The 57,671-nt window shown below is 65.0% G+C and carries 48 protein-coding genes, 3 tRNA genes and 2 pseudogenes (2 of these 53 running past the window's edge); 27 read left to right on the top strand and 26 right to left on the bottom strand.

Annotated features, from left to right (window positions below):
* The 4 genes from A5636_RS15155 to A5636_RS15140 form a co-directional block, all read right to left on the bottom strand.
* A protein-coding gene (locus A5636_RS15155) for a DNA-directed RNA polymerase subunit beta' (protein WP_065159451.1) crosses the window boundary here: on the bottom strand, positions 1-1,992 show its 5' portion. 1,971 nt of this gene lie to the left of the window's left edge; 1,992 of the gene's 3,963 nt are visible here — the first part of the coding sequence; the start codon lies at positions 1,990-1,992; its stop codon lies beyond the left edge, outside the window.
* A 67-nt stretch (positions 1,993-2,059) separates the two neighbouring features.
* Positions 2,060-5,545 carry a DNA-directed RNA polymerase subunit beta gene (rpoB, locus tag A5636_RS15150; RefSeq protein ID WP_065159450.1) on the bottom strand — a complete coding sequence of 1,162 codons (3,486 nt, stop codon included), beginning with the start codon at positions 5,543-5,545 and terminating at the stop codon, positions 2,060-2,062.
* Positions 5,546-6,092: 547 nt separating this feature from the next.
* Positions 6,093-7,097 (bottom strand): ABC transporter ATP-binding protein, encoded by a 1,005-nt coding sequence (locus A5636_RS15145; RefSeq protein WP_065159449.1) that lies wholly within the window; start codon positions 7,095-7,097, stop codon positions 6,093-6,095.
* Between the two features lie 120 nt (positions 7,098-7,217).
* Positions 7,218-8,747 (bottom strand): carotenoid oxygenase family protein, encoded by a 1,530-nt coding sequence (locus tag A5636_RS15140; protein ID WP_065159448.1) that lies wholly within the window; start codon positions 8,745-8,747, stop codon positions 7,218-7,220.
* A 61-nt stretch (positions 8,748-8,808) separates the two neighbouring features.
* Here A5636_RS15140 and A5636_RS15135 point away from each other — a divergent pair, with 61 nt between their 5' ends.
* Positions 8,809-9,492, top strand: coding sequence for a TetR/AcrR family transcriptional regulator (locus tag A5636_RS15135; protein ID WP_216638840.1), 684 nt, complete (start codon positions 8,809-8,811; stop codon positions 9,490-9,492).
* 61 nt (positions 9,493-9,553) lie between these two features.
* Here A5636_RS15135 and rplL read toward each other — a convergent pair whose 3' ends face one another.
* The 3 genes from rplL to A5636_RS15120 all read right to left on the bottom strand — a co-directional run bounded on the left by rplL (position 9,554) and on the right by A5636_RS15120 (position 11,904).
* A complete protein-coding gene (gene rplL / locus A5636_RS15130; protein ID WP_065159446.1) occupies positions 9,554-9,946 on the bottom strand; it encodes a 50S ribosomal protein L7/L12 in 393 nt (130 codons plus the stop codon).
* A gap of 50 nt (positions 9,947-9,996) precedes the next feature.
* Positions 9,997-10,611: a 50S ribosomal protein L10 gene (gene rplJ, locus A5636_RS15125; protein WP_065159445.1), complete on the bottom strand. Its 615-nt coding sequence runs from the start codon at positions 10,609-10,611 to the stop codon at positions 9,997-9,999.
* Between the two features lie 369 nt (positions 10,612-10,980).
* Complete coding sequence (locus A5636_RS15120; RefSeq protein ID WP_065159444.1) at positions 10,981-11,904, bottom strand: ROK family protein; 924 nt, start codon at positions 11,902-11,904, stop codon at positions 10,981-10,983.
* 196 nt (positions 11,905-12,100) lie between these two features.
* Between A5636_RS15120 and A5636_RS15115 the strand changes: the two genes are divergently transcribed.
* The 9 genes from A5636_RS15115 to A5636_RS15075 all read left to right on the top strand — a co-directional run bounded on the left by A5636_RS15115 (position 12,101) and on the right by A5636_RS15075 (position 21,131).
* Positions 12,101-12,646, top strand: a complete 546-nt coding sequence (locus A5636_RS15115; protein WP_065159443.1) for a DinB family protein — start codon at positions 12,101-12,103, stop codon at positions 12,644-12,646.
* Positions 12,647-12,865: 219 nt separating this feature from the next.
* Positions 12,866-14,221, top strand: a complete 1,356-nt coding sequence (locus A5636_RS15110) for an ABC1 kinase family protein (protein ID WP_065159442.1) — start codon at positions 12,866-12,868, stop codon at positions 14,219-14,221.
* Between the two features lie 7 nt (positions 14,222-14,228).
* The gene (locus A5636_RS15105) at positions 14,229-15,152 is read left to right on the top strand and encodes an alpha/beta fold hydrolase (protein ID WP_065159441.1); all 924 of its coding nucleotides are present in this window, start codon (positions 14,229-14,231) and stop codon (positions 15,150-15,152) included.
* An 89-nt stretch (positions 15,153-15,241) separates the two neighbouring features.
* Complete coding sequence (locus A5636_RS15100; protein WP_065159440.1) at positions 15,242-16,102, top strand: cyclopropane mycolic acid synthase family methyltransferase; 861 nt, start codon at positions 15,242-15,244, stop codon at positions 16,100-16,102.
* A 141-nt stretch (positions 16,103-16,243) separates the two neighbouring features.
* Positions 16,244-17,119, top strand: coding sequence for a cyclopropane mycolic acid synthase family methyltransferase (locus A5636_RS15095; RefSeq protein ID WP_065159439.1), 876 nt, complete (start codon positions 16,244-16,246; stop codon positions 17,117-17,119).
* Positions 17,120-17,229: 110 nt separating this feature from the next.
* The gene (locus A5636_RS15090) at positions 17,230-18,111 is read left to right on the top strand and encodes a cyclopropane mycolic acid synthase family methyltransferase (RefSeq protein WP_065159438.1); all 882 of its coding nucleotides are present in this window, start codon (positions 17,230-17,232) and stop codon (positions 18,109-18,111) included.
* A 108-nt stretch (positions 18,112-18,219) separates the two neighbouring features.
* A complete protein-coding gene (gene mmaA4, locus A5636_RS15085) occupies positions 18,220-19,119 on the top strand; it encodes a hydroxymycolate synthase MmaA4 (protein WP_065159476.1) in 900 nt (299 codons plus the stop codon).
* Between the two features lie 85 nt (positions 19,120-19,204).
* A complete protein-coding gene (locus A5636_RS15080; RefSeq protein ID WP_065159437.1) occupies positions 19,205-19,900 on the top strand; it encodes a YciI family protein in 696 nt (231 codons plus the stop codon).
* A 7-nt stretch (positions 19,901-19,907) separates the two neighbouring features.
* On the top strand, positions 19,908-21,131 hold the full coding sequence (locus A5636_RS15075; protein ID WP_065159436.1) for an RNA polymerase sigma factor: 1,224 nt from the start codon (positions 19,908-19,910) through the stop codon (positions 21,129-21,131).
* A gap of 261 nt (positions 21,132-21,392) precedes the next feature.
* Here the strand turns inward: A5636_RS15075 and rplA are convergent, their stop codons facing one another.
* From rplA to A5636_RS15015, 12 genes are all read right to left on the bottom strand, one after another.
* Entirely contained in the window at positions 21,393-22,103 is a 711-nt protein-coding gene (rplA, locus tag A5636_RS15070) for a 50S ribosomal protein L1 (protein WP_065159435.1), read from the bottom strand.
* A gap of 75 nt (positions 22,104-22,178) precedes the next feature.
* A complete protein-coding gene (rplK, locus tag A5636_RS15065) occupies positions 22,179-22,610 on the bottom strand; it encodes a 50S ribosomal protein L11 (protein ID WP_065035454.1) in 432 nt (143 codons plus the stop codon).
* Positions 22,611-22,661: 51 nt separating this feature from the next.
* The gene (gene nusG, locus A5636_RS15060) at positions 22,662-23,381 is read right to left on the bottom strand and encodes a transcription termination/antitermination protein NusG (RefSeq protein ID WP_065159434.1); all 720 of its coding nucleotides are present in this window, start codon (positions 23,379-23,381) and stop codon (positions 22,662-22,664) included.
* Between the two features lie 31 nt (positions 23,382-23,412).
* Positions 23,413-23,916 carry a preprotein translocase subunit SecE gene (secE, locus tag A5636_RS15055; protein WP_065159433.1) on the bottom strand — a complete coding sequence of 168 codons (504 nt, stop codon included), beginning with the start codon at positions 23,914-23,916 and terminating at the stop codon, positions 23,413-23,415.
* 144 nt (positions 23,917-24,060) lie between these two features.
* Positions 24,061-24,133: transfer RNA gene (locus tag A5636_RS15050), tRNA-Trp, on the bottom strand.
* A 123-nt stretch (positions 24,134-24,256) separates the two neighbouring features.
* On the bottom strand, positions 24,257-24,757 hold the full coding sequence (gene hadC, locus A5636_RS15045) for a (3R)-hydroxyacyl-ACP dehydratase subunit HadC (protein ID WP_065159432.1): 501 nt from the start codon (positions 24,755-24,757) through the stop codon (positions 24,257-24,259).
* 3 nt (positions 24,758-24,760) lie between these two features.
* Positions 24,761-25,189: a (3R)-hydroxyacyl-ACP dehydratase subunit HadB gene (gene hadB, locus A5636_RS15040; protein WP_065159431.1), complete on the bottom strand. Its 429-nt coding sequence runs from the start codon at positions 25,187-25,189 to the stop codon at positions 24,761-24,763.
* Positions 25,176-25,655 (bottom strand): (3R)-hydroxyacyl-ACP dehydratase subunit HadA, encoded by a 480-nt coding sequence (gene hadA, locus A5636_RS15035; protein ID WP_065159430.1) that lies wholly within the window; start codon positions 25,653-25,655, stop codon positions 25,176-25,178. Before hadA ends, hadB begins: the two co-directional genes overlap by 14 nt.
* Positions 25,656-25,713: 58 nt before the next feature.
* Positions 25,714-25,881, bottom strand: a complete 168-nt coding sequence (rpmG, locus tag A5636_RS15030) for a 50S ribosomal protein L33 (protein WP_036352522.1) — start codon at positions 25,879-25,881, stop codon at positions 25,714-25,716.
* Between the two features lie 52 nt (positions 25,882-25,933).
* Positions 25,934-26,010, bottom strand: a tRNA-Met gene (locus A5636_RS15025).
* Between the two features lie 34 nt (positions 26,011-26,044).
* A tRNA-Thr gene (locus A5636_RS15020) sits at positions 26,045-26,117 on the bottom strand.
* A gap of 104 nt (positions 26,118-26,221) precedes the next feature.
* The gene (locus A5636_RS15015) at positions 26,222-26,437 is read right to left on the bottom strand and encodes a type II toxin-antitoxin system VapB family antitoxin (protein ID WP_065159429.1); all 216 of its coding nucleotides are present in this window, start codon (positions 26,435-26,437) and stop codon (positions 26,222-26,224) included.
* A gap of 85 nt (positions 26,438-26,522) precedes the next feature.
* On the opposite strand from A5636_RS15015, the gene A5636_RS15010 reads away from it, so the two are divergent.
* From A5636_RS15010 to A5636_RS14990, 5 genes are all read left to right on the top strand, one after another.
* Positions 26,523-27,239, top strand: coding sequence for an MBL fold metallo-hydrolase (locus A5636_RS15010; RefSeq protein ID WP_065159428.1), 717 nt, complete (start codon positions 26,523-26,525; stop codon positions 27,237-27,239).
* 137 nt (positions 27,240-27,376) lie between these two features.
* Entirely contained in the window at positions 27,377-28,210 is an 834-nt protein-coding gene (locus A5636_RS15005) for a hypothetical protein (RefSeq protein WP_065159427.1), read from the top strand.
* A 49-nt stretch (positions 28,211-28,259) separates the two neighbouring features.
* Positions 28,260-28,955 (top strand): crotonase/enoyl-CoA hydratase family protein, encoded by a 696-nt coding sequence (locus A5636_RS15000; RefSeq protein ID WP_065159426.1) that lies wholly within the window; start codon positions 28,260-28,262, stop codon positions 28,953-28,955.
* A gap of 49 nt (positions 28,956-29,004) precedes the next feature.
* Positions 29,005-31,335, top strand: a complete 2,331-nt coding sequence (locus tag A5636_RS14995) for a molybdopterin oxidoreductase family protein (protein WP_065159475.1) — start codon at positions 29,005-29,007, stop codon at positions 31,333-31,335.
* Positions 31,332-31,811, top strand: coding sequence for a hypothetical protein (locus A5636_RS14990; protein ID WP_065159425.1), 480 nt, complete (start codon positions 31,332-31,334; stop codon positions 31,809-31,811). The genes A5636_RS14995 and A5636_RS14990 overlap by 4 nt, the downstream gene beginning before the upstream one ends.
* Positions 31,812-31,908: 97 nt before the next feature.
* On the opposite strand, the gene A5636_RS14985 is transcribed toward A5636_RS14990, so the two are convergent.
* Genes A5636_RS14985 through A5636_RS14975 form a run of 3 tightly spaced genes read right to left on the bottom strand, consistent with a single transcriptional unit; the run spans position 31,909 to position 33,944 of the window.
* Complete coding sequence (locus A5636_RS14985) at positions 31,909-32,952, bottom strand: patatin-like phospholipase family protein (RefSeq protein ID WP_065159424.1); 1,044 nt, start codon at positions 32,950-32,952, stop codon at positions 31,909-31,911.
* A 1-nt stretch (position 32,953) separates the two neighbouring features.
* Complete coding sequence (gene cynS / locus A5636_RS14980) at positions 32,954-33,409, bottom strand: cyanase (RefSeq protein ID WP_065159423.1); 456 nt, start codon at positions 33,407-33,409, stop codon at positions 32,954-32,956.
* Positions 33,410-33,428: 19 nt separating this feature from the next.
* A complete protein-coding gene (locus tag A5636_RS14975; protein WP_065159422.1) occupies positions 33,429-33,944 on the bottom strand; it encodes a nitroreductase family protein in 516 nt (171 codons plus the stop codon).
* 70 nt (positions 33,945-34,014) lie between these two features.
* Here A5636_RS14975 and recC point away from each other — a divergent pair, with 70 nt between their 5' ends.
* The 6 genes and pseudogenes from recC to A5636_RS14950 all read left to right on the top strand — a co-directional run bounded on the left by recC (position 34,015) and on the right by A5636_RS14950 (position 45,204).
* Positions 34,015-37,299, top strand: coding sequence for an exodeoxyribonuclease V subunit gamma (gene recC / locus A5636_RS14970; protein WP_065159421.1), 3,285 nt, complete (start codon positions 34,015-34,017; stop codon positions 37,297-37,299).
* A complete protein-coding gene (gene recB / locus A5636_RS14965; RefSeq protein WP_065159474.1) occupies positions 37,299-40,598 on the top strand; it encodes an exodeoxyribonuclease V subunit beta in 3,300 nt (1,099 codons plus the stop codon). Before recC ends, recB begins: the two co-directional genes overlap by 1 nt.
* A complete protein-coding gene (recD, locus tag A5636_RS14960; protein WP_081287806.1) occupies positions 40,595-42,400 on the top strand; it encodes an exodeoxyribonuclease V subunit alpha in 1,806 nt (601 codons plus the stop codon). The genes recB and recD overlap by 4 nt, the downstream gene beginning before the upstream one ends.
* A 122-nt stretch (positions 42,401-42,522) precedes the next feature.
* A pseudogene (locus A5636_RS27890) lies at positions 42,523-43,318 on the top strand (hypothetical protein); the annotation flags it as partial.
* Positions 43,319-43,404: 86 nt separating this feature from the next.
* A pseudogene (locus A5636_RS27885) lies at positions 43,405-44,436 on the top strand (SEC-C metal-binding domain-containing protein); the annotation flags it as partial.
* Positions 44,437-44,517: 81 nt separating this feature from the next.
* The gene (locus A5636_RS14950) at positions 44,518-45,204 is read left to right on the top strand and encodes a TVP38/TMEM64 family protein (protein WP_065159419.1); all 687 of its coding nucleotides are present in this window, start codon (positions 44,518-44,520) and stop codon (positions 45,202-45,204) included.
* 133 nt (positions 45,205-45,337) lie between these two features.
* On the opposite strand, the gene A5636_RS14945 is transcribed toward A5636_RS14950, so the two are convergent.
* Positions 45,338-46,279, bottom strand: a complete 942-nt coding sequence (locus tag A5636_RS14945) for a class I SAM-dependent methyltransferase (RefSeq protein ID WP_065159418.1) — start codon at positions 46,277-46,279, stop codon at positions 45,338-45,340.
* A gap of 160 nt (positions 46,280-46,439) precedes the next feature.
* Here A5636_RS14945 and A5636_RS14940 point away from each other — a divergent pair, with 160 nt between their 5' ends.
* The 6 genes from A5636_RS14940 to A5636_RS14915 all read left to right on the top strand — a co-directional run bounded on the left by A5636_RS14940 (position 46,440) and on the right by A5636_RS14915 (position 55,276).
* Positions 46,440-48,815, top strand: coding sequence for a lysylphosphatidylglycerol synthase transmembrane domain-containing protein (locus A5636_RS14940; RefSeq protein ID WP_065159417.1), 2,376 nt, complete (start codon positions 46,440-46,442; stop codon positions 48,813-48,815).
* A gap of 107 nt (positions 48,816-48,922) precedes the next feature.
* Positions 48,923-49,621, top strand: coding sequence for an LpqN/LpqT family lipoprotein (locus tag A5636_RS14935; RefSeq protein ID WP_065159416.1), 699 nt, complete (start codon positions 48,923-48,925; stop codon positions 49,619-49,621).
* A 97-nt stretch (positions 49,622-49,718) separates the two neighbouring features.
* On the top strand, positions 49,719-50,204 hold the full coding sequence (locus tag A5636_RS14930) for a hypothetical protein (RefSeq protein ID WP_065159415.1): 486 nt from the start codon (positions 49,719-49,721) through the stop codon (positions 50,202-50,204).
* Between the two features lie 13 nt (positions 50,205-50,217).
* Entirely contained in the window at positions 50,218-51,780 is a 1,563-nt protein-coding gene (locus A5636_RS14925; protein ID WP_253900599.1) for an alpha/beta fold hydrolase, read from the top strand.
* The gene (locus A5636_RS14920) at positions 51,777-53,960 is read left to right on the top strand and encodes an FUSC family protein (RefSeq protein WP_065159413.1); all 2,184 of its coding nucleotides are present in this window, start codon (positions 51,777-51,779) and stop codon (positions 53,958-53,960) included. Before A5636_RS14925 ends, A5636_RS14920 begins: the two co-directional genes overlap by 4 nt.
* 65 nt (positions 53,961-54,025) lie before the next feature.
* The gene (locus tag A5636_RS14915; RefSeq protein ID WP_065159412.1) at positions 54,026-55,276 is read left to right on the top strand and encodes a cytochrome P450; all 1,251 of its coding nucleotides are present in this window, start codon (positions 54,026-54,028) and stop codon (positions 55,274-55,276) included.
* A gap of 90 nt (positions 55,277-55,366) precedes the next feature.
* Here the strand turns inward: A5636_RS14915 and fadD1 are convergent, their stop codons facing one another.
* The 3 genes in view from fadD1 to A5636_RS14900 are tightly spaced (at most 13 nt apart) and all read right to left on the bottom strand, a layout consistent with a single transcriptional unit that may run on beyond the window.
* Positions 55,367-56,944, bottom strand: a complete 1,578-nt coding sequence (fadD1, locus tag A5636_RS14910) for a fatty-acid--CoA ligase FadD1 (protein ID WP_065159411.1) — start codon at positions 56,942-56,944, stop codon at positions 55,367-55,369.
* On the bottom strand, positions 56,937-57,350 hold the full coding sequence (locus tag A5636_RS14905; protein ID WP_065159410.1) for a Zn-ribbon domain-containing OB-fold protein: 414 nt from the start codon (positions 57,348-57,350) through the stop codon (positions 56,937-56,939). Before A5636_RS14905 ends, fadD1 begins: the two co-directional genes overlap by 8 nt.
* A 13-nt stretch (positions 57,351-57,363) precedes the next feature.
* Positions 57,364-57,671, bottom strand: the 3' end of a protein-coding gene (locus tag A5636_RS14900; protein WP_065159409.1) for a thiolase family protein. 895 nt of this gene lie beyond the right edge of the window; 308 of the gene's 1,203 nt are visible here — the last part of the coding sequence; its start codon lies off the right edge, out of view; the stop codon is at positions 57,364-57,366.

Here is a 57,671-nt window from a genome sequence, read left to right as displayed (position 1 = left end):
GGCCACCCAGGGATCGCCCGGCTGCCAGCCGTTGGCGCCGAACCGCTCGGCTTCGATCTCGGCCGGCGGACGCAGCTGCGTCAACCGCACCTTGATCTTGGCGCGCACCGAAAGCACCCCACGGTCGGCGGCCATGATGGCCTCCGCCGGCGAGGAGTACACGCCAACCTCCGGCTGGTCCGACGCGGCCGGCTGGTACTCGCCCTTGTCGCCCGCGACCTCGGTGGTCAGGAAGTACAACCCGGTCACCATGTCCAGTCGCGGCATGGCCAGCGGACGGCCCGAGGCCGGCGACAGGATGTTGTTGGACGACAGCATCAGGATGCGAGCCTCGGCCTGCGCCTCCGCGCTCAGCGGCAGGTGCACGGCCATCTGGTCGCCGTCGAAGTCGGCGTTGAACGCCTCACACACCAACGGGTGCAGCTGAATGGCCTTGCCCTCCACCAGCATCGGCTCGAAAGCCTGGATGCCCAGTCGGTGCAGCGTGGGAGCGCGGTTGAGCAGCACCGGGTGCTCGGAGATGACCTCTTCGAGGACGTCCCACACCTGCGGACGCTGCCGTTCCACCATTCGCTTGGCGCTCTTGATGTTCTGCGCGTGGTTCAAGTCGACCAGTCGCTTCATCACGAACGGCTTGAACAGCTCGAGCGCCATCAGCTTGGGCAGACCACACTGGTGCAGCTTGAGCTGCGGCCCGACCACGATGACCGAACGGCCCGAGTAGTCGACGCGTTTGCCGAGCAGGTTCTGCCGGAACCGGCCCTGCTTACCCTTGAGCAGATCGCTCAACGACTTCAGCGGGCGGTTACCCGGCCCGGTGACCGGACGTCCGCGACGGCCGTTGTCGAACAGGGCGTCCACCGACTCCTGCAACATCCGCTTCTCGTTGTTGACGATGATCTCGGGCGCGCCGAGGTCGATCAGCCTCTTGAGTCGGTTGTTGCGGTTGATCACGCGGCGGTACAGGTCGTTGAGGTCCGACGTGGCGAACCGGCCACCGTCGAGCTGAACCATCGGACGCAGCTCCGGCGGGATCACCGGCACCGCGTCGAGCACCATGCCCATCGGGGAGTTGCCGGACTGCTGGAATGCAGCCACCACCTTCAGGCGCTTCAAGGCACGAAGCTTCTTCTGCCCCTTGCCACTTCGGATGACCTCGCGCAGCGAGTCGGCTTCGGCGTCGATGTCGAAGTTCTCGATCAGCTTCTGGATCGACTCGGCGCCCATGGCACCGGTGAAGTACTCGCCGTAGCGGTCCTGCAGCTCGCGGTAGAGGTTCTCGTCCACGATCAGCTGCTTGGGGGCGAGCTTGGTGAAGGTGCTCCAGATGTCCTCGAGCCGGTCCAGCTCGCGCTGGGCACGGTCGCGCAGCTGACGCATCTCGCGCTCGCCGCCGTCGCGCACCTTGCGCTTGGCGTCGGCCTTGGCACCCTCGGCCTCCAGCTCGGCCAGGTCGGCCTCCAGCTTCTGGGCGCGCGCTTCCAGGTCGGCATCGCGCTGGTCCTCGACGGCCTTGCGCTCCACCACCATCTCGGCTTCGAGCGTGGACAGCTCGTTGTGCCGCATCTCGTCGTCGACCGCGGTGATCACGTAGGCCGCGAAGTAGATGATCTTTTCCAGATCCTTCGGCGCCAGGTCCAACAGGTAGCCCAAGCGCGACGGAACGCCCTTGAAGTACCAGATGTGCGTGACCGGGGCGGCCAGCTCGATGTGGCCCATCCGCTCACGGCGCACCTTGGCGCGGGTCACCTCGACGCCGCAGCGCTCACAGATGATGCCCTTGAAGCGCACGCGCTTGTACTTGCCGCAGTAGCACTCCCAGTCGCGAGTCGGTCCGAAGATCTTCTCGCAGAACAGGCCGTCCTTCTCCGGCTTGAGCGTGCGGTAGTTGATGGTCTCCGGCTTCTTGACCTCACCGTAGGACCACTGACGGATGTCCTCCGCGGTAGCCAGGCCGATGCGGAGTTCATCGAAGAAGTTGACGTCTAGCACGTAACTCCCTTTCCCCTTGCGGGTTTAGTAACTACTTAAAACTGGTTTCGCTAGCGGACCGAAGGGATCAAGCAAGATCCTCTACAGACGCAGATTCGTTGCGCGACAAGTTGATTCCCAGGTTGGCCGCAGCCCGCTCCAGGTCTTCGTCCTCGCCCTCGCGGAGCTCGATCGCAGCACCGTCACTCGAGAGCACCTCGACATTGAGGCACAACGACTGCAGCTCCTTGAGCAGCACCTTGAACGATTCGGGAATGCCCGGCTCGGGGATGTTCTCGCCTTTGACGATCGCCTCGTAGACCTTGACCCGACCGACGGTGTCGTCGGACTTGATGGTCAAGAGCTCCTGCAGCGTGTACGCCGCGCCATAGGCCTGCATGGCCCAGCACTCCATCTCGCCGAACCGCTGACCACCGAACTGCGCCTTACCGCCCAGCGGCTGCTGGGTGATCATCGAGTACGGACCGGTGGAGCGGGCGTGAATCTTGTCGTCCACCAGGTGGTGCAGCTTCATGATGTACATGTAGCCAACGGTCACCGGGTACGGGAACGGCTCACCGCTGCGCCCGTCGAACAACTGAGACTTGCCCTCGGCGTTGACCATTACCTCACCGTCGCGGTTGGGCAACGTCGAACCCAGCAGGCCCTCCAGCTCGCCCTCCCGCGCACCGTCGAACACCGGGGTGGCGACGAGGCTGTCCGGTTCGGCCGACCGCATGCTGTCCGGCAAAGTGGCGGCCCACTCGGGTGATCCCTCGATGTTCCAGCCGGCCTTGGCCACCCAACCGAGGTGGGTCTCCAGGATCTGGCCGATGTTCATCCGTCGCGGCACACCGTGGGTGTTCAGGATGATGTCCACCGGGGTGCCGTCCGGCAGGAACGGCATGTCCTCCGCCGGCAGGATCTTGCCGATGACGCCCTTGTTGCCGTGCCGGCCGGCGAGCTTGTCACCGTCGGAGATCTTGCGCTTCTGGGCCACGTACACGCGAACCAGCTCGTTGACGCCGGCAGGCAGCTCGTCGTCGTCCTCGCGGGAGAACACCCGAATGCCGATCACCTTGCCGGATTCACCGTGCGGCACCTTCAGGGAGGTGTCGCGGACCTCGCGGGCCTTCTCACCGAAGATGGCGCGCAGCAACCGCTCCTCCGGAGTCAGCTCGGTTTCCCCCTTGGGGGTGACCTTGCCGACCAGGATGTCGCCGTCACGGACCTCGGCACCGATACGCACGATGCCGCGTTCGTCCAGGTCCGCCAGCACCTCGTCGGAGACGTTCGGGATGTCCCGGGTGATCTCCTCGGCGCCCAGCTTGGTGTCGCGTGCGTCGATTTCGTGCTCCTCGATGTGGATCGAGGTCAGCACGTCCTCTTCGACGAGACGGTTGGACAGGATGATGGCGTCCTCGTAGTTGTGACCCTCCCACGGCATAACCGCCACCAGCAGGTTCTTGCCGAGGGCCATCTCACCGTTCTCGGTGCACGGACCGTCGGCAATCACCTGACCGGCCTCCACCCGGTCCCCCGCATCCACGATCGGGGACTGGTTGGCGCAGGTGCCGTGATTGGAGCGGGCGAACTTGCGCATCCGGTAGGTGCGCCGCGTCCCCGCATCGTGCATGACGGTGATGTAGTCGGCCGACACCTCTTCAATGACACCGGCCTCCTCGGCGACGACGACATCGCCGGCGTCGATGGCCGCACGCAGCTCCATGCCGGTGCCCACCAACGGCGCCTCGCTGCGCACCAGCGGAACCGCCTGACGCTGCATGTTGGCACCCATCAGGGCACGGTTGGCGTCGTCGTGTTCGAGGAACGGGATCATCGCGGTGGCCACCGACACCATCTGGCGCGGGGACACGTCCATGTAGTCGACCTCGGCCGATGACACGTACTCGACCTCGCCGCCCTTACGGCGGACCAGCACGCGGTCCTCGGCGAAGCGGCCGTCGTCCTCGAGCGGCGAGTTGGCCTGCGCCACCACGTGGCGGTCCTCCTCGTCTGCCGTCAGGTAGACGATCTCGTCGGAGACCACGCCGTCGTTGACCTTGCGGTACGGCGTCTCGATGAACCCGAACGGGTTGACCCGCGCATAGGTCGCCAGCGACCCGATCAGACCGATGTTGGGGCCTTCCGGGGTCTCGATCGGACACATGCGGCCGTAGTGAGACGGGTGCACGTCACGAACTTCCAGGCCGGCCCGCTCACGAGACAGACCGCCCGGCCCCAGCGCCGACAGCCGGCGCTTGTGGGTCAGACCCGACAGCGGGTTGTTCTGGTCCATGAACTGCGACAGCTGGCTGGTGCCGAAGAACTCCTTGATCGCGGCGACGACCGGCCGGATGTTGATCAGGGTCTGCGGCGTGATCGCCTCGACGTCCTGAGTGGTCATCCGCTCGCGCACGACGCGCTCCATCCGGGACATACCGACCCGGATCTGGTTCTGGATCAGCTCGCCCACCGTGCGCAACCGACGGTTACCGAAGTGGTCGATGTCGTCGGTTTCCACCGGCACCTCGGAGCCACCGGGCACCGTCATCGTGCTCTGGCCTTCGTGCAGGCGCACCAGGTACTCGATCGTGGCGACCACATCTTCCTCGGTCAGCGTCGACGAGGTGATCGGCTGCCCGGTGTTGAGACCGAGCTTCTTGTTGACCTTGTAGCGGCCGACACGGGCCAGGTCGTAGCGCTTCTCCTTGAAGAACAGGTTCTCCAGCAAGGTCTGGGCCGACTCCCTGGTGGGCGGTTCGCCCGGACGTAGCTTGCGGTAGATGTCCAGCAACGCCTCGTCAGTGCCGGCGGTGTTGTCCTTCTCCAGCGTCCCCATCATGATCTCGGAGAACCCGAACCGCTCGTGGATCTGCTCGTTGGTCCAGCCGAGAGCCTTGAGCAGCACGGTGACGGGCTGACGCCGCTTGCGGTCGATGCGCACGCCCACGGTGTCGCGCTTGTCGACGTCGAACTCCAGCCACGCACCGCGGCTGGGGATCACCTTGACGCTGTGCAGCATCTTCTCGGTGGACTTGTCGATGGTCTCGTCGAAGTACACACCGGGAGACCGCACCAGCTGGCTGACCACGACACGCTCGGTGCCGTTGATGATGAAGGTGCCCTTCTCCGTCATCATCGGGAAGTCACCCATGAACACCGTCTGGCTCTTGATCTCGCCGGTGTTGTTGTTGATGAACTCAGCGGTGACGAACAACGGCGCCGCGTATGTCATGTCCTTGTCTTTGCACTCGTCGACCGGCGCCTTGACTTCGTCGAAGCGGGGGTCGGAGAAAGACAGCGACATCGAGCCGGAAAAGTCCTCGATGGGCGACAGCTCGTCGAGTACCTCTTCCAGGCCGCCCTTCGGGCTGACCTCACCACGCTCCAGTGCGCGGTTACGCCAGTCCTGCGCGCCGATCAGCCATTCGAAAGAATCGGTCTGAACGTCGAGCAGCCCCGGAACCTCGAGGGGTTCGCGAAGCTTGGCGAAGGACACCCGGTTCGGGGCCCCAGGTACGGAGTTATTTGAGCTCTGGCGGAAATCGGCCAAGATGCGTCCTTCCAGCACCTCGTGCGACTATGAGAGCCCTGAGGAGGCCTTAACGAAGGGGCCTGGCCCGGCGGGGTCTGTTCGCCGCAGATAAATGTGTCGGTTCGGCTGGCGGACGAACTGTCCGGATCTCACGAACGCAACCGAATAGCTGAGCCGCAAAATGGACTCAGGCTAAGACCACGGTGTCAGTGGCGGGTGAGGTGGGCAGGAAGTAGCCAGCGCAACGTCCAACAATAGCGCAGGACGGCGCATTCCTCAAATACCCACAACAATCAGCAGTGCACGGGTAACGGCGCTGGCTGGCACCTCGAGATCCCCACACACACATGCTGCCCAACACATTGACCCGTTTAGGCCCCGTCGTCAAGAGGGACGTGCGGCAAGTTGTGGGAAACTTCTCGCTAATTCCCGCGGCTGCGCAGGGTAAACGTGCAGGAAAGAGCGGTTGGCGGCGTGCAGCAGCGCTTTGGAACCGGCTTTGAACCCTGTCTGGTGGAACGGAGTGTGGCGGGCGTGACCCGCCCCGGGATCATCCGGGGATCATCCGGGGATCATCCGGGGATCAGTAGTCGTGCGACGAATACTTGTGCGTGCCCTCGAGGTCGTCGAGGATCGCGGCCTGCGCGTTCTTTGGCAGTGTGTGCAACATCGCACGGACGCGGGCCTGACGGCGGGCCACCGCCTTGCGCTCGGGCATACCCGGTGTCGCCTGGATCTGCGGCGGCACACCCTCGATGTCCTCCACACCGCCGGCATGCTGACCGGCGTCGACCATGGCCTGCTCTTCTGCCATGGTGGCCTCGTCCTTCTCCTCGGACATACCGATGGGTCCGATGCGGCGACCGTTGAGGAACTGGCGCACCACCGGCTCGTCGCTGGTCAGCAGCACTTCGCGCGGACCGAACATGACCAGGTGCTTACGGAAGAGCATGCCCATGTTGTCGGGCACCGTGCGGGCGATGTTGATGTTGTGCGTAACGATCAGGATGGTCGCGTCGATCTGCGCGTTGATATCCATGATCAGCTGGCTCAGGTAGGCCGTACGGACCGGGTCCAGACCGGAGTCCGGCTCGTCGCAGAGGATGATCTGCGGGTCCAGCACCAGAGCACGGGCCAGGCCGGCACGCTTGCGCATACCACCAGAGATCTCACCCGGGAACTTCTTTTCGTCGCCGCCCAGACCAACCATCTCCAGCTTCTCCATGACGATGTCACGGATTTCGCTTTCCTTCTTCTTGGTGTGCTCGCGCAGCGGGAAGGCGGTGTTGTCGAACAGGTTCATCGAGCCGAACAGCGCACCATCCTGGAACAGCACGCCGAACAGGGTGCGGATCTCGTAGAGCTCCTTGGCCGAGCACTCGATGATGTCGGTGCCGTCGATGATGATCGAGCCCCGTTCCGGCCGCAGCAGACCGATCAGGGACTTCAGGAACACGGACTTACCGGTACCGGAAGGGCCCAGCAACACGCTGACCTCTCCCGAAGGGACTTCGAGCGTGACGTCTTCCCAGATCCTCGAGGATCCGAAGGACTTGGTCAGTTCGTTGACCTCGATGCTGACGCCCATGGGAAATCCTTCCGTCGACGCGCGAACTCGCCACCAGGCCGTCTGTGGCTTGAGTCACTGTAGCGCACGCCTGGGGCACGCATCAGGGTTGGGAAGATAACAATCCCGGGGCCGCGGCAGCTACCCCGTCGGTGCCCAGTTGCCGTGAAAACCCATCGGTACCCGTTGCGGAAGATGGACGGTCGCGACGGATTCCAGCGTCTGGGCGTCCAACAGCACCAACTGGCCCTCGTCCCGCCCGCGATGAGTACCCAGGCCCATCAGGATGCCGTCGTCCTCGGCTTGCGTGGCGGGGTCAGAGGTCGGGTTGGGCACAGCCGGATTGGGCACAAAGGACATCTCGCCGATCAAAAGGTCTGGATCGAGGTTCGCGACGGCACGCGAGCCGGTCAGATAGTCGTGCTTGTACACGGTGGTGGACATCTCGTACTCCCCGGCCGACAGGTAACCACCGTCGAAGCCGAGGGTGTAGCCGTAACGGTGCCGAGCCCCGGTCAACGTCTCGTTGATCCGGGGGAACTCCTGCGAGCGGTCGTCGCGGCATTCGGTCTTCACCGCACCCGTGGTCAGATTTATCGTCCAGCGATCGAGGGTTGGTCGGCTCTCGCCAGGACCCCGCAGGTCGCGCTCGAACATGCGTGAGTACCGCATCACATCGAGAATCAGCAGCTCCACGCCGTCCCGCAGCTCGGTATAGGCATTGAGTGGGTGAAACACGTAGCAGGGTTCGATGTCGAACCAGCGCACGTCGTCAGCGTCCCCCTCGCGGGGCAGCACTCCGATGCGCGCCGGATAGCCGGGATCCCATTTGTAGGGCATCCGATGCACCGGCTGCCGGTTGCGATTGAGCATCGCCGTGATCGGGCCGGGAATGCGGACGCGGCCCAACACCGACTGCATTACCAGCCGGGCAGCCGCGGTCAACGGGCGTGGCATTGCCGCCGGCATGATCTGCATGGCGTCGAACGTCACCGGCAGGTCGTAGATCACCACATATTTCTCAGTGAGCGAGAAGTCGTGCATCATCGGGGACCCGCTCACCTTGATGTCTACGGTCCGCCGCGCGCGCCCGTGGGCGTCGATCACCGAGTACTGCACTGTGCTTCCGCGCGTGAAGGCGTAGGAAACGGCGTGCAACTCTCCGGTCACCGGATCGCGGTGCGGGTGGGCGGTGTATCCGCCGAACAGGGTGCCGTCGAAGTCGCAGGGTCCGACCGTCCCTAGGTCTTCGTTGAGCTCGTAGTTGGCGCCACCGCCCTCGACGAGCGCCAAGGTTCGCCCGGCGTGGGTCAACGCATTGGTGTTGGGACCGACCGAGAGCATTCCCACGCGGGGGTCCAGGCCCGCGGGCGCCGACTCACCGAGTGCGGCACACACCGAAGGGGTGCGGACCCAACGGTTGCGGTACCAGGTCGCCTGTCCGCGTTCGAGCGCCACGCCGTGCACCATCGCGTCGCCGCTGAACCAGTGGTAGATAGCGGGATCCACCTCGGCGACCGGATTCGGCCCGTTGCGTAGATACCGTCCATTGAGGTGCTCGGGGATGTGCCCGGTGACCTTCAGGTCGGTCGCGGTCACTTCGGCGCTCACCGGCGCCAGGAAGCCGTCCAAATAAGGATTCTTGACTTCAACGGGTTGGATGGTGGTCATCCCGAGCTCCTATAACATTGTTATTTCAGCGTTATTGAGACGCTACGCCGCCAGTGAGAAGATGGCAAGGATGACGGCTTCCCAGACTCGACGCAGCGTGCGAGACGAGCTGCTGCATGCTGCGGTGGGACTGCTCAACGAGCACGGTCCGGACGCCCTTCAAACCCGCAAGGTTGCAAGCGCGGCGGGGACGTCGACGATGGCCGTCTACACCCACTTCGGCGGGATGCGCGAACTGATCGCCTCGGTCGCGCAGGAGGGTTTGCGGCAGTTCGACGCCGCACTGACGGTGCCCCCGACCGACGACCCGGTGGCCGATCTGATGGCCGTCGGCACCGCCTATCGGCGGTTCGCCATTGAGCGGCCGCATATGTACCGATTGATGTTCGGCAGCACCAGCGCGCACGGCATCAATGCGCCGGCCGGCAATGTTCTTACGTTGACACTCGACGAGATCGAACAGCACGAGCCGAGCTTCGCGCATGTGGTACGTGCGGTGCACCGATCGATGCACGCGGGTCGCATCACGGTGTGCCCAACGGACGACGATTCCGCCGTCGTCGCCACCGCGGCGCAATTCTGGGCGTTGATCCACGGCTTCGTGATGCTCGAGCTGGCCGGGTTCTACGGCAACGACGAATCGGCGGTACTGCGCGTGCTGGGCTCGATGACGACGAATCTTCTTGTCGCTCTAGGCGATTCGCCCGAACTCAGCAGGGCGTCGCAACTTGCCGCGTTACGCTGAGCAGACGTAAAGGCCCCCGAACACGGCAGTGTCGGGGGCCTTTACGTCTGCTTGGCAGAGACTACTTGACGGTGACGCTGGCGCCGGCAGCCTCGAGCTTTGCCTTGGCCTCGTCAGCGGCCTCCTTGGCGACCTTCTCGAGCAGCGGCTTGGGCGCGCTGTCGACCAGGTCCTTGGCCTCCTTGAGGCCCAGGCCGGAGACGATCTCGCGGACGACCTTGATGACGCCGATCTTCTTCTCACCGGCGGCCTCGAGGATGACGTCGAACTCGGACTGCTCCTCGGCAGCCTCGGCGGGCGCGCCACCGCCGGCAGGACCGGCCGCGGCTACGGCGACCGGAGCGGCCGCGGTGACCTCGAAGGTCTCCTCGAACTTCTTCACGAAGTCCGAGAGCTCCAGCAGGGTCATTTCCTTGAATGCGTCGAGCAGCTCGTCGCTGGACATCTTTGCCATGGGGTGGGTCCTCTCTTATTACTTGGGTCTTGTTACTTGGGTTTTCTGAGTTATTCAGCCGGTGCCGGTTCTGCATCCGCGGCGACCGGAGCTTCCGGAGTCTCGGGAGCTTCGGGAGCTACGGGAGCTACGGGAGCGTCCGTGGGGGCTTCGGAGCCCTTCTTCTCCTGCAGGGCAGCCAACAGGCGGGCCACCTGCGACGCGGGTGCATTGAACAGCCCGGCCGCCTTCGCGAGGTTGCCCTTCATGGCCCCGGCCAACTTGGCCAGCAGCACCTCGCGAGATTCCAGGTCGGCGATGCGCTCGACCTCGGCAACGGTCAGCGCGTGACCGTCCATGTAGCCGCCCTTGATGACCAGCGCCTTGTGCTCCTTGGCGAAGGTCTTGAGGGCCTTGGCGGCGTCCACCGGTTCACCGTTGACGAACGCGATCGCCGTCGGGCCGGCGAACAACTCGTCGAGCCCCTCGATGCCGGCTTCGGAAGCCGCTCGCTTGATGAGGGTGTTCTTGGCGACCGAGTAGGTGGTCGACTCCCCCAGCGAACGGCGCAGTTCGGCGAGGTTGGCCACCGACAGACCGCGGTACTCGGTGATGACCGTCGCCGTCGATGCCTTGAACTGCTCCGCGATATCCGCAACGGCGGTGGCTTTGTCAGCCCTGGCCATGCCTACCTCCTGATGTATGGACTTGGCGTCTCTACCACCGAAGGGGTCGAGAACGACGAACGCCCCGGCGCAGAATGGCCGGGGCGTACAGATACCGGCGCGTGCGCCGGCGGCGATGCCTCGTCCTCCTGCGTGGGCCGCCGGGAGTGCTCCCGGACCTTCAACCGATTGCTCGGTGACCGACGGTCTTCGGTGGATCGGCCACCACAATAGCCTGGGGTCACTCGATCAGCCAAAACGGCGCCGGCGGCGCGAAATGCCCGGCCGAGTGTGAACTGAACGACGTCCTTGCGGCGTGTCGCGTCGTACGGTGCACACTCGACGCGTGTTCACCACAGAAGCGCCCCCGCAACCCCTCAGCAACTCGAGCTAAAGACCCGCAAGCCGCGCCGCGCCGATCAGACCGGCCTCACCGCCTAGTTCGGCCGGCACCACACGCAGTCCGGCCAGGAAATCCAGCCGGGCGTAATCGGCGAGCGTCGCGCGAAGCGGGTCGAAGAGCAGTCCGCCGGCCCTCGCCACCCCGCCGCCGATCACCACCAGATCCAGGTCGCACACCGCAGCCACCGAAGCGATCATCGCCGCCAGCGCTCGAGCGCCACGCCCGAATGCCTGCAACGCCAGCGCATCTCCACTCGCCGCCGCCGCGGCGAGTTCCTTCGCTCCGGCGCCGGGCGGCGCGGTCCAGCCGTTGGCAAGCGCCCAACGGGTCATCGAGGGACCGGACGCGATGGTCTCGACGCAGCCGCGCCCGCCACAGGCGCAGCGCGAACCATCCGGGTCGATGACGACGTGACCGACGTGACCCGCATTGCCGGTGCGGCCGTCGTACGGAGCGCCGTCGAGCACCAGGCCTCCCCCGACGCCGGTCGAAACCACCATGCCCAGCAGAAAACCCGCGCCCCGGCCCGCACCGATCCAATGCTCTCCGACCGCCATGCACACACCGTCGCCGGCCAGCCGTACCGGCACGCCGGGCACCGCCTCGGCGATCCGGTCGCGCAATGGGAACCGGCGCCAAGCCGGGATGTTGACCGGACTGACGGTGCCGCTGGCCAGGTCGACGGGTCCGGCGCAGGCGATCCCCACCGCGGTGACCCGGCCGCCCGCGGCGCGAAGTGCATCGGCGACCATCGCGGACACCACGTCCCAGACCTGTTCGGCCGCAACGCCGGACGGCGTCGCAACGGTGACGTCATAGACCAGAGTGCGGGCGGGGTCGGCGAGGGCGGCGGGATCGGCGAGACCCACCGCGATCTTGGTGCCGCCGATGTCGAGACAGAGAGTAAGCATCAGTGTTGGGGGGTGTTATCGGGCTGGACCGGGCCGTCGGGGCACCGACCTCTCCGCATCGTCAGCACCGGCGGTGACCACGCAAAGCCCCGTCGGGCTCGACGCGGCAGGCCCCGGCTCGTTGTCGCGGACACGGGAACAGTGTGCCGCAGATCCAGGCCCGAAACTGTCCGCCATTGCTGGCAGGGTGGCCGTCATGAGCGATCTGACGACCCAGTTGACTGACCAACTCGACGTGCACTGGCGCGGCCAGCTGCGACCGCGCCTGGACGGGCTGACCGACGACGAATACTTCTGGCAGCCGGTGCCCAACTGTTGGACAGTGCATCCGGACGGTTCCGTGGACTTCAGTTACCCGCCGCCCGAGCCGGTGCCCTTCACGACGATCGCCTGGCGTCTGGCGCACGTCATCGTCGGCGTGTTCGCCATGCGCAACCACAGCCACTTCGGCGCGCCGCCCGCCGACTACCAGAGTTGGCCCTATGCCACTGACGCCGCTACCGCGTTGCGACAACTCGACAACGTCTACGAGACCTGGATCGGCGGGGTGCGATCCTTGGCGGCCGCCGACCTGAGCCGTCCGTGCGGTCCGGCCGAAGGCCCCTACGCCGACTATGCCCTCAGTGAACTGGTGCTGCACATCAATCGGGAGGCGATCCACCACGGCGCCGAAATCGCGTGCCTGCGTGACCTCTACCTGCATAACCACCTGCATAACCACCTGCACACCAGCAAGGACTGAAACACACCGGCCATCACTCCGCCCGTATCCGAAAAAGCGCCCGGCCCTAATCCGAAAAAGCGCCCGGCCCCACGGCCGCGTACGAATAGATCGCAGCCCTCAAACTGGGAATCCCCGCCGTGGTTGACGTCGTGGCGGCCCGATTTCCGCACGTGAGGGAGGTCACGTCAATCGCGCTCAGATTGGGAATCGCCTCCCCGAATTTGGCACACTGCACGAATGAGTTCCACCAAACACCGCGATGTGGCCAAGCTCGACCGGGTGCCGCTGCCGGTCGAGGCGGCCCGGGTAGCTGTCACCGGTTGGCAGGTCACCCGCACTGCCGCCCGGGTGGTGACGAAGCTGCCGGGCAAAGGCTTCGCCTCTTCTTGGCAGCAGAAGATCATCAGGGAGATCCCCCAGACGTTCGCCGACCTGGGACCGACGTATGTGAAGTTCGGCCAGATCATCGCGAGCAGCCCCGGCGCGTTCGGTGAATCGCTGTCGCGCGAATTCCGGGGTCTGCTGGACCGCGTCCCGCCTGCCGACACCGACGAAGTGCACAAGTTGCTGGTCGAGGAACTCGGCGATGAGCCGGCGAACCTGTTCGCCAGCTTCGACGAGAAGCCGTTCGCTTCGGCGTCCATCGCCCAGGTGCACTACGCGACCCTGAAAACCGGCGAGGAGGTCGTGGTCAAGATCCAGCGCCCGGGAATCCGGCGCCGGGTCGCTGCCGACCTGCAGATCCTGCAGCGCTTCGCGCAAGCCGTCGAGCTGGCCAAGCTCGGCCGCCGGCTGTCGGCGCAGGACGTAGTCGCCGATTTCTCCGACAACCTGGCCGAGGAGCTGGACTTTCGTCTCGAGGCGCAGTCGATGGACGCCTGGGTCGCCCACCTGCACACGTCACCGCTGGGCAAGAACATCCGGGTGCCGCAGGTGCACTGGAACTTCACCAGCGAGCGGGTGCTGACGATGGAACGGGTGCACGGCATCCGCATCGACGATGTAGTGGCCATCCGCAAGGCCGGCTTCGACGGCACCGAATTGGTCAAGGCGTTGTTGTTCAGCGTGTTCGAGGGCGGGCTGCGGCACGGGTTGTTCCACGGCGATCTGCACGCCGGCAATCTCTACGTGGACGCCGAAGGGCGCATCGTGTTCTTCGACTTCGGCATCATGGGCCGCATCGATCCGCGGACCCGCTGGCTGCTGCGCGAGCTCGTCTACGCGCTGCTGGTGAAGAAGGATCACGCCGCGGCGGGCAAGATCGTCGTGTTGATGGGCGCGGTCGGCACCATGAAGCCCGAGGCGCAGGCCGCCAAGGATCTGGAGAAGTTCGCCACCCCGCTGACCATGCAGTCGCTGGGCGACATGTCCTATGCCGACATCGGCCGGCAGCTGTCGGCGCTGGCTGATGCCTACGACGTGAAGCTGCCGCGCGAGCTGGTGTTGATCGGCAAACAGTTTCTCTACGTCGAGCGGTACATGAAGCTGCTGGCGCCGAAGTGGCAGATGATGTCGGACCCGCAGCTCACCGGGTACTTCGCCAACTTCATGGTGGAGGTCAGCCGGGAGCATCAATCGGATGTGGAGGTCTGAGACTCGCGTGGAAGTTCGTAGTGGCTATGCGCAATCAGCGTCCGGTGACGTGCAGCTGTACTTCGAGGACATGGGCGACCTGAACCATCCGCCGGTGTTGCTCATCATGGGCCTGGGCGCTCAGATGCTGCTGTGGCGGACCGAGTTCTGCGAGCGGCTCGTCAGTCAGGGCCTGCGCGTCATTCGCTACGACAACCGCGACGTGGGCCTGTCGACCAAGACCGAGCGCTATCGGTCCCCGCAGCCGTTGGTGATGCGCCTGGCCCGATCCTGGCTCGGCCTACCCAGCCCCGCGGCGTACACGCTGGAGGATCTCGCCGATGATGCGGCCGCGATCCTGGACCACCTCGACATCGAGGAGGCGCACATCGTCGGCGCCTCGATGGGCGGGATGATCGCGCAGGTTTTCGCAGCGCGATTCGCCGAGCGGACGAAGTCGCTGGCGGTGATCTTCTCCAGCAACAATCACAGGTTCCTGCCGCCGCCGGCCCCGCGGGCATTGCTGTCGCTGATCAAGGGCCCGCCGCCGAATTCGCCGCGCGAAGTCATCATCGACAACTCGGTTCGGGTCAGCAAGATCATCGGAAGCCCGGGTTATCCGACGCCGGAGGAGCAGATGCGCGCCGAAGCTGCCGAGGCTTACGATCGAAACTTCCATCCGTGGGGCATTTCTCAGCAGTTCAGCGCAATATTGGGAAGTGGCAGCCTGCTGCAATACGATCGGCGCATCGTTGCACCGACGGTAGTGATCCACGGACGCGCCGATAAGCTGATGCGCCCCTTCGGCGGGCGCGCAGTTGCCCGGGCGATCGACGGAGCGCGACTGGTGTTGGTCGACGGTATGGGACATGACCTGCCGAAACAGTTGTGGGATAAGGTAATCAGCGAACTCAGGAGCAACTTCGCCGCGGCTAGTAGCGCTCAACATTAGGTACGACGATGTCTCCCTTATCATTGGGCCGCCACCGACACGCGCAATCAGGGAAATTGCTACCGTTTGACACTGGAGGTTTTTCTGACATGGCCGAGCTAAAGCCGTATTACGAAGAGTCGCAGGCGACCTACGACATTTCCGACGACTTCTTCGGCCTGTTCCTTGACCCCAACATGGTCTACACATGCGCCTACTTCGAGCGCGACGACATGACACTCGAAGAGGCACAATTGGCGAAGCTCGATCTGGCGCTGGGCAAGTTGAACCTCGAACCCGGAATGACGCTGCTTGACGTCGGCTGCGGGTGGGGCGGTGCGGTGGTTCGCGCGGTAGAGAAGTACGACGTCAATGTCATCGGAATCACCCTCAGCCGCAACCATTACGAGCGCAGTAAGACCAGGCTGGCTCAGATTCCGACCACCCGTCGCGCCGAGGCCCGGTTGCAGGGCTGGGAAGAGTTCGACGAGAAGGTCGACCGGATTGTCAGTTTCGAGGCCTTCGACGCATTCAAGAAGGAACGCTGGCCGCTGTTCTTCGACCGTTCCTACGACATGCTTCCCGACGGCGGCCGGATGCTGTTGCACAGCATCTTCACCCACGAACAGACCTACTGGCGCGACCACGGCATCACGGTGACGATGAGCGACCTGCGCTTCTTCCGTTTCCTCGCTACCGAGATCTTCCCGGGCGGCGGCATGTGCGGCGAAGTCGACATCATCGACAACGCAAAGAACAGCGGGTTTTCGGTCGATGAAATTCAATACCTGCGGCCGCATTACGCGCGGACGCTGGACATGTGGGCGGCCAATCTGGAGGCCAACCGGGAAAAGGCGATCGAAATCCAGTCCCAAGAGGTCTACGACCGCTTCATGCGCTATCTGACTGGCTGCGCGAACCTGTTCCGCAAAGGCATTTCCAATGTCGCCCAATACACCCTGACGAAATAGTTCTCACCAGCCCATACGCCGTCGCAGTTTAGTGATGCAACGCTGCATCAGATAGTCTGCCTGCAGGCATGCACGGGGGACATTTGACGCGTTTGGGCATGCAACCGTGGGGCTTTGTGGTCCGGAAAGGCAACACCAGGCATGGCTGACAAGCTGAAGCCGCACTTCGACGATGTGCAGGCGCACTACGACTTATCCGACGAGTTCTTCCGACTGTTCCTCGATCCCACCCAGACATACAGCTGCGCTTACTTCGAGCGTGACGACATGACGCTGGAAGAGGCGCAGATCGCCAAGATCGACCTGGCGCTGGGCAAGCTGGGCCTGCAGCCCGGAATGACGCTGCTCGACGTAGGTTGCGGCTGGGGCGCCACGATGCGCCGCGCCGTCGAGAAGTACGACGTGAACGTCGTGGGCCTGACCCTGTCCAAGAACCAAGCCGACCACGTGCAGAGAACCTTCGACGAGATGGAAACCCAGCGCAGCCGTCGGGTCCTGTTGGAGGGCTGGGAGCGGTTCGACGAGCCCGTTGACCGCATTGTGTCGATCGGTGCGTTCGAGCACTTCGGTTTCGACCGCTATGACGATTTCTTCGCGCTGGCGCACCGGGTGCTGCCGGCCGACGGCGTCATGCTGCTGCATACCATCACCGCGTTGATCCCGGACCAGATGATCGAACGGGGCATGCCCCTGACATTCGAGATGGCCCGGTTCATCAAGTTCATCGTCACCGAGATCTTTCCCGGCGGCCGGCTGCCGTCCATCGAGAAGGTCGACGAGCACGCGACCAAAGCGGGTTTCCACCTGACCCGTCGCCAGTCGCTGCAACCGCACTACGCCCGGACGCTGGACCTGTGGGCAGAAGCCCTGGAGGCGCGCCGCGACGAGGCCATCGAGATCCAGTCCGAAGAGGTTTACCAGCGTTACATGAAGTACCTCACCGGCTGCGCTGACGCGTTTCGGGTGGGCTACATCGACGTCAACCAGTTCACCCTGGAAAAGCAACCGCGCAGCTAAAGAAAAGCCCCGCATCAGCGGCTTCAAATGCGAAGGATGCACCCCAGGACGTGTAGGGTGCCGGGGGTAGTCACCTCGCGGGGGGGTGAGCTGTCCTATTGGGAGGACGCATGTCTGACAACCTGACTCGCGCCCGGAGCAGGCGGGAAAACTACCAGGATGTCCAGGCACACTACGACATCTCCGACGAGTTCTATGCCCTCTTCGTCGACCCCACCCGGACTTATAGCTGCGCCTACTTCGAACGCGACGACATGACGCTGGAGGAAGCTCAGCTCGCCAAACTGGACCTGGCGCTGGGCAAGCTCGGGCTCGAGCCCGGGATGACCCTGCTCGACGTGGGCTGCGGTTGGGGCTCGACCATGAAGCGCGCCCTCGAAAAATACGATGTCAACGTCATCGGGGTGACGCTGTCGAAGAACCAGCACGCGTACTGCCAGCAGCTGCTCGACCAGGTCGACACCAATCGCTCCCACCGGGTGCTGCTGAGCGACTGGGCGGAGTTCGACGAGCCGGTCGACCGCGTCATCACCATCGAGGCGTTGGAGCACTTCGGTTTTCAGCGCTACGACGACTTCTTCAAGTTCGTCTACAACGCTCTACCGGAGGACGGCGTCTGGCTGCTGCACTCGATCACGGGCCTGACCGGCGGGCAGATCGTGGAGCGCGGTATGCCGGTGACCTTCGAGATGGCGCGGTTCATCAAGTTCATCGTTACCGAGATCTTTCCCGGCGGCCGGCTGCCGTCGGTGGAGAAGGTCGAGGAGCACGCAACCAAGGCGGGCTTCTCGGTAAGCCACCTCGAGTCGCTACAACTGCATTTCGCCCGAACCCTGGACCTGTGGGCTGACGCCCTCGTCGCGCACCGGGACGAGGCCATAGCGATTCAGTCCGAAGAGATCTACGACCGGTACATGAAGTACCTGACCGGTTCGGCGGAGTCGTTCCGGATCGGCTACATCGACTGCCACCATTTCACGCTCACCAAGTAGACTTTGCTGCCGTTGCGACATCGCGAGACTTCGTAGGGCTGAGCAGGCAGGCCGACGGTTCGTGCGTGCGTATGAGCTGTGAACACCATTCAGGAGAACAAGAAGACAATGGCTGAGAAAACGCCTAGCCCGACGAGGACTCGTCCCAAGAGTTTCGAGTACATCCAAGCGCACTACGACGTCTCGGACGATTTCTTCGCCCTGTTCCAGGACCCGACGCGGACCTACAGCTGCGCGTACTTCGAGCCGCCGGAGCTGAGCCTAGAGGAAGCCCAGATCGCCAAGGTCGACCTGAATCTGGACAAGCTGGACCTCAAGCCCGGCATGACCCTGCTGGACATCGGCTGCGGCTGGGGCACCACGATGAAGCGGGCCGTCGAGAAGTATGACGTCAACGTCATCGGCTTGACCCTGTCCAAGAATCAGCACGCCCGTTCGCAGCAGGTGCTGGAGGCCATCGACACCGATCGCTCGCGCCGGGTACTGCTGCACGGGTGGGAAGACTTCAACGAACCGGTGGACCGGATTGTGTCCATCGAGGCTTTCGAGCACTTCGGCCATGAGAACTACGACGACTTCTTCAAGAGGTGTTTCGACATCATGCCGGAGGACGGCCGGATGACGATTCAGAGCAGCGTCAGCTATCACCCCTACGACATGGCGGCCCGCGGCAAGCGGATCACCTTCGACACCGTCCGGTTCATCAAATTCATCGTCACTGAGATCTTCCCGGGCGGCAGGCTGCCGACCACCGAGATGATGGTCGAGCACGGTGAAAAGGCCGGTTTTGTTGTCCCCGAGCCGCTTTCGTTGCGTCCGCACTACATCAAGACTCTGCACATCTGGGGCGACACGTTGGAGTCCAACCGCGACAAGGCCATCGAGGTGACCTCGGTCGAGGTCTATGACCGGTACATGAAGTATTTGCGGGGCTGCGAACACTACTTCACCGACGAGATGCTCGACGTCAGCCTGGTGACCTATCTGAAGTCGGGTGCCGCCGCCTAGGTGCTGTCGGCTCGGCGCTGCGCCGTTCGTCGGATAAGTAGAGAGTGAAGCAAACGGCTTCGCTCGCTACCGGAGGTGACGAAACATGCAGTATTTCGCCTTATTGATCAGCGCGGAGAGCGATCGCACGCCCGAGGAGGGCCAGGCTGCGATGGAGGCGTTTCAGCGCTTCCAGTCGGCAGCGGGCTCCGCGCTCCGAGCGGGTGACGCCTTGGGGCCCGCCACGACGGCAGCGCTCATCACCGGCGCCCCCGACGCACCCGTCGTCACCGACGGCCCTTTCGCTGAATCCGCCGAAGTTGCCTGTGGCTTCTATGTCCTGGAAGCCGAAAACCTGGACGAGGCGCTGACGTTGGCGCGCGACATCCCGGTAGCCGCTTTCGGGGCTGTCGAGGTGTGGCCGATGTTCGGATCTTTCGAACCGACGCGACGCCAAGGCACCCATTGGCTGGCGCTGCTGCTCGAGCCGCCATCGAACACGGAACCACCCGGCAGCCCGGAATGGAACGCGCTCGCGGCGCGCCACGGGGAGTTCGCCACCGCGGCCGGCGACCGCATCGTCGGCGGAGCGGCCCTGCACGAACCGTCCACCGCAACCACCGTCCGGGTGCGCGACGGAGAGGTTCTGATCACCGACGGGCCGTACGCCGAGGGTGCTGAAGTGGCCAACGGCTTCTACGTGCTCGACGCCCGCGACCGCGATGAGGCGGTCAAGTATGCGTCGATGATTCCGGCTTCCACTGTCGAGGTGCGACAGCTGGCGGGCGTCTCGGGACTCTAATCTGCCGATGTCGGACCTGGAAGGCGTCTTCCGGCGTGAATGGGGATCCACCGTCGCCGCGCTCGCGCGGTGGTCGGGCGACCTCACCGTTGCCGAGGACGCCGTCCAGGAGGCCTGCGCCGAGGCGCTTCGCCATTGGCCTCGCGACGGCGTACCGATGAATCCCGGCGCATGGCTGCTGACCGTCGCGCGCAATCGTGCCAGGGACCGGCTGCGCCGGGAAACCATTCGTCCCGGAAAGGAATTGGCGGCCATGAACGGCTACGTCGACCAAATTCGGGCCCGCACAGATGCCAGCGAACCGCATCCCGTTCGCGATGACGAGCTTCGGATGATGTTCACCTGTGCACACCCGGCGCTAGACCGTCAGTCCCAGTTAGCGTTGACGCTGCGGCTGGTTTCCGGGTTGACGGTCGCCGAGATCGCTCGCGCGTTGCTGCACTCAGAGGCTGCGGTCGGGCAGCGGATCACTCGGGCCAAGAACAAGATTCGCCATGCCAACATCCCGCTGCGGGTTCCTCCCGCCGAGTTGCTGGCCGAGCGCACGCCGCATGTGTTGAGTTGCATCTACTCGGTGTTCACCGAGGGCTACTGGTCCACGGCGGGCCCGTCGGCTATTCGCGACGAACTCTGCGCTGAGGGCGTGCGGCTGGCCGGCGAGATGTGCACCTTGATGCCGAATCCGGACTCCTATGCCTTGGCGGCCTTGATCCTGCTGCACGATTCGCGACGGACGAGCCGGGTGAATGCGGCCGGGGAGCTGGTCCCACTCGACGAGCAGGATCGCCGCGGTTGGGACCGACACCGGATCGACCAAGGACTGGCTCGGCTGCGACAGGCGCAGGGATCGACCGGCCCCTATCTGCCGCAGGCGGTGATCGCTGCCGTCCATGCCACCGCACCGTCATGGGAGCAGACCGATTGGACCACGATCTGCGCGGCCTACGACCAGTTGCTGAAGCTGACCGACTCGCCGGTGGTGCTGGTCAACCGCGCGCTTGCGGTCGGGTTGCGCGACGGACCCGACGTCGGCCTGGCCGCGCTGGAAAAGGTCGCTCACGATCCGCGGCTGGCGCGGTCGAACCTCGCCGCTTCGGTGCGTGCCGATCTGCTCCGCCGCGCGGGACGCCTCGCCGACGCGGCCAGCTGGTATCGAATAGCGTTGCAAGCCAACGGTTCTGAGCCGGGCCGGGAGTTTCTGCGGCGCCGGATCGCCGAGTGCGGTGGGTAAAGCGTACGGCCCGGTGCCCGCCGCGTCCCCCACTCGCCGAGTGTGAATCTCACGACGCGACACGCGGGCGCAGCGTCGCAGAATTCACACTCGCGGGCACTGGGGGCTGGATGCTCGGCTCCACTCGCGGTGCCTCACGGCGCCGCTCCCTACGCCTCGGTGCTGGATACTCGGCTCCACTCGCGACGCCTCACGGCGCCACTCACTACGCCTCGGGGCTGGATGCTCGGCTCCACTCGCGGCGCCTCACGGCGCCACTCACTACGCCTCCGTGGCGAAGTTGCGAGTGATGGACGGGTCGACCGGAATACCCGGACCCGTCGTCGTCGACACAGTCACCTTCTTCAGGTAACGACCCTTGGACGACGACGGCTTGTGCCGCAGCACCTCGTCCAAGGCCGCGCCGTAGTTCTCGGCCAGCTTCTTCTCGTCGAACGAAGCCTTGCCGATCACGAAGTGCAGATTGGCCTGCTTGTCGACCCGGAAGTTGATCTTGCCGCCCTTGATGTCGGCAACAGCCTTGGCGACATCGGGGGTGACGGTGCCGGTCTTGGGGTTCGGCATCAGGCCGCGCGGACCCAGCACACGAGCGATACGGCCCACCTTGGCCATCTGGTCGGGAGTGGCGATCGCGGCGTCGAAGTCCAGGAACCCGCCCTGGATCTTTTCGATCAGGTCGTCGCTGCCGACGACGTCGGCTCCAGCTGCAACCGCGGCGTCGGCCTTCTCCCCCACCGCGAAGACGGCGACCCGCGCAGTCTTACCGGTGCCGTGGGGCAGGTTGACCGTGCCTCGAACCATCTGGTCAGCCTTGCGCGGGTCGACGCCGAGCCGGATGGCCACCTCAACGGTCGCGTCCTGCTTGGCCGACGACGTCTCCTTGGCGAGCCGGGCCGCCTGCAGCGGGGTGTACAGGTTGTTGCGGTCCACCTTCTCGGCGGCGGCGCGGTATGCCTTGCTGGTCTTGCTCATGGGAAATCCAATCTGGGTTGGGTTCGTGGTCAACGGGCCGAAGCTGGCCCTCCCACGGTTCTTACTTTCGAACTACTACTCGACGGTGATGCCCATCGACCGGGCGGTGCCGGCGATGATCTTGGCTGCGGCGTCGATGTCGTTGGCGTTGAGGTCGGTCTTCTTGGTTTCGGCGATCTCGCGAACCTGGTCCCAGGTGACCTTGGCGACCTTGGTCTTGTGCGGTTCCGCTGAGCCCTTCTGCACCCCCGCGGCTTTGAGTAGCAGCTTGGCGGCGGGCGGCGTCTTGAGCGCGAAGGTGAAGCTGCGGTCCTCATAGACGGTGATCTCCACCGGGATGACGTTGCCGCGCTGGTTCTCCGTCGCGGCGTTGTACGCCTTGCAGAACTCCATGATGTTCACGCCATGCTGGCCGAGCGCGGGCCCGACCGGCGGCGCCGGGTTGGCCTGCCCCGCAGTGATCTGCAGCTTGATCAGCCCGGTGACTTTCTTCTTCTTCGGGGCCATGAGTTGTGGATATTCCTTCCTGGTTTTGCTTTAGTTCGAATGCCCAGCGGGCTAAATCTTGGAGACCTGGCCGAAGGTCAGCTCCACCGGTGTTTCACGGCCGAAGATGGAGACCAGCACCTTGAGCTTCTGCTGTTCGCCGTTGACCTCGCTGATCGTGGCCGGCAGCGTGGCGAAGGGCCCGTCCATCACGGTCACCGATTCGCCGACCTCGTAGTCGACCTCGACAACCGGCCGTTCCAAGCCACCGGTCTCCGCGGCGGCGGCCGTACTCGCGGCACCCTTGGCGGCCTTCTTCGCCGAACCCGGAGGCAGCAGGAACTTCACCACATCGTTGAGCGACAGCGCGGACGGACGCGAGGTGGCACCGACGAACCCGGTGACTCCCGGGGTGTTCCGCACGGCGGCCCACGAGTCGTCGGTCAGATCCATGCGTACCAGGATGTAACCGGGCAGCACCTTGCGGTTGACCTGCTTGCGCTGGCCGTTCTTGATCTCGGTGACCTCTTCGGTGGGAACCTCCACCTGGAAGATGTAGTCGCCCACGTCAAGGTTCTGCACACGGGTTTCGAGGTTGGCTTTCACCTTGTTCTCGTATCCCGCGTAGGAGTGGATGACGTACCAGTCGCCGGGCTTGCTGCGCAGTTCCGCCTTCAGCGCGGCGGCGGGGTCGATTTCTTCAGCGGGGGCCTCTGCCTGAGCGGCATCTTTAGTGTCGACGTCTTGCACGTCGACGGCCTCACCCGCGGACTCACCGTCGAAGGTAGTCACGGTAGTCAGTCCTCTCTATCGCTCTCGAGTCTCAGCCGAACACCAACAGCACGAGCTTGCTCAGACCCAGGTCGGCGCCACCTACCAGCGCCACCATGAAGGCCAGGAACACCAGCACCACCGAGGTGTAGGTGAGCATCTGCTTGCGGTTGGGCCAGATCACCTTCCGCATCTCGGCTACAACCTGCTTCAGGTAGTTGTAGACGAAAAGTATCGGGTTGAGCGAACTGGTCGTTCCGGCTTTCTGCGGCTTCTTCGCCTTGTCTTTCTGCGTCGACTTCGCCGACTTCGCCGACTTCGAAGACTTCGCGGCGTCCTTCTTCGCCGGGACCTTGCCGGCCGCCTCGGTGTCGACCGACTCGTCGTCGGTGTCTTCCTCGACCTGCACCGCGCGTGCCCGCGACCGCTTGCCGGTCGGACGCTGGGGCCGCGCCGCCGCCTCGGTCACCACGGCCGTCCGACTGCCGCTGCTGCCGTCCTCCGCGTCACCGCCGTCGCGTGTGGCGTCGTCGGCAACGTCGCCTTCGTCGCTCACCGCATGCTCCTTCGTTCGTCAACTATCCGCGAGCCGTTCCAGATCGATCGGCCACCATTCCAGTGTCCACCATGGCACGACCTGACCGTGGTCCGGCTCCTCCTCAGGCCATCCTGGCCTGCATCGTCGCCGGACGCCCTTCAGCAGGGGCGACAGGACTTGAACCTGCAACCTGCGGTTTTGGAGACCGCTGCTCTGCCAGTTGAGCTACGCCCCTATCACCCGGGGCTTACACGACTCGCGCGCCCCCCGTTCGGCAATCGCGAACCGACGGACAGCGCGCTGGTAATGGGAAAACCCCGAGGTCCGAGTGTACATGGACGTAGGAGTCAGATACTAATTAGCCGGTCCTGACGACCTGGCCCGATACCTTGTCCCATTTGAGCTGGATTGAATTGTCGCCCTCGTGTCCCATCAGGGTGGTGAAAGCCTCCAAGACCAGGACGCCATCCTGGTTATGGCAAAAGTTCTTGGTTACCACGATATCGGCGCCAAAACGCTCATTCACCGATTCGACCCGCAAGCTGCCGTAAAGCTTGTCGCCGACACGGACCGGCGCGTGGTAGACGAATTTCTGGTCGACCTGCACAATCTGCATGGTCTCGAAGCCGACATCGACGTTGCGGAAAAAATCGTCTTGGATGAGTTTCGCCAGGATCGACACGAACGTCAGCGGGGCGATGATGCTGTCGTAGCCCATCTCGGCAGCCGCGGCATCGTCGTAGCAAGCCTGATCGTCGCACTTGATCGAACGGGAGAATTGCCGAACCTGCTCGCGGCCCACCTCGAAGTAATCGGGGTACTGGAAAGTCATACCTCGTATGTCTGTTTTGAGAGCCATCCGCTAGGCCAACTTTGCCGAGGCCACGGCCCGACCGAAGATCTTTTTGCCGCCCGTTGTCGCGGTGAGTGCGATGGTGACCGATTTGCTTTCCGGGTCAACGGACTTCACCCGGCCGCTGAACACCAGCTCGGCGCCCTTGCTGTCATTGGGCACCGGGACTACGGCGGTGAACCGCACGTTGTACTCGGTCACGGCGCCCGGGTCGCCCACCCACGACGTGACGTAGCCGCCGCCGATGCCCATGGTGAGCATGCCGTGCGCGATGGCGGTGTCCAACCCAACCATTTTGGCGATCTCGTCATCCCAGTGAATCGGGTTCAAGTCACCCGACACCCCCGCGTAGTTGACCAGGTCCTGCCGGGTCAGCGGGTAGGTGCGCTCCGGCAGCTGGTCACCCACCTGCACCGAACTGAACTCACGCAGAGGCATCTGAAAATCCTTCTTCCCCGTCTTCGCCGGCACGACCTGCCAGTGTCGTGTAGGTCTCTTGCACAATCTCACCGGCGTCATTGGTGATGATGTTCTTGGTCACGATGATTTGGGTGCCATGCGCCTCACGCACAGAATCCACGTATACGTCACAGTAGAGCTTGTCGCCCGCCACGATCGGCTTCTCGAACTTCAGTACCTGATCGATCTGGACAATTTTTTCATCAGAAATCGCGATGTTGGCATAGTCGAAAAAGGCCGACTGCGCCTTGTAACCGAACACGCAAATGAACGTCAACGGTGCCGCGAGGCCGTCATAGCCCAATTCGGCCGCCGCCTTGTCGTCGAAAAAGGCCGCGTCGTCATTTTTGACGGCGGTCGCGTGCTCCCGAATCTTCTCCCGCTCCACCAGGTAATAATCGGGGTAACGGTAGTGCATCCCGACGATATCTTCAGACAGCGCCACGGCTTCGAACCTACCTACGAATCTTTGCTCAACTGGACTTGTTGGTACGAGTCGGCAGTTACCGCGTTTCGCGGTGCCCTTGGTGCTTACCGCAATTCGGGCAGAACTTCTTCAGCTCCAAGCGGTCCGGGTCATTGCGCCGGTTCTTCTTGGTGATGTAGTTGCGGTGCTTGCACACCTCGCACGCCAGGGTGATTTTCGGCCGTACGTCCGTACTCGAAGCCATGACCTTCTTCTCTCAGCTCTCTCTGTCAACCCCGCCGAAGCTCGACGTTGTCTGGTAGCGATGGCCGGACTCGAACCGGCGACCTAACGATTATGAGTCGTTCGCTCTAACCGACTGAGCTACATCGCCTCTGGTGCGCGCCGCGCCTGCTCGGCGTCCGCCGAGCCCCCTAACGGAATCGAACCGTTGACCTTTTCCTTACCATGGAAACGCTCTACCGACTGAGCTAAGGGGGCCGTTCACCCGCAGCGACCAGTCGTGCAGGTGCGCTTTCAAGGGCCAGAAAGAGGTTACAGCCTGCCCGGCAGCGTCTCCAAACCAGGACGGATCACCCGGTGTCTCACCCGGTATCGGTGCCTCGGTGCAACTGCCAGGCGCTGAGGTCGCTGAATTCGTCGTAATCCTCGTCCTGCGGGTCGTGCGGTACCGCCGGCCCCTCGTCCAGCGCGGCTTTCAATGCGAGGTGTACCGCTTCCCGGGCGTCCAGCAAGTGGAATTTGTCGATGACATCTTGAAGCAACTCGGCTTCAACCAGAATGTCGACCCTCTTCAACATGTACCGATTTTAGCGATTTGTGCCCCCGATGTGCTGGTGGAAGACCAGGTTGGAATGGGTTTTTGCCGGGCCATAGGCTAGTGCGGTGTCAGATTCGGATCGCCTGTACTTCCGCCAACTACTTTCGGGCCGTGATTTCGCGGCCGGGGACCCTATCGCCGCCCAGATGCGCAACTTCGCCTATCTGATCGGCGACCGCGAGACCGGTGACTGCGTGGTGGTAGACCCGGCGTACGCCGCCGGGGACCTGGTCGACGCGCTGGAAGCCGACGGCATGCGGCTGTCCGGTGTGCTGGTGACCCATCACCACCCGGATCATGTCGGCGGCTCGATGATGGGTTTCGAGCTCAGGGGGCTGGCCGAGCTGCTGGAACGCACCACAGTTCCGGTCCACGTGAACACGCATGAGGCGGTGTGGGTGTCCCGGATCACCGGGATCCCCATGAGGGACCTGACCACCCATGACCACCGGGACAGACTCAGCATCGGGGATATCGAGATCGAGTTGCTGCACACTCCGGGCCACACCCCGGGCAGCCAGTGCTTTCTGCTTGACGGTCGACTGGTCGCCGGCGACACGTTGTTCCTCGATGGCTGCGGACGCACCGACTTCCCGGGCGGAGATTCCGACGAGATGTACCGCAGCCTGCAGCAACTCGCGACGCTGCCGGGCGACCCGACGGTATTCCCCGGGCACTGGTATTCGGCCGACCCCAGCGCCGCCCTCTCGGAGGTCAAGCGCTCGAACTACGTGTACCGGCCGGCCAATCTCGACCAGTGGCGAATGATGATGGGCGGCTGACGGCGTGGCGAACACGGATGGCCATTCTGGGCACGGGCGATATCCCTTTCAGCAATACTCAGGAACCGGCTCTACCATCAGGGCAGCTACATTCCGGTCCGAGGTGTGAGGGTCAGTAACTAGCGGAGGGCGGATTCATGGGGTGGGTCCAAGGAAGCTGGCGGGGGATCGAGAACGTCGACTCCAGCACCTGGTTGGCGTGGGCTGCGTGGGCGGCCATCGCACTCGGTATCGCCGCATTGATCTTCACGCACCGCCAGCTGCAGCGAAACCGCGCGCTCGCAGCCGAAGGCACCCGGCCGCACGTGGCGATGCTGATGGAGCCGCACGTGGCTGACTGGCACGTCATCGAGCTCGTGGTGCGTAACTTCGGTCGAACCGCGGCCTACGACATCCGGTTCAATTTTCCCAATCCCCCGACCGTGGCCGAGTACGAGAATGCGTCCGACGGCTACGCCGACGTCGTGGAACTACAGCTTCCCCGGGAGCTGCCGACCCTGGCACCCGATCAGGAGTGGCGGATGGTGTGGGATTCGGCCCTCGACCGCGCCGAGATCGGGCACGGTGTCGAATCCCGCTTCGAAGGCACCGTGACCTACTACGACCGTCCCGACCGGCCACGGGGCTGGAAGTTCTGGCAGCGCCCCCGTCAGCAACTGGAGACCAAGGTGGTGCTGGACTGGGATGCGTTGCCACCCGTTCAGCGCATCGAATTGATGACGACGCACGACCTGGCCAAGCGGGAGAAGCAGAAGCTGGAATTGCTGCGCAACCTGCTGACCTACTTCCATTACGCCAGTAAGGAAACCCGGCCCGAGGTGTTCCGCAGTGAAATCGATCGGATCAACCGGGCCGTGCAGGAAACTCAGGACAGGTGGCGCACCCGGCAACTAGACGACCCGACCGACGTCAGTCTGCGTTGGGGTGATGCCGAGAACGAGCTTGGCAAGCATCGCAGCCAGCGGGTGTGACCGCGCGACGATCTGATTCAATCGAGGCCCGCAGCGAAGGAGTAGCCCCATGAGCGGTCCGGTCGTCTACACCCACAACGAGACCATCGGTGTCATCCGGATGGACGACGGCAAGGTCAATGCATTGGGGCCGGCAATGCAACAGGCTCTCAACGAGGCGATCGACCAAGCAGACAGCGACGACGTCAAGGCGTTGGTGATCACCGGCAACGAGCGCGTGTTCAGCGGTGGCTTCGATTTGAAGGTGCTCACCTCAGGCGAGGCGCAACCCGCCATCGACATGCTGCGTGGTGGTTTCGAGCTGTCCTACCGCTTGCTGTCCTACCCGAAACCGGTGGTGATGGCGTGCACCGGTCCCGCCATCGCCATGGGGGCTTTTCTGCTCTCCTCCGGCGACCACCGAATCGCCGCACACGCCTACAGCATTCAGGCCAACGAAGTGGCGATCGGCATGGTGATTCCGTACCCCGCGCTGGAAATCATGAAGCTGCGGTTGACCCCCTCGGCCTACCAGCAGGCCACCGGACTGGCCAAGACCTTCTTCGGTGAAACCGCCCTAGCCTCGGGTTTCATCGACGAGATGGTGCTACCTGAGGTGGTGGTCAGCCGCGCCGAAGAAGCGGCCCGAGAATTCGCCGGCCTCAACCACAAAGCCCACGCGGCCACCAAGTTGCGGGTCCGCGCGGACGCCCTCAAAGCGATGCGCGCCGGTATCGACGAGATCGAGAAAGAGTTCGGTCTCTAACCGGCGCGATACGTTTTGACCACCCACCTCCGGGTAAGCGCATGCCATGGTGGCGGTGGACCGCATCGCCGATCCTTGGGGGCCGAGAACCCCGTACGGACCGGGCGAACAATGGCCAGAACGCATTGACCAATTCCTGGCCCACGGGGTCGAGGCCGATTCAGTAGACCGCTGGGCGCAGTCGGCGGCGGTGCTGCACAGCAATGGCGACGGCCTCGACATCGCCGTCAAGGACGACCGCATCGTGGGGGTCCGCGGACGCGCGGTCGACCGCGTCAACCGCGGCCGACTCGACCCCAAGGATCTGTTTGGTTGGCAGGCCAACGGGTCTTCAGACCGGCTCACGGCTCCGCTAATACGCGTCGACGGCCAACTGCGGACCACGGATTGGGACACCGCGATGGAGCGCATCGTGATGCGCAGCAAGCAATTGCTCGATGACCACGGCCCAGGCTCAATTGGGTTCTACACCTCGGGGCAATTGTTTCTGGAGGAGTACTACACCCAAGCCGTCGTCGCCCACGCTGCGATCGGGACGAACCACGTCGACGGCAACACCCGACTCTGCACCGCCACTGCCGCGGAGGCGTTGAAAGAATCGTTCGCCAGCGACGGGCAACCGGGCTCCTATACCGACATCGATCATGCCGACGTGATTGCGCTCTTCGGACACAACGTCGCGGAAACCCAGACAGTGTTGTGGGCACGAATGCTGGATCGGCTGGCCGGGCCCACGCCCCCCGCCATTGTGTGCATCGATCCCCGCTCCACTCCTGTCGCCGAGCACGCCACTGTGCATCTCGCACCGCTACCGGGAACCAATGTCGCGCTGATGAATGCGTTGCTGCACGAGATCATCGGCCACGGCTGGATTGACGACCAATACATCGCGGCGCACACCGTCGGTTTCGATGAGCTCCGTCGCCGGGTGGAAGAATTCCCACCGGACCGGGCTGCCGAGATCTGTGGTGTCAACGCCGACCAGATTCGTTGCGCGGCAGAAATTCTCGGCAACGCCGAGCATCTGCTTTCCACGGTGCTGCAAGGTTTCTACCAGTCGCACCAGGCAACCGCAGCCAGCGTTCAGGTCAACAACATCCACCTGGTCCGCGGGATGCTTGGCAAGCCTGGCTGCGGTGTGCTGCAGATGAACGGCCAGCCCACAGCGGAGAACACGCGCGAGTGTGGCGCCGACGGCGACCTCGCCGGTTTCCGTAACTGGGCGAACCCCGATCACATCGCCGAACTTGCACGGTTGTGGAACGTCGAGCCGCGACAGATCCCGCATTACGCACCGCCCACCCACGCCATGCAGATGTTTCGCTTCGCCGAAGAGGGCACTTTGCGGATGTTGTGGGTCAGCGCAACCAATCCCGCGGTGACCCTGCCCGATCTCACCCGGATCCGACGAATACTGAAGCAAGAGCGGCTATTCCTGATCGTTCAGGACATCTTCTTGACCGAGACGGCCGAACTGGCCGACGTGGTGCTGCCGGCGGCGGCATGGGGTGAGAAAACGGGCACCTTCACCAACGCCGACCGAACGGTGCACATATCGGAAAAGGCAATCGAACCGCCGGGTTGTGCGCGTTCTGATCTCGACATCTTTCTGGACTATGCGCGGCGAATGGACTTCCGCGACAAAGACGGCCAGCCGTTGATCTCGTGGAAAGACCCGGAGTCGGCCTTCGAGGCGTGGAAGAAGTGCAGCGCCGGGCGCCCCTGCGACTACACCGGTATCAGCTACGCCAAGCTACGCGGCGGCACCGGCATCCAATGGCCTTGCAACGCAGAGCATCCCGATGGAACCGAAAGACTGTACGCAGAGGGCAAGTTCTGGTCGGACCCGCAATATTGCGAGGCTTATGGCAAGGACTTGATCACCGGCGCCCCCCTGGAGCCAACCGAATACCGAGCCATGAATCCCTACGGCAAAGCCATCATCAAGGCCGCCGAGTACATACCCGCGCACGAACGGCCGTCGGAGGCCTATCCGTACGTCTTGATTACCGGACGCACCGTCTACCACTTCCACACTCGCACCAAAACCGCTCGGGCACCGGAACTTCAGCGTGCAGCACCCGAAGTCTGGGTCGAGATCGCCGAGGCCGACGCCCACCGGCTAGGGGTGCAAGAAGGCCAGCTTGTCGAGGTGACCACCGCGCGGGGTGGCATCACGTGCCCGGCCCGGATTGGCCGGATCCGCCCTGGCGTTGTCTTCGTGCCTTTCCATTACGGCTATTGGGATTCCAGTGATCGCGATCACCGCCGCGCGGGCAACGAACTGACCCTGACCGATTGGGATCCGGTGTCCAAGCAACCGACGTTCAAGACCGCGGCGGCCCGTGTCCAGCTATGTCGATCGGCAGGTCCGCAATGAAGATCAAACTGGCGATCGCCGAATTGCATCGCTCCGAACGCAAACTCGCTCGCGGGCTCAACGGCATCGCGGCGCGGCACCGCTCCGACCAAGACATCTCCCACCTGGCGGGTGACCTGGCCGCCTGGTCGCAAAGCCACGTCGGGGAACTGGCGGCGCACGGACGCCACTACGGTTTGCGCTTGCGCGCGACGCCCCAGGTAACGCCCCGCTCCGGGCCGGTCCAGTCCTCGTTGGCCACGCTGCTGCGGCGCCGTCCAGAGCCTGGACTACTTCTCCTGGCGGATCTGCGGCACATCCACCGACTCGCCGCGGGAGTATCGCTGGACTGGGAACTTCTCGGGCAGGCCGGGCAGGCGGTCAAAGACCAGGAACTCATCGAGGTGACCGCACGGTGCCACCCCGAGACCTTGCGGCAGATGCGCTGGGCCAACGCGATGCTCAAGGAGCTTTCGCCGCAGATCTTGACGGCCTGAACCGTGAGTGAGCGGTTGCCCGAACAACCGCGTCACACCGGCGCCTCCTCCGTCTTAGATTCTGGCAGCTGCGCCCGATTGCCGCGGCACTTCGCCACTATTGGTACGGGCGGAATCGCTCGAGGTACTCGACCCAATTCCAGGTCGAGAGGAAGGCCGCGGCCGCCTCGTAGCCCTTGGTGTACAGCGCCTCGGCGTCGGTGCGCGAAATGCCGAAATCCAGGAAGTTCACCGCAGTGGAATCGACCCGGATCGCCCGCGCGCTCACCCAGGGCTGGTTTAGGTAAGTCTGGTCATGGCCCACGAACATGGTGGTGATCAGCTGTTCGAGCAGCACCGAGGGCGGGCCCAGCAGACGCAACGCACCCACTCCCGGGATCAACTGGTCGTTGCCCTCGGGCAGGTTCGGCACGACCGTGACCCCGAAGGTCGGCCAGCGCGGCGGTTTCCCGTCGAAGCGGTCGAAGGAATCGATCGGAAAGTTGGACAGCACACCGCCGTCCACCAGAGTGGACTGCCGACCGGCGGCACTGGTCAGGGTGACCGGCCGGAAGTAGAACGGGATGGACATCGAGGCGCGCACCGCGTCCGCGACCAGTTGCTCGTCGGGGTCGAGCCCGTAGAGCCGCTGGTAATCCCAGGGCAGCCGCACCAACTGACCGGTCGTGATATCTGTGACGGTTACCGCCAACCGGTAGCGCCGGTTTGCGGGGATCTGTTTGTCGCTCAGAGCCAGATCGCCAAAGGTGGTGACGCCGAGGTTTTTCAGTTCGCCGCTGATCCATTGATGAGCGAAGTCGCCACGGTAGATGCCGCTGTCCCGCAGCAACCCCCACGCTTGCCCGAGGACCGGCACGTGGCCGACCGGTCCGGAATCGCGGAACTTTTCATATGGCAGGGTCAGCGCGATTTCCTTGATCTGGGCGCTGGTCAGCTGGTCGCCCTTGGCCGCCGCGGCCAAGATCGACCCCACCAGCGAACCCGCCGAAACGCCGGAGACCCGTTTGACCGAATACCCGGCATCCATCATCGCGACCACCGCGCCCACCAACCCGACGCCCTTGACGCCGCCGCCAGAAAGCACGAGATCAACAGGGTTGAGTTTCCCAGAATGTCCTGACCGCCCTGACTGCCCCGTCATGTTAGTCCTGCGCCGAAATCCATTGGTAGGGAAGGAATTTGCCATCGAAGGTGACAACCACGCGGTCACCGGCCGGATGTGACTTCTTGTGCAGGTCGACGCTGAAATTGATCGCGCTCATGATTCCGTCGCCGAACTGTTCGTGGATGACTTCCTTGATCGCGCCGCCGTAGACCTGCAGCGCTTCGTAAAAGCGGTAGATGGTGGGGTCGGTGGGAACTGCGCTGGGCAGGCCGCCCCGCATCGGCGGCGCCGCCAACACCGCGACCGCGGAGTCGTCCAGACCCAGCATCTCGACCAGAACCTTGCCCTGCTCAGCAGGGATCGGGTGCTGACCCAGCAACGCCGACGTCGTCCACAACACCGGGCGGTCGATCGCGTCGGCGAGCTTCTGCCAACTTAGGCCCTTGGACAAGCGGGCGACGACAACCTGTTCGGTGATCTCGTTTCTGTTCATCGCCCCAGCATGCCAAGCATCACCAGCGGCCGTGATGGACAACCTCGTCGAAGGGCCGACGGTTGGGCTTGCGGATCGGAGTCAGCGGGCGGTCGGCCGGATACCCGACGCCGAGTAGGTAGGCCACCAGGTAGCCGTCGGGAACCCCCAGGATGGCGCGGGCTTTCCCCTGGTCCCCCACCGACGAATGGCCGGTACCGATTCCCAGGTCGGTGGCCGCAAGCATCATCGCCATCGTCGCCTGGCCCAGGTCGTATTGGTCGGTGACTTTTCTGCGCTCATCGGCCGGCTCTGGAATCACCAAGACGATCGCGGCCGCCGCCCCGGCGATGTGCCCGGCTCCCATCCAGACCGTCGAAAGTTCCTGCAGCTGCGCCTTATCGGTAACGATGACAAAATCCCACGGCTGCCGGTTCTTCGCCGACGGCGCCCGCCACCCGGCCTCGGCGATACGGTGCAGGTCCTCCGCTGACACCGGCTCCTGCGTGTACTGGCGCACGTTGCGCCTGGCCCGGATCGCATCCCACGCTTCCATTGCTCCTCCTCACAGCTGACCCGTCCCATGCTGCCACCGATGTCGGACCGGCCGTCTATCGTGGCCGGCAATGGCACTTCATCTGCACCGTGCCGAGCGCACCGACCTGCTCGCCGACGGGCTCGGCGCTCTCCTGGCCAATCCGCTGCCGGATCCGTTCGCCCAGGAGCTGGTGCTGGTTCCAGCGCGCGGGGTAGAACGCTGGCTCAGCCAGCGCCTGTCCCACCGGCTGGGCAGCGCACCAGGACGAAGTGACGGTGTGTGCGGGGGCGTGTCGTTCCGCAGTCCGGCGTCGCTGATTGCGGAGATCACCGGGACCGTCGACGACGACCCGTGGTCGCCGGATGCCATCACCTGGCCCTTACTCGAAGTGATCGACTGTGCCTTGCACGAACCGTGGTGTGCTTCGCTGGCAAGACATTTGGGGCACTTCGATGAGGGCCCGGAGGCCGAGCTGCGGCGAGGGCGGCGCTACGCGGTGGCCCGCCGGCTGGCCGGGTTGTTCGCTTCCTACGCTCGGCAACGGCCTGGGCTGCTGGTCGACTGGCTGGACGACAACGTCGGTGATCTCGATTCCGACCTGGCATGGCAACCGCATCTATGGCGGGCGCTGGTCGCGCTCGTCGGCGCCGATCCCCCGCACGTCCGGCATGAAAAAACCGTCGCCCGGTTGCGAGCCGGGCCGACTGACCTGCCGTCACGGCTTTCGCTGTTCGGACACACCCGGTTGGCCTGCACCGACGTACAGCTGCTCGACGCACTGGCCGTCCATCACGAACTGCACCTGTGGCTGCCGCACCCCAGCGACGCGCTGTGGCAGTCGCTCGCACCCATCCACGGCGCGGTGCCGCGGCGCGAGGACACCAGCCACCGGCAGGTCGGCAACCCGCTGCTGGCGACGCTTGGCAGGGACCTGCGCGAGCTACAACGCAGTCTTCCGGCCGATTCCGCGACGGACGAAGCGCTGCCCGAGGCGCGACGGCCGGCGACCCTGCTCGGCTGGCTGCAATCCGACCTGGCGGCCAACTCGGTTCGGCGGGCGGGTCGCACTCTGGCGGCCGATGATCGGTCGATCCAGGTGCACAGCTGCCATGGGCCCGCCCGGCAGATCGACGTGCTGCGTGAGGTGCTGCTGGGCCTGCTGGCCGATGACCCGACCCTGGAACCGCGGGACATCTTGGTCATGTGCCCCGACATCGAGACCTACGCGCCGTTGATCGTCGCGGACTTCGGACTCGGCGACGTGGTCAATGGCGCGCACCCGGCGCACCGGCTTCGGGTACGGCTTGCCGATCGTTCACTGCTGCAAACTAATTCGCTACTCGGCGTTGCCGCCCAGTTGCTGGCGCTGGCTGGCGGCCGAGTGACCGCGAGCGAGGTACTCAACCTGGCCCAGGCCGCCCCGGTCCGCGCCCGCTTCGGTTTCAGTGACGACGACTTGGAAGGCATCACCCGCTGGGTCCGGCAGTCGAACATTCGGTGGGGGTTCGATCAGGAACACCGCAAGCCGTTCGGGGTCGACTTCGTCCACAACACCTGGCGATTCGGCATCGACCGGATCCTGGCCGGCGTCGCCATGTCCGACGCGTCGCATGCCTGGATCGATTCGACGCTGCCCCTCGACGACGTGGGAAGTAACCGGGTCGAATTGGCGGGCAAACTCGCCGAATTCGTCGACCGGCTGGCTCGAGTGGCCGATTCACTCACCGGGACCCGCCCGCTACACGAGTGGCTGAGCGGGTTGACCGACGGCATCGGGTTGTTGACCCGCCTCGATGACGACGACACCTGGCAGACCGACCAGTTGCGACGTGAATTCGCCGACGTGCTGCGTACCGCGGGTCCGCGGGGCGGCACCCTGCTGCGGCTACCCGATGTCCGAGCGCTGTTGCGACGGCATCTGGCCGGGCGGCCCACCCGAGCCAATTTCCGCACCGGCACCCTGACCGTCTGCACGATGGTGCCGATGCGTTCGGTCCCGCACCGGGTGGTCTGCCTCGTCGGGTTGGACGACGGCGTGTTCCCTCGCCTCGGAGTCGTCGACGGCGACGACGTTCTGGCCCGGTGCCCGCTCACCGGTGAACGTGACATCCGGTCCGAGGACCGGCAACTGCTGCTGGACGCGGTCGGCGCTGCCACCGAGCACTTGGTCATCACTTACACCGGAGCCAACGAATACTCGGGTCAGCGCAGGCCACCCGCGGTGCCGCTGGCGGAGCTGCTCGATGCCCTCGACATGACCACCGAGCAGGAGGTGCGGTCGCGTATCGTCGTGCAACATCCGTTGCAGCCGTTCGATTTTCGGAATGTAGAGCCCGGCAGGCTGGTACCCGGGGTGCCGTTCAGCTTCGACCGGACGGTACTGCGTGCAGCTCTCGCGGCCGCCGGTGAACGCGCCGAACGGCCGAAATTCATCGACGAGCCGCTGGCGCCGCCCCCGCCCGACGATGTCGTCCTCGCCGACATGGTCGCTTTCTTCAGGGATCCGGTGAAGGGTTTCTTCCGGGCGCTGGAGTACACGCTGCCGTGGGACGTCGACGGCGTGCAGGACGCGATGCCCGTCGACATCGATCAACTCGAGGAATGGTCCGTCGGTGATCGGATGCTGAGCGACATGCTAGGCGGAATGGCGCCCGACGAGGCGCGGCAGGCCGAATGGCGTCGCGGCACCCTGCCGCCCGGTCAACTCGGCTGGCGCAAGGTCACCGAGATCCGCAATCAGGCGGAGTTGCTGGCGAGGGCGGCGCTTGCGCACCGCCGTGCCGACGCCGCGGTTTACGACGTCGATATCGATCTCGGTACCCGGCACCTGACCGGCACGGTGTCTCCGATGTTCGGTGACCGTCTGGTATCGGTGACCTATTCGAAACTGGACGGCAAACATCTGCTGGAATGCTGGATCCCGTTGTTGGCGTTGATCGCTCATGCGCCCGACCGTGACTGGTCGGCCGTCTGCATCGGCCGGCCGAAGCGGGGTACCACCCCACGCGAGGAGGGCTTGGGACGGCCTCGCGAAGACGCCGTAGAGCTGCTCCGCGATTTGGTGGCGATCTACGATGCGGGACGGCGCGAGCCAATTCCGTTGCCAATCAAGACGTCCTATGCCTGGGCGGTCGCCCGACACGGTGGGGACGATCCGGAGCGGGAGGCGTCCTTCCGTTGGAACAGCGGCCGTTTTCCCGGCGAGAATCAAGCCCCGGCGTCCGCGCGGGCCTGGGGCTGGAACGCACGCCTGAGTGAGCTGATGCAACCGGTGCGACCCGGCGAGGAACACCCCGGGGAGGACAACCGCCTCGGTGCCTTCGCCGCCCGGCTGTGGCTACCGATGCTGCGGGCCGAGAGAAGGCCCGGATGATGCAACCGTTCGATCTGCTGGGCCCACTGCCCGTCGAGCGCTCAACCACGGTATTGGAAGCCAGCGCCGGGACGGGTAAGACGTTCGCCTTGGCCGGACTGGTCACGCGTTACCTCGCCGAGGGCGTTGCCACGCTCGACGAAATGCTGCTCATCACCTTCGGACGGGCTGCCAGCCAGGAGCTGCGTGAGCGTGTGCGGTGCCAGATCGTGGATGCGGTAGCGGCTTTCGACGACCCGTCGCTGGTTGGTGACAACCAGCTGGTGCAGGGTCTGGTCGAGAGCGTCGGCGTCGAGCGCGCCGCACGCAGGCAACGCCTGCGTGACGCGCTGGCCGGATTCGACGCGGCGACGATCGCCACCACGCATCAATTCTGCCAACTGGTACTCAAGTCGCTGGGCGTAGCGGGCGACACGGACGCGGGCGTCACGCTGGTCGAGGACCTCGACGACCTGATCGCTGAGATCGTCGACGACCTGTACCTGGCCCATTTTGGCCGCGAGCGCGACGACCCCGTGCTGACGTACCGCGATGCGCTGCGGCTGGCGCGGACGGTGGTCAATAATCCGTCTACCCAGCTGCGCCCCCAGCACCCGGACCCGGACTCGCGGGCCGCCGTGTGTATCGGCTTCGCGAAAGATGTTCTCGCTGAACTGGAAACACGCAAGCGGCGCCGCGGGGTGCTGGGGTATGACGACCTGCTCACCCGGTTGGCTGACGCACTGAACGCCGACGACTCCCCCGCTCGGCTCCGCATGTATCGACGCTGGCCGATCGTGATGGTCGACGAATTTCAAGACACCGATCCGGTGCAATGGCTGGTGCTGGACCGCGCGTTCAGCGGGCGGTCCACGCTTATTCTCATCGGCGACCCGAAGCAAGCGATCTATGCCTTCCGTGGTGGCGACATCGTCACCTATCTGCGCGCGGCACAGACCGCCGGTGACAAACGGACGCTGGCGACGAACTGGCGCAGCGACAGCGCGCTCGTCGAGCGGTTACAGGTCGTGTTGCGTGGTGCAGAACTGGGTGACCCGGCCATCGTGGTGCACGATGTCGAGGCGTACCACCGCGGCCACCGTTTGGCGGGCGCGCCGCACAATGATCCGTTCCGGTTGCGGGTGGTACGTCGAGAGATTATGGGCCGCAGAGGTTTGACGAACCCCCGCATCGACGAACTGCGCGAGCATATCGGCCGCGATCTCGCCACCGATATCGGCAGACTGCTGTCGGCGGGCGCCACCTTCGCCGGGCGTCCGCTCGTGGCCCGGGATATCGCGGTGATCGTGGAGAAGCACAAGGACGCCCGCGCCTGTCACGAAGCGTTGACCCGGGCGGGCATCCCCGCGGTCTATACCGGTGATTCGGATGTGTTCGGTTCGCAGGCCGCCGACGACTGGCTGTCCCTGCTGGAGGCCTTCGATCAACCGCATCGCCCGGGCGTGGTACGCGCCGCCGCGGCGACGATGTTCTTCGGTGAGACCGCTAAAAGCCTTGCCGTGGGCGGTGATCAGCTGACTGACCGTGTCGCCGAGACACTGCGGGAGTGGGCCGGTCACGCCCGCGAACGAGGCGTGGCCGCGATCTTCGAGGCCGCGCAGTTGAGCGGCATGGGCGACCGCGTGCTTTCGTGGCGGGACGGCGAGCGGCACATGACCGACCTGGCACACCTGACGCAACTCTTGCAGGAGACCGCGCACCGCGAGGGCTACACGCTGCCGGCGCTGCGGGATTGGCTGCGTGGGCAGCGCGAAGAGCGGGGCGGCGCAGCCGAACGCAACCGGCGCCTCGACAGTGACGCCGCCGCCGTCCAGATCATGACGGTGTGGGTGAGCAAGGGGTTGCAGTACCCCGTCGTCTACCTACCGTTTGCGTTCAACCGCAACATCCAGGAACGCGAACTGATGCTGTTCCATGATCGGGGCGTGCGCTGCCTGCACATCGGCGGCAAGGACAGTCCCGATTTCGCTGCCGTGGAAGCACTGGCCAGCAAGGAAGACGCCAGCGACGACAGCAGGCTCACCTACGTCGCGATGACACGGGCGCAGTCGCAGGTGGTGGCCTGGTGGTCACCTGCGTTCGACGAGCCCAACGGTGGGTTGTCCCGGTTGCTGCGGGGCCGCCGACCCGGCGAGACGGCCGTTCCTGACCGTTGCGTGCCCACCAAGGTCACCGATGACGAAGCGTGGGACCGGTTTCGGGAGTGGGAGAACGCCGGCGGGCCGGTGCTCGAAGAGTCCGTCATTGTCGCCGCCCCGGCCGTTCCCGGTTCAGCGCCGCCGTCACATTTAGACACCCGTCATTTCCATCGCAGCATCGATACGGCTTGGCGACGCACCTCTTACTCCGGTCTGATCAGGAACGCGGAGACCACAGGGGTGACCAGCGAGCCCGAGATCACCGAGTTGGACGACGAAGTCGGCGACATCCCACCGGTGCAGACACCCGCCGGGTCAGACGTAGCATCACCGATGGCCGCGCTGCCGACCGGAGCGAAGTTCGGCACGCTGGTGCACGCGGTGCTGGAGACCGCCGACCCGTTTGCCGTCGATCTCGCCGCCGAACTCGAAGCTCAGGTCGGCATTCATTCGCAGTGGTGGCCCGTCGGGGTGCCGGACGCCGATCTGGCCGCCGCGTTGGTTCCGCTGCACGACACTCCCCTGGGTCCGCTCGCGGCAGGTCTGACGCTGCGTCAGATCGGGTTACGAGATCGATTGCGAGAAATGGACTTCGAGTTCCCGTTGGCCGGTGGTGACAGCCGCGGCGCGGCATCTCCGATCCGGCTGGCCGACGTGGGATTGTTGCTGCGCTCGCACCTGGCGGCGACCGACCCGCTGGCTCCCTATGCCGACAGGCTTGTCGGTGACGCCTTGGGTGGCCAGTCCTTGCGCGGATATCTCAGCGGATCTGTGGACGCCGTGCTGCGGATTCCCGACGGGTCGGGTCACCGGTATCTGGTCGTCGATTACAAGACCAACTGGCTGGGTGAACCGGAACGCCCCCTGACGGCCGCCGACTACACGAGCCCTCGACTCGCAGAGGCGATGTTGCATTCGGACTATCCACTCCAGGCGCTGCTCTACAGCGTGGTACTGCATCGCTTTCTGCGTTGGCGGCAGCCGGGCTACGACCCTGCGCGACATCTCGGCGGCGTGCTGTACCTGTTCCTGCGCGGCATGTGCGGGCCCGACACCCCGCTGCTCGACGGGCATCCCGCCGGCGTGTTCAGCTGGGCACCGCCGGCCGAGTTGGTCACGGCTTTGTCCGACCTGCTCGACGCCAGGCGGGCGGCCGCATGACGACCGGAAGCGCGGGGAAACCGGCCGCAACGGATGGCCACCAAAGCCTCCCGGCCGCGGTCGATGCGGCCGACCCAGCCGATCGGCGCCGGGCCGTGGGCGCATCGGGGTTGCTGCGGACCTTCAACGAAGCCGGTGTTCTGGACTCAGCTGATGTGCATGTGGCGCAACGGCTTACCGCGATGGCCGGTGACGTTGACCCGTCGGTCTCGCTGGCAGTCGCATTGGTGGTGCGCGCCCTTCGGGGCGGCTCGGTCTGTATTGACCTGCAGGATATTGAAGCGCAAGTCGGTGTTCCCGGGCTGCCGTGGCCGTCGGTGGACCAGTGGCTGGCGGCGCTGCGGGCAAGTCCCCTGGCGGGTTCGCCGCCGGTGCTGCGGCTGTCCGGTGCCGGTCTGCTTTACCTGGACCGCTACTGGCTGGAGGAACAGCAGGTCGCGGATGATTTTCTGGCGCTGCTCTCGGCGCAGGCTCCGCAAGCGACTCCCGGTATCGAGCGGCTGTTTCCCGACGGGTACGAGGAACAGCGTGCGGCCGCCGCAGTCGCGTTGAGCCGGGGCTTGACGGTGCTGACCGGCGGGCCGGGAACGGGCAAGACCACCACGGTGGCGCGGTTGCTGGCTTTGTTCGCCGAACAAGCCGAACGCGAAGGCAAGTCGCGTCTGCGCATTGCATTGGCCGCACCGACCGGCAAGGCCGCGGCACGGTTACACGAGGCGGTGCAACTCGAGGTGGACCAGCTGGATCCCGTTGACCGACAACGGGTATCGGGACTACGGGCCACCACCCTGCATCGGCTGTTGGGCAGCAGGCCGGACACCTCGTCGCGATTCCGCCACCATCGGGGAAATCGGTTGCCGCACGATGTGATCGTGGTCGACGAAACGTCGATGGTGTCGCTCACAATGATGGCGAGGCTGTTGGAGGCGGTGCGCCCGCATACCCGTCTGTTGCTGGTCGGCGATCCCGACCAGCTGTCGTCGGTGGAGGCGGGTGCGGTGCTGGCCGACCTCGTCGACGGCTTGAGCGCCCACAGCGATGCCGGGATTGCGGCACTGACAACCTCGCACCGATTCGGGCAATCAATCGGGGAGTTGGCGTCGGCGATTCGCGACGGTGACGCCGATACCGCCCTGGACGTGCTGCGCGCCGGCGGCGACCACATCGAATGGATCGATACGGAGGACCCGACCGCACAGTTGCGCAATGTCCTGGTGCCGCATGCTCTTGCGCTGCGCCGCGCTGCTGTCCTCGGGGATGCCGCCGCGGCGCTGGCCATTCTCGACGACCACCGCCTGCTGTGTGCGCACCGTCGCGGCCGGTACGGAATCGAGTACTGGAACCGGCAGGTCGAGCGTTGGTTGTCCGAGGCGACGGGCGAGCCGACCTGGTCTGCGTGGTACGCCGGGAGACCGGTGCTCATCACGACCAACGACTACGGGTTAGGTGTCTACAACGGTGACACCGGGGTGACGGTTCTGAACGACGATTCGCTTCGCGCCGTCATCGCTGGTGCCGACGAGCTGCTGAACTTCGCCACCAGCCGATTGCCCGACGTCGAGACCATGCACGCGATGACCATCCACAAGAGCCAGGGCAGTCAGGCCGATGCGGTCACCGTGCTCATGCCACCGGCGGATTCACGGTTGTTGAGCAGGGAGTTGTTCTACACGGCGGTCACTCGGGCGAAGAAAAAGGTGCGCGTGATCGGCTCGGAGGGCGGGGTGCGTGCCGCGATCCAGCGACGGGCGCTGCGCGCCAGCGGGCTGGCGGCGCGACTGCGGGTGATGCCTACGAGCTGATGGCCGCGATCAGTACCGCGACACTTCCCACAATTTCCCCTTGCCGGGCCGCGGATTCCGCCCGCGCGCCTAGGGTGGTTGCCGTGCTGCAGTCGTTGAGTCCGGTCGAGACCATTGCGGCGATGCTGGCCGAACACGGACCGTTGCCCGAGCACGACGTTGCGCGTCGGTTACGGGACGCCGGCGTGTCCGACGTGGAGCCCGTCCTGACTGCGCTCAGGATTGAAATTCATTGTCCGGCACGGCAATTGGTGGACGATCGATGGATATGGCTACCGACGCTACTGGCCGGACGAGTCTTCACCCACCGGGTGAGCGCGGACGAGGTGGCGCGCGACATGCTTACCGTGTCCCCCGACCTGGACCCGATCACCGCGCTCTGCGAGTTCGAACAGTACGCCCAACTCTGTGACGGTTCGCCCGTCAGGCTCGCGGTTGTCGGTTACGACGACGAGCTGATCGAGCAGCGTGGTATCCCGGAAGAGCTGCTGCTTTCCGGCTCGGCGTTGTTGCTGGCGCCGGGCACGATGCAGCGGGTGGGTGCCGCCGAGGGGAACCTGATCGGGCTGCGGCTGTCCTCTCAGGGCCTGGACGTCGAGCTGATCGGTACGCCTACCCGCGCCGCCGAGGCCGCATTGGGTTCCCGGCTGGCACAGCTGCTCGAAGCTGACGAGCCGACGTTCCTTCCCGCGGCGGTCTGGACAGCATGCGTCGAGGATCGGGCGGTGTTCACCGAACCGATGTCGCCACTGCAGGAGATGCTGGACCACTTCGGTCTGGCGCACGACGGCGACTGGTTGGCGCGTGGCGGATTCGACTTCCCCGCTTGGCGATTCGAGTGTAGGTGCGAACTGCTGGCCGAGCGCCACCACTTGGAACCCGACGATGCCGTTGGGCTCGGCACGCTGATCGCGATGTACGAGCACATCTCCGGATTGTTCGACACCAGTGAGCATGAAGGGTCTCCGCAGGACCTTTCGGCCGTGGTGACTGATGATGCCGAGTCGCCCGTCGAACTGGCCGGCGAGTTCGGCGCCGTCCTGTCCGATCCACTGCTGGCCGAGCTGTTGGTGGCCGAAACCGTCGACGTCGATCCCACCGGGGCGGCTGCGCTGGGCCTGTTGGCTGAAATGCTGGAACCGACGGTGCCGCACGCCGCCCGAGCGGCGGTGCGCTGGCTGCGCGCCGTCGCACTGCAGCGCGTCGGCGAAGTAGACGCCGCCGAACGCGAGTTGCTGGCCACCGAGGCGCTGGATACCGACTGCCCATTGGCGTTGTTCGATCTGGCCCGCATCGCCTCCGACCGCGGTGACGCCGAGCGCGGGTTGGCGCTGCTGCGTCGCGCGGGCGCCGATCCCGACCATCCGCTGGTAGAGCTGCTGGAACAGCACCGTGCCCAGCCGCGCTCGGATGTGGGACGCAACGACGCATGCTGGTGCGGGTCGGGCCGCAAGTACAAGAAATGCCATCTCGACCGCGAAACCCTGCCGCTGGCTGCGCGAGCAACGTGGTTGTACGGCAAGGCAATTCAGCATGTGGCGATGGCCGGTTGGAACGACCTGCTGATCGAGTCCGCTTACGCACGCTGCCAATATGACGACGATGACGGCGATGCAGCGGCGGCGGCAATGTCAGATCCGTTGGTGATGGACGCGGTGCTGTTCGAGGGCGGCGCCTTCGCCGAGTTCCTTCGAATGCGTGGGTCACTGCTACCCGACGACGAGCGAGCGCTGGCCGAGCGGTGGCTGCTGATCGACCGATCGTTGTTCGAGATCGAGGCGGTGCGCGCCGGCCAGGGCTTTACCGTGCGCGATGTGCGCACCGGCGACACCCACGACGTCAGTGAGCGAACGGCCGGTCGAGGGCTTGAGCCCGGTCAGTTGATCTGCGCCCGCGTGGTGCCTGCAGCCGATGACACGGTGATTTTCGGCGGTGTCGAACCGGTTGCGCCGCATGAGCGTGACTCGTTGATCGACCTGCTGGACAACCGCCCCGACGCGCCGGAACTGGTCGCCGCGCTCAGTTGCCGGTTCGCCGAGATCCCGCTCTGCCCCGGGAGCGCACTCTGACGTCTGCGCGGTTCTGCCGGTGACGCGATACGGAAGAATCAAGACAACGTGATCGAGTACGACGGCCCCGCACCGACATCGCGACGACGCCACATTGTGCGACTCGTCGTCTTCGCCGGCTTTCTGCTCGGCATGTTTTACCTGATAGGAGTCGCGCGAGTCGTTGACGTGGACGCGGTGCGCCGCGCCGTTGCGGCGACGGGCCCGCTGGCGCCGTTGGCCTATGTCGGCGCCTCCGCCGTACTCGGTGCGATATTCGTACCCGGGTCGATGCTGGCCGCCGGCAGCGGATTGCTCTTCGGTCCAGTGGTGGGCCTGTTCGTGACGCTGGGTTCCTCCGTCGGCACCGCGGTCGTCGCCAGCCGCATCGGTCATCGCGCCGGCCGGGAGAGCGCCAGGGCTTTACTGGGGCCGAAACGCTCTGAGCGCATCGACGCGCTGATCGATCGGAGCGGCTTGTGGGCGGTCGTGGCTCAAAGGTTCGTTCCCGGCGTGTCCGACGCACTCGCCAGCTACACCTTCGGTGCGTTTGGAGTTCCGTTGTGGCAGATCATCGTTGGCTCCTTCATCGGCTCGCTGCCCCGGGCATTCGTCTACACCACGCTGGGTGCGACGGTCAGCGACGGTTCCTCGCCCCTGACCTATGTGGCGATCGCGGTGTGGTGCGTGACCGCCGTCGTCGGCGTATTCGCCGCCCGGCGCGGGTACCGGCATTGGCGTGAGCACGGCCACTGACCTACCGTCGCAAGCCGAACCACACTGCGGTTGTGGACGCGCATTTTCGCGGTCGCGTTCGGTTCGTGACGCAGTCCGCTCCGCCGCCAGTCGGCAGCAGGTGCGGTCCGGGCCCGATCAGCTCGGCGGGCACCTAGCTGCGCACCGCCGAGACAAACTGGGTGCGCGGCGAAGTGTCCTCCACTCCCTCGGGGACTCCGCGCCCGTAACTGGCCATCAAGTCCGGGGACGGCGTCACGACGGCCTCCCAGCCGTGCCGGCGCAACCATTCGCCGACGTCTTCGCGTTCCTCGAAATACCACAGCTCATCGGTACGGGGCAGCTCGCGCTGTGGATCCACCTTGGTCATCAACCCGCGGAGCCGATCCATGCGTTCACGTCGCCGCGCGCGGATCTCCTCGTCCATCCAGTCCGGACTGGGCGCCTCGACGGCGATGTGGCTGCCGGCCGCGGCCAAACTGTGGATCCGCTCGAACAACAACTCGTGCGCGGCGGCGGGCAGGTACGGCAGCAACCCCTCCACCGACCAGGCACTCGGCATCGACGGATCAAATCCGGCCTGCTGCAGCGCTGCCGGCCAATCGTGGCGGAGGTCCACCGCGACGGCGACCCGGTTACCGGTCAGCTCGGCGCCATGATCGGCCAGTGTCGAGGCTTTGAACTCCAACACTTTGGCCTGGTCCAGTTCATACACCGTCGTTCCGTCGGGCCACGGCAGCCGCCAGGCCCGCGAATCCAGCCCGGACGCCAGGATCACGGCCTGACTGGCCCCGGCCCGGGTGGCGTCGAGGAAGAACCCGTCGAAAAACGCCGTCCGGGACGCCATGTAGTTGACCATCAACTGCATCTGCTGAGGCAGGTTGGGCTCGGCTTGCAGAATCTCGTCGGGCAGGTCGGTCGTGGCGAACCAGTTCCATATCCCGTCGCCGACGGCATCGAGGAAGACCCGCGCGAACGGATCGCTGATCAGTGGGTTTTCGCTCTCGGTTTCGGCGGCACGCCCCGCGGCCACCCCTAACGCCGTGGCCCCGACACTCTCGGTGATCTCCCAGGTGTCGTCATCGGTCCGCGTCACGCTCGGTCCTCCTCTGCGTCCTCCTGTGAGTCCTGGTGTGCACGGCACACCACCCTCGCGAGACTACGTGACCAGGATTAGCGGCGTCGGCACGTTAAGTTGTCGTAGAACAGCCGAGGGAGACACCCGAAAAGGATCCCGAAGGACCACAACCGTGCATATGCGAGTCGACGGGCGCGACATCACCGTGACCGGCAGCTTGCTGCAACCAATCACCCGGCGCACCAACGACCTCATCCGACTGGGGCTCGCCGCGGCCGCCCTGGTGGCAGTGGTGACCAGTTCGTTGGTCACCCGCCGAAGCTGGGTCGAATTGGAAAAGTCGATCTCTCAGATCGTCGGGGTGCTCACTCCCGGTCAAGCCGATCTGGTGTATCTGGTGTACGGCATCGCGATTCTGGCCTTGCCGTTTGTGATTCTGATCGGTCTGATCCTCTCCCGGCAGTGGAAGCTGCTCGGCGCATACGGCACTGCGGCGCTGATGGCGATGGTGCCGTTGTCGATCAGCAGCAACCGCATCGCCGCACCGCGCTGGCACTTCGACCTGTCGGACAGACTGACCACGTTGCCGGCGCAGTTCCTGGATGACCCGCGCTGGATCGCAATGCTCGCTGCGGTGCTGACGGTGTCCGGGCCGTGGTTGCCGGCGCGATGGCGGCGCTGGTGGTGGGCCCTGCTGCTGGCTTTCGTACCAATCCATTTGGTGATCAGCGCCATCGTGCCCGCGCGCGCAGTGGTCGGGTTGGCCGTCGGTTGGTTGGTCGGCGCATTCGTGGTACTGGTGGTCGGCACCCCGGCACTCGAAGTCCCGTTGGACGGCGCCGTGCGTGCGATGGCCAAACGCGGGTTTCTGGTCACCCGGCTGGTGGTGGTCCGGCCCGGCGGACCCGGGCCACTGATGCTCTCGGCCGAATCCACCGATCCCGAGTCCCGAGCGGCGGTCGAGTTGTACGGCCCGCATCAGCGTAGCGGCGGGGCGCTCCGTCAGCTGTGGTGGAAATTGCGATTGCGGGGCTCCGAAACCGCACCTCTGCATACCTCGATGCGCCGCGCGGTCGAACACCGTGCCCTGATGGCCATCGCCATCGGCGACACGGGGGTCGCCAACACTTCCACAATCGCACTCGGCGTGCTGGACCGCGGCTGGACACTGTATGCGCACGAACCGGTTCAGGGTGCGCCGCTCGGCGAATGCGCAAGCGACACACCGGTCGCCCGGGTCTGGGAGTCGCTGCGAGTCCTCAATGACCACCAGATCTCGCACGGCGATCTGCGCTGTAACGAGATCACCGTCGCCGACGGCCAGGTGCGGTTCGGTGGTTTCGGCGCCGCGGAATACGGTGCCACCGATGCCCAGCTGCAATCCGACATGGCCCAACTGCTGGTCACGACGTCCGCGCTGTACGACCCGCAGTCCGCCGTCGAAGCCGCAATTGAAGTGTTCGGCAAGGACACCATCCTGACCGCGGGCCGCCGCCTCACCAAATCCGCTGTGCCGAAACGAATCCGACGGTCGGTGCCGAACGCGAAGGGCATCATCGCGGCGGCCCGGGCAGAAGTGAAGCGCCAAACGGGCGCCGAAGAGATCGAGTCCGCGACCATCACCCGGTTCAGCCGTGGTCAGTTCATTCAGCTGGTGCTGATTGGTGCACTGGTCTATGTCGCGTATCCGTTCATCAGCACGGTACCCACGTTCTTCTCCGAACTGCGGACCGCGAATTGGTCTTGGGCACTGTTAGGTCTGGCGGTCTCGGCACTGACCTACGTCGGTGCCGCCGCAGCCCTGTGGGCTTGTGCCGACGGGTTGGTGAGCTTCTGGAAGTTGTCGATCATGCAGGTGGCCAACACGTTTGCCGCGACGACCACCCCGGCCGGGGTCGGCGGCCTGGCGCTGAGCACCCGGTTCTTGCAGAAGGGCGGACTGAACGCGTTACGCGCGACCGCGGCGGTGGCGCTGCAGCAGTCAGTTCAGGTGATCGTCCATGTCGCGCTGCTCATCTTCTTCAGTGCCGTCGCGGGAACCTCAACCGACCTTTCCCATTTCGTCCCGAATGCCACGGTGCTATACCTGATCGCCGGGGTGGCACTGGGCGTCGTCGGAACCTTTTTGTTGGTGCCCAATCTGCGGCGGTGGCTGGCCACCGAACTGCGCCCCAAGCTCAAGGAAGTCAGCGGCGACCTGGTGGAGCTGGCTCGCGAACCCAAGCGTCTCGCTCTGATCGTATTAGGCAGTGCCGGAACGACTTTGGGCGCAGCGTTGGCGCTATGGGCCAGCGTCGAAGCGTTCGGCGGGGGCACCACATTCGTCACCGTCACCGTGGTCACCATGGTGGGCGGGACGCTCGCGTCGGCAGCGCCGACCCCTGGCGGTGTCGGCGCCGTGGAGGCGGCGTTGATAGGTGGCCTCGCCGCCTTCGGTGTGCCCGCGGCCATCGGCGTGCCCTCGGTGTTGCTGTATCGGGTACTGACGTGTTGGCTGCCGGTCTTCGTAGGCTGGCCCGTGATGCGCTGGCTCACCAAGAACGACATGGTCTGACCGCGCCGCCGAACTTGTGTGGCGCGAATCACTGAGAGTTCGGCTAATCTCAGTCCCGGTGTCGCTGGTACTGGAACCGGGGGCCCGAATTTCGGGAGATGCGATAAGTGAAAGACTTCACCGCAATACTGGCGACCGTGGCGGTCAGCCTGACCCTCGCCGGCTGCCACACCGAGACCAAGACCGAGACGAAGACGTCGACGTCTACCAGCACATCGACGTCCACCGTCACCTCGTCGGCGCCGACTAGCAGCGCTACACCGGGCGCACAAGCCAACAAGACCATCGCCGACTACATCGTCGAGAACCACATCACCGAGACCCCGGTCCATCCGGGCGATCCCGGGTCCCCAACCATCAACCTTCCGACACCAAACGGGTGGCAACCACTTCCGCCGGGTGGCGCACCCTACTGGGGCCTCGCCTACGGCCAACCCGCCGACGCCGCCGACCCGCCCACACTGGCGGCCCTGGTGTCCAAGCTCACCGGCAACGTCGACCCGAACAAGATCCTCGAGTACGCCCCAGGCGAGTTGAAGAACCTGCCCGGATTCGAGGCGGGCAGCGGCAACGGCAAAGAATCCACGCTTGGCGTGCCACCGGGACAGAGTTTCAAGGCATGGCAGTTCGGTGGTTCGTACACCAAGAACGGAAAGCGGCGGACCGTTGCGCAGAAAACGGTGGTCATCCCGGGTGCGGATGGGGTGTATGTGCTGCAGATCAACGCCGACGCGCTGGAAGACGAGATGGGTCCGCTGATGGACGCAACGAACGTCATTGACGAGCAGACCACCATCACACCCTGAGTGGCTCGAGACCGATAGCGCCGCAGAACGGGCCCGCTCGGCAGCAGTTTCGGGCTTTGCGGGCGCTCAAGACTGCATTTGGTCTTACGGTGTTGGGATGACAGAACAGTCGTATCCGGTAGACATCGGGCATCCACCGTCGGCATTGCTCCGAGCCGTGAACCCGGTGTTGAAAGCCCTGTTGGGAACTCCGCTCGCCGGTCCACTGGGCAAGCAACTCATGGTGCTGAACTTCACCGGCCGGAAGTCGGGAAAACAATTCTCGATTCCGGTGAGCGCACACGTGATCGACAACAACCTCTACGCGTTGGCTGGGGCCGCCTGGAAGTACAACTTCAAGGGTGGTGCGCCGGCGCAAGTGCGCTACGGCGGGAAGACCACCGCGATGCGCGGCGAACTTCTCCCCGACGGTCCGGCCGTGCACGACCTCTACCATCGCTGCGCGCAGTCCTACGGGCCCAAACGCGCCCAGCGCATGATGGGACTCAAATTCCGTGACGACCGCATCCCGACGCTGCAGGAATTCGGCGAAGCGATCGACCGGCTCAAGCTGGCGGCGATCAAGTTCACCCCCTCGGCTTAGCGGTCGAAACTCGTTGCACACAAAGTTTTTCGACGGTCACCGCCGGCGGACGGTGCTTGCCTGTCTGCTGTGCGCGGTGCTGGCCGCGGCCCAGTTGGCCGGCTGCTCCCATCGACCACCGGACCGGACTTTCTATACCGGTGCGCCCTGTCCGCAACCGAATTTCCCCGGCGTACCGCAGGCGGATCTGGGCCCCAGCTACACGTGCGGATATCTCACGGTGCCCGAGAATCGCGAAGATCCGAAAAGCCGCACCGTCCGGATTCTCATCGCAAGGGTCAAGGCCGCGAGCAGCACCCCCAAACCCGACCCCATCGTGTTCCTGGCCGGTGGCCCCGGCGGCGCCGGAACCTTGAACGCACCCGGGATGGTGGCGGCCGGGATGAATGCCGAACGCGACGTCATTTTCGTCAACCAACGCGGAACGTTACACAGCGACCCGCACCTGAGCTGTCCGGAGATGGACGAATTCAGCACGCGCGCACTGCAATTGGATTTCCAAACGCCGGCGGCGGCGGATCTGGACGCAGCCGCCGTCGCGGAATGCCGTAAGCGGCTGTCACCGTCCGGAGTGGCTTTGCCGGCATATACCACCAGGGAGAACGCCGCCGATATCGCCGACCTGCGGAACGCGTTGGATATCGCCGAATGGAACGTTTACGGCGTCTCCTACGGCACCGATCTGGCCCAGCAACTCCTGCGCGACCACCCCGACGGCATCCGATCGATGGTGTTGGACTCGGTGGTCCCGCCGCATCTCAACCTCGTCGACAACTGGTGGCAGGCGCCCGCGAGCGGTCTTGCCGCGATCTTTCAGGCGTGCGCCGACCAGCCGCGGTGCGCTGGTGCCTACCCCGAGCTGCCGACGGCATTCCTGGACACGGTGAACAAGCTGAGTCAGACCCCACTCGAAGTCACCACATCGACTCCGACCGGCGAATCGACCCGGGTCACGATCGACGGTTCCAAGGTGGTGCCACTGGTACTCGAGTGGAGCGCCAACCCGGCCAAGGTGGTCGACATTCCGCGGATGATCTTCGCGCTGTCCCGTGGTGACGGCGCGCTGGCCGGCGCCGGCATTGCCGCGAGCGCCCCGTCGGGCCCGGAGCGTGGGCTGCTGGGCGCCGGACTGGCGCTGGGCACCTACTGCCAGGAGATGGCGGACTGGACTACACCGGAGCAGGCCCTGTCTCAGGCACGGCTGGCGATGCCCGGCCTACCCGATTCGGTACTGCGGATCACTCCGACCGGCAGCTGGATATTTCGGGAATGCCAAGCCTGGGGGCTGGGCCGTTCGGACACCGCGGACACCCTGCCAGTCCTGAGCAAGGTGCCCACCTTGATCCTGTCCGGTGCATTCGACTCCAGCACCGCACCGAAGTGGGCGCGGGAGATCACGCCGGGCCTCGCGAACTCGCTGGCATTACGCTTCCCCGGGGTCGGCCACGGTGTGCTACCGACTTCCACTTGCGGCCGGAAGATCGTGGCGGCGTTCCTCGACACTCCCCGCACCGATGTCGACCAGTCTTGCCTCACGTCCACCACCATGCCAACGTTCAGCCTGCCCGACGGATGACTCTCGTCTTCCCCGCATCGCTGACGACGCGCTATGAGCGCGCACGCACCTGGACGGTTGGTTCGGACCCGGGATTGTTGCGGCTTCGGTTGGCCGTCCGCACCACCTTCGCGCTGGGTTGCTCGCTGTTGGTGATGTCCGCACTGACGAGTTGGGCCCGGCAACCGCTGACTGTGGCGTTGCTGGGCGCGGTGATCACGATGATTGCGGCGCGGTCTGTCAACGAGCCAGACCCGCGTCAGCAGCGGATCACCATGGCACTGCTACCGATGCCCGCCGCCTTGGCCAGCACCGCCGCCGCGGTCCTCACCCCCTACCGACTGGCCAGCGACATCGTCTTCGTGGTCGTGGTGTTCATCGCCGTTTACCTCCGCCGCTTCGGGCCGCGCGGGCGCGCACTGGGCATGGTCGCCTTCATGGCCTACTTCTTCACGCTGTTCCTCCATACCGGCCTGCACGAGTTGGCATGGATGATCGTCGCCATCCTGGTGGGCACGCTGTGCACGTTCGTGGTGACCGCGTACGTACTGCCGGATCGCCCAGAACGCGTGCTGCGAGCCACCATTCGTTCGTTACGGGCGCGGATGGCCATCGTCGTCGACACCACGGCGGAGGTGCTGCGGGCGGGCCGCCTCGACCGGCGTCGCCGGCGACGGCTCCATACGCGGATCTCCCGACTCAATGAAACCGCCCTGATGGTGCAGGACCAGATCGAAGACAAGGCAAACCCGGCGGCGCTCTGGCTGGGCGACGAGGGGGAACAGCTGACGCCCTGGCTGTTCGACGCCGAACTTGCGGTGGAATGGGTGGCGATCGCCGGGCAGCGCGCAGCACTGGTGGTCGCCCAGGTACCCACCGGGACGCGTCTCGCCCTGGTGGGGGCGCTCAGCGAATTGGCTTGGGCCATCCGTCTTCCCGATTCGGCGGGGCTTGGCAGCGCGGCGCGTCAAGCGCAAGATGTCGCCGATGCGCAGCCGTCGCCTACCGGTTCGGACGAGCCGGGCGTGGCGGCTGTCCGTCGGCTGGCATTGGCGATAATCGCCGCTGCGACAGCAACTGCGGAAGTGCGGGACCTGATCGAGCGCGCCGCGATCGGCGAAACGCCGGTCAAGGAACCCGACGGCGACGGCGCCCCCGAAGAAGAAGAACGCCGCCGAGGGCTGCTGCCGACCACCCGCCAAGCCATCCAAGCCTCCGTGGCGGCGTCGCTGGCTATTGTCACCGGCGACTTGGTGTCGCCGGCCCGCTGGTATTGGGCGGTGATCGCAGCGTTCGTAGTGTTCGCCGGCACCAACACCTGGGGTGACACCCTGACCAAGGGCTGGCAGCGTCTGCTGGGCACGGTTGTGGGCGTACCGTGCGGCATCCTGGTCGCGACGTTGGTCGCGGGCGACCGCACGGTGTCGCTGATAATCATCTTTGCCTGCCTGTTCTGCGCGTTCTACTTCATGCAGGTCACCCAAAGCCTGATGGCCTTTTGGATCACCACGATGCTGGCGTTGCTGTACGGGTTGCTCGGTCAGTTCAGTCTCGACGTCCTGGTGTTGCGGATCGAGGAAACGGCGATCGGCGCCGTCGTCGGGGTGGTCGTAGCGATCTTGGTGTTGCCCACCAACATTGGGGAGACGCTGCGCAACGACACGCGTGAGTTCCTGACGGCATTGTCAGAGTTGATCGACACATCCATTGCGACGGGGTTCGACGACGGACGGCCGGACACTCCGACCGATCAAGCGCGGCAGCTGGACCGAACGTTGCAACAGATCCGGACCACCGCCAAGCCGCTGTTGGCGGGCGTCGGCGGGCTGGCCGGACGGCGTGATGTCCAGCGCCGGCTGCGGCTGTTCAGTGCCTGCGACCGTTACGCCCGAATCCTGGCGCGCCGCAGCGAGCAGTACCGGGACCCGGATTGCCCGGAAGAACTCGCGGATGCCGTGAACGCTGCAGCGGCGCAGATCCGGCGGAATATCGATGCACTGATTGCCACGCTCGACGGTGCGGACGAGACTTTTGTCGCCTCCGCGGCCGACGCCCTCGACGCCGCTGAGTCCTTGGCGCCCGCCCCGGGCAGCTACCCGTCGCTGTTATACCCCTTGCGTCAGATCGACCGGGCCATTGTCGCGTCGGCAACCCACCTCGATGCCGATGCCGTGATCAGGGGGCCGGCCACGCGATCCTGAGCAGATCGCCAGGAGTTCTCGCGAAACTCTTGCGTTCCCGCACCCCCGCGTCACTACCATCTTTTATGGCCGCCCCGAATCTTCCCCAGGGCTTCGACTTCACCGATCCCGACATCTATGCCCACCGGATCCCGGCACGGGAGTTCGCCGAATTACGCGCGACAGCCCCGATCTGGTGGAACGAGCAGCCGCCCGGTCACGGTGGGTTCGGCGACGGCGGCTACTGGGTGGTGAGCAAGCACCGAGACGTTCGCGAGGTCTCGCTGCGCAGCGACGTCTTCTCCTCGGCCGAGAAGTCCGTCGTGCCGCGCTACCCGGAAGAAATGGCGCAAGCCCAGATCGAGCTCGGCCGGACCTCGATGATCATGATGGACGACCCCGAACACAGCCGCCTGCGCAAGATCGTCGCGCGAGGGTTCACGCCCCGCGCGGTGGAGCGACTGCGGGCCGATCTCACCGAGCGGGCGCGACAGATCGCCGTGCAGGCGGCGGCGGAGGGGTCCGGCGACTTCGTCCGGCAGGTGGCTTGCGAGCTACCGCTGCAGGCCATCGCCGGCCTGCTCGGGGTGCCGCTGGAAGATCGCGAGAAGTTGTTCGACTGGTCCAACCAGATGATCGGCAGCGACGATCCGGAGTTCGCCGACCACGATTCGCTGACTTCGGCAGCCGAGATGATGTGGTATGCCATGCAATTGGCGGAGCGCAAGGCCAGAGATCCCGGCCCCGACATCGTTTCGACGTTGATCCAACCGGACGCGGACGGTCACCGGCTTTCCGAGGCTGAGTTCGGCATGTTTGTGGTGACCCTGGCCATCGCGGGCAACGAGACGACCCGCAACTCGATCACCCACGGGATGATGGCCTTCACCGACTACCCCGACCAGTGGGAGCTGTTCAAATCGCAGCGACCCGGCACCGCCGCCGACGAGATCATCCGGTGGGCCACCCCGATCACGGCCTTTCAGCGGACCGCGCTTTCGGACACCGAACTAGGTGGCGTGCAGATCAGGAAGGGCCAGCGGTTGGTGATGTTCTACCGTTCGGCCAATTTCGACGAAGAGGTCTTCGACGACCCGAACACGTTCAACATCCTGCGTAGTCCCAATCCGCATGTCGGATTCGGTGGCACCGGTGCGCATTACTGCATCGGCGCCAACCTGGCCCGCATGACAGTTGATCTGATGTTCAACGCGATCGCCGACACCATGCCCGACCTGACGGCGATCGGCGAGCCCGAGCGGCTGCGGTCGCCATTCATCACCGGCATCAAGCACTGGCAGGTGAAGTACGGCAGCAGTTGCCCTGTCGCGCACTGACTTTCTCGGTCCACCGCCGGTGAGCGTGCCGAGAATGCCAGCGCTCGCAGCGTGTCGGTGTACATGTGCGCACCTTCGCGGGGCTGGATCTTAATCGGTAACCGGCCGGTACTCCCGCCCACGACCAGCACGCAGCCACAGCACGCCATCGCCCGCAGTCGCGCCCGCCTGGATGAGTTCGCGTTTGAGGATTTTGTTGGTCGCCGTTCGCGGCAGCGCCGCAGTGACTCGTACGTATCGCGGCCACGCCTTCGGGGACAGGTCGGGCTGGGCGGCCAGGAAATCACCGAACTGACTGGGCGTCAACGTCTCTCCGCTGTTCAGCACCACGGCAGCCATCACCTGGTCGCCGATGCTCTGGTCGGGGACGGCGTACACGGCAACGTGATTGATTGCCGGCAGGCGTTGCAGGATTCGCTCGATGGGACCCGCAGCGAGATTCTCACCGTCCACCCGCATCCAGTCCGCGGTGCGCCCTGCCAGATAGATCCAACCGTCGGCGTCGCGGTAGGCCAAGTCTCCCGACCAGTACATGCCGCCACGCATCCGCTCGCCCGTGGCCGCGGGATCGTTGTAGTAGCCGGTGAAACCGCCGGGACCGTGGATGTTGACCAGTTCACCGACAGCTTCATCGAAATTCTCCAAAGCACCGTGGTGGTCGAAAACCGCTGGCACACATTCCGTTCCGGTGTCCGGATGATACACACTGACACCGGGGTAACCTCTGCCGATCGAACCCGGTGGCGTGCCGTCCTCGCGCATCACCACCACGGCGAACTCGCTGGACCCGAAACTATCCACCACCCGGCAGCCGAAACGCCTGGCGAATTCCGAGATATCGCGCTCGGTAGCTTCGTTGCCGAAGGCCGCACGCAGTGGATTGTCGGCATCGTCAGGTTGTTCGGGAGTGCCCAGCACGAGTGCCAGTGGCTTGCCCACGTAGTTCATGTACGTCACGCCGTAGCGACGGATGTCGGACAGGAACCGCGAGGGCGAGAATTTGGCCGGCACCATTGTCGCGCCGGCCGAGATCGCCACCGACCATCCGGCTGCCACCCCGTTGGAGTGGAACAGCGGCATTGCCAGATAACAGACATCCGTGGCAGTCAGCGCGAATCGCTCGACCAGACTCGCACCGCACAGCACCCCCATCGCGTGGGCGAAGCGCACCGCCTTCGGATCACCACTGGTGCCCGAAGTGAAGATCATCGTCACCGGGTCCGCGCCGGTGACCTCTCGCGCCACCAGCGGAGGGGCCGACGCCACCGCATCGCGGTATTCGTCCTCGTCGACGTTGAGAACCGGGACACCGGCCAAGTCGAGTCCTTCGAGCAGGACCGCGTGCTCGGTGTCGACGAGCACCAATTGGCAATCAGCCGTGTGGATGTCGGCAACCAGCCCGGCGCCGCGGCGCGTGGTGTTGATGCCACACAGCACGTACCCGCCCAGCGCGGCGGCGGCCAGGGACCTCAGCATCGCCGGTGAATTTCCCAACAGTGCACCGACGTGCAACGGACGCCGGGCGTCAACGAGCGCCAGCAGTGCCGCCGCCTCCGCCGAGGCCTCATCGAGGTGTTCGCGCCATGTCCAGGCCCGGTCACCGTACCGGACCGCGACGGCAGCATCGTCCACGCGGGAACGCAGCAGCTGCTGAACCGTCTCAAACATCGGCTGGCCGATACCGCAGCAGCGTCATGTCGCCGACATCGCAGAACACCGGCGCCACCCGCATGCCGATGCGGATGTCATCTGGCTCGACGTCCACAAGTTCGGTGCTGACACGCGGACCCACGTCCCATTCGACGACGGCGAGCAGCTGCGGCAGGTGCTCCGACCATGGCGGCCCAGTCGGGCGCCGCGCGACGGTATAGGTGTACAACTTTCCGGCACCGTCGATTTCACGCCACTCCAGATCGTCGGCCAAGGTTCCCGGAGTCAACGTGCGCGGATAGAAGACGTATTTCTGGGCGGACGGCGAGTACTGAATCAGGATTCGGTGTTGGCGCAATGCGTCCCAAAAGGGCCGGGACACCGGCGTCGGCTCTGGCATCGGCACCGGCCTCGGCTCTGGCATCGGCTCTGGCACGTCAGTCACCCCCAAACACCAGAGCCACCTGCTCGCTCATGATGCCACCGGTGCCGGTCACGAATGCCGTGTTGCAGTCAGGCACTTGGGCGTCGCCTGCGCGGCCCATAACCTGACGCGCGGCGTCGACGACGTGGTGCATCCCGCCGGCCATCCCGGCCTGACCGTAGGACAGTTGCCCGCCGGCGGTGTTGAGCGGGAAATCCCCGCGAAAGGTCAAGTCGTGCTTGGTCAACCACGTCATTCCCGCGCCCTTCGGGCAGAACCCGGCATCTTCCAACGTCATCAGCACGGTAATCGTGTAGCAAT

The organism is Mycobacterium asiaticum (assembly GCF_001673315.1).
In the GTDB taxonomy this organism is placed as follows: Bacteria; Actinomycetota; Actinomycetes; order Mycobacteriales; family Mycobacteriaceae; genus Mycobacterium; species Mycobacterium asiaticum_B.
The sequence above is the reverse complement of the archived record's forward strand: the minus strand, read 5'-3'. Positions and strand labels throughout refer to the sequence as shown.

Excerpts from the sequence above, each read along its gene's own strand:
- A5636_RS15140 (WP_065159448.1), bottom strand. The coding sequence starts at position 8,747 with ATGACCACCATCCAACCCGTTGAAGTCAAGAATCCTTATTTGGACGGC.
- A5636_RS15080 (WP_065159437.1), top strand. The coding sequence starts at position 19,205 with ATGCAGTATTTCGCCTTATTGATCAGCGCGGAGAGCGATCGCACGCCC.
- A5636_RS15015 (WP_065159429.1), bottom strand. The coding sequence starts at position 26,437 with ATGTTGAAGAGGGTCGACATTCTGGTTGAAGCCGAGTTGCTTCAAGAT.
- A5636_RS14940 (WP_065159417.1), top strand. The coding sequence starts at position 46,440 with ATGCGAGTCGACGGGCGCGACATCACCGTGACCGGCAGCTTGCTGCAA.
- recC (WP_065159421.1), top strand. The coding sequence starts at position 34,015 with ATGGCACTTCATCTGCACCGTGCCGAGCGCACCGACCTGCTCGCCGAC.
- rpmG (WP_036352522.1), bottom strand. The coding sequence starts at position 25,881 with ATGGCTTCGAGTACGGACGTACGGCCGAAAATCACCCTGGCGTGCGAG.
- hadB (WP_065159431.1), bottom strand. The coding sequence starts at position 25,189 with ATGCCTCTGCGTGAGTTCAGTTCGGTGCAGGTGGGTGACCAGCTGCCG.
- fadD1 (WP_065159411.1), bottom strand. The coding sequence starts at position 56,944 with ATGTTTGAGACGGTTCAGCAGCTGCTGCGTTCCCGCGTGGACGATGCT.
- A5636_RS14975 (WP_065159422.1), bottom strand. The coding sequence starts at position 33,944 with ATGGAAGCGTGGGATGCGATCCGGGCCAGGCGCAACGTGCGCCAGTAC.
- A5636_RS14990 (WP_065159425.1), top strand. The coding sequence starts at position 31,332 with ATGAAGATCAAACTGGCGATCGCCGAATTGCATCGCTCCGAACGCAAA.
- recD (WP_081287806.1), top strand. The coding sequence starts at position 40,595 with ATGACGACCGGAAGCGCGGGGAAACCGGCCGCAACGGATGGCCACCAA.
- A5636_RS14905 (WP_065159410.1), bottom strand. The coding sequence starts at position 57,350 with ATGCCAGAGCCGAGGCCGGTGCCGATGCCAGAGCCGACGCCGGTGTCC.
- A5636_RS15135 (WP_216638840.1), top strand. The coding sequence starts at position 8,809 with ATGGCAAGGATGACGGCTTCCCAGACTCGACGCAGCGTGCGAGACGAG.
- A5636_RS15115 (WP_065159443.1), top strand. The coding sequence starts at position 12,101 with ATGAGCGATCTGACGACCCAGTTGACTGACCAACTCGACGTGCACTGG.
- A5636_RS14920 (WP_065159413.1), top strand. The coding sequence starts at position 51,777 with ATGACTCTCGTCTTCCCCGCATCGCTGACGACGCGCTATGAGCGCGCA.
- A5636_RS14930 (WP_065159415.1), top strand. The coding sequence starts at position 49,719 with ATGACAGAACAGTCGTATCCGGTAGACATCGGGCATCCACCGTCGGCA.
- A5636_RS15120 (WP_065159444.1), bottom strand. The coding sequence starts at position 11,904 with ATGCTTACTCTCTGTCTCGACATCGGCGGCACCAAGATCGCGGTGGGT.
- A5636_RS15100 (WP_065159440.1), top strand. The coding sequence starts at position 15,242 with ATGGCCGAGCTAAAGCCGTATTACGAAGAGTCGCAGGCGACCTACGAC.
- A5636_RS14915 (WP_065159412.1), top strand. The coding sequence starts at position 54,026 with ATGGCCGCCCCGAATCTTCCCCAGGGCTTCGACTTCACCGATCCCGAC.
- rplJ (WP_065159445.1), bottom strand. The coding sequence starts at position 10,611 with ATGGCCAGGGCTGACAAAGCCACCGCCGTTGCGGATATCGCGGAGCAG.
- A5636_RS15000 (WP_065159426.1), top strand. The coding sequence starts at position 28,260 with ATGAGCGGTCCGGTCGTCTACACCCACAACGAGACCATCGGTGTCATC.
- mmaA4 (WP_065159476.1), top strand. The coding sequence starts at position 18,220 with ATGGCTGAGAAAACGCCTAGCCCGACGAGGACTCGTCCCAAGAGTTTC.
- A5636_RS15095 (WP_065159439.1), top strand. The coding sequence starts at position 16,244 with ATGGCTGACAAGCTGAAGCCGCACTTCGACGATGTGCAGGCGCACTAC.
- A5636_RS15075 (WP_065159436.1), top strand. The coding sequence starts at position 19,908 with ATGTCGGACCTGGAAGGCGTCTTCCGGCGTGAATGGGGATCCACCGTC.
- A5636_RS15005 (WP_065159427.1), top strand. The coding sequence starts at position 27,377 with ATGGGGTGGGTCCAAGGAAGCTGGCGGGGGATCGAGAACGTCGACTCC.
- hadC (WP_065159432.1), bottom strand. The coding sequence starts at position 24,757 with ATGGCTCTCAAAACAGACATACGAGGTATGACTTTCCAGTACCCCGAT.
- rplL (WP_065159446.1), bottom strand. The coding sequence starts at position 9,946 with ATGGCAAAGATGTCCAGCGACGAGCTGCTCGACGCATTCAAGGAAATG.
- rplA (WP_065159435.1), bottom strand. The coding sequence starts at position 22,103 with ATGAGCAAGACCAGCAAGGCATACCGCGCCGCCGCCGAGAAGGTGGAC.
- A5636_RS15145 (WP_065159449.1), bottom strand. The coding sequence starts at position 7,097 with ATGGGCGTCAGCATCGAGGTCAACGAACTGACCAAGTCCTTCGGATCC.
- rplK (WP_065035454.1), bottom strand. The coding sequence starts at position 22,610 with ATGGCCCCGAAGAAGAAGAAAGTCACCGGGCTGATCAAGCTGCAGATC.
- cynS (WP_065159423.1), bottom strand. The coding sequence starts at position 33,409 with ATGAACAGAAACGAGATCACCGAACAGGTTGTCGTCGCCCGCTTGTCC.
- recB (WP_065159474.1), top strand. The coding sequence starts at position 37,299 with ATGCAACCGTTCGATCTGCTGGGCCCACTGCCCGTCGAGCGCTCAACC.
- A5636_RS15090 (WP_065159438.1), top strand. The coding sequence starts at position 17,230 with ATGTCTGACAACCTGACTCGCGCCCGGAGCAGGCGGGAAAACTACCAG.
- A5636_RS14985 (WP_065159424.1), bottom strand. The coding sequence starts at position 32,952 with ATGACGGGGCAGTCAGGGCGGTCAGGACATTCTGGGAAACTCAACCCT.
- A5636_RS15110 (WP_065159442.1), top strand. The coding sequence starts at position 12,866 with ATGAGTTCCACCAAACACCGCGATGTGGCCAAGCTCGACCGGGTGCCG.